Source organism: Cupriavidus taiwanensis LMG 19424 (assembly GCF_000069785.1).
GTDB classification, from domain to species: Bacteria; Pseudomonadota; Gammaproteobacteria; order Burkholderiales; family Burkholderiaceae; genus Cupriavidus; species Cupriavidus taiwanensis.
This window is the reverse complement of sequence record NC_010529.1, coordinates 504,730-557,200: the sequence shown is the minus strand read 5'-3', so window position 1 is coordinate 557,200 and position 52,471 is coordinate 504,730. Positions and strand designations below refer to the sequence as shown.

Genomic DNA, 52,471 nt, shown 5'->3' with positions numbered 1-52,471 from the left:
TCTTCAATTCGGAGGGCGGATCACCTGACCGTCCAACGCACGCAGAAAAGGACCTCTTCCGCCGCCGTCTGCCGGAGCTGATCCTCGATTTGGTCGAGAAGTTCGTCCTTGTGCCACTCGACGTCTTTGGCAGCACCGTCATATTCGCGCCAGGCTTCGTCGCGCTTCTTGTCGAGGTCTCGCAGTTTCTTCTGGACCTCGAGCTTCTCAGGAAGCGTCGGGGCACAGCGCGCCTGCTTCTTGAGCTCGTTGATCCGGTCGTCATAGTCCTTGAGCTCCGCCTTGAGCCCTCGGCGCTTGTCCTCTGCCCAGCCGTTGAGCTTCTCCATTTCCTCATCGAACCAGACCGCCTGCTGGGCCGCGAGCCCTTCGAGGATCTCATTCTTCCGGCGATTGGCAGCGTCGCGAACCGTTGCGTCGCCGTCGATCTCTACGGTTCGGACGATCTCCGCGGGGATTTCAAGAAACCTTCGGACTGTGTCTTCCGGGACAGCCAATCCGCCGTCAGTCATGGCCGTCAAGATGATATGGTCTTGGGCGTCCGCCCCATAGATTGATAGCTTCGTCGCGAGGAGGTAGCCGGACATCCCGACAAAAGGCTCGATGCTGGCCGCTTTCCTCGCTTGGTCCGAATAGACGAACTCGATCGTGGCCTCAGGAAGGGGGCGCCCGGCCGCGGAGGCAATCACCGCCTGGGCCAACGGATGCCCGATCCGGTACCGGTGTGCTTTCCCCGGGTCCTTTGCGAGTGCATATGCGCCGACGGGGATCGCTTGCTCTGGAAATGGGTTGGCCAGAAGCCGGAAACGGAGCTCTTCCGCGTCGAAGTCAGCCTTGTCCTCGAGCTCGCGGCGCGTTAGCGCCCAGAGCATCGATTCATGCCTATTGATGTAAGACCGGCTTTCGTCCAAGTTGACCCTCAGGCGGTCATGGACCTCCGCGTCGAAGTTCTCGAGGAGCTTCTGCCGTGTGTCCTCCATCGTCGAGATGATGTGCGCATCCATTTCTTCCTGGAGCTGTCGGAAATTGCCTTCGATCTCCGCGGGGGTACGGCAGTTCTGGTAGATAGCGACGATGCGCTTCTCGAATTCGACTCCCGATTCAATTGCGCCGAGAACCTCGTCGCTTGCACCGAAGACGCCGGAGAACAGCCGAAACTTCTCAGAGAGGAGCTCAAAGACCCGCCGGTCGGCTTCGTTCTTCCTGTTCAGAAAATTGACCACTACGACGTCGTAACGCTGCCCGTACCGGTGACATCGGCCGATTCGCTGCTCAATCCGCTGAGGGTTCCAAGGGAGGTCGTAGTTCACCACCATCGAGCAGAACTGTAGGTTGATGCCTTCGGCCGCTGCCTCCGTCGCGATCATGACTGTCGCGTGATCGCGGAAATAGTCCACAAGCGCTGCACGAATGTCAGCGGTGCGGGAGCCGGTGACCTTGTCAGTCCCTTTATTCGCCTCCACCCATTCGGCATAGATGGCTTTCGACTTCTTGTCGGAGTTCGACCCGTTGAACAGCACCAGCTTACCGGCGTACCCATTCTCCGTAAGCAGGCACACCAGGTAGTCCTGCGTTCGCCGCGACTCCGTGAAAACGATGGTCTTCTCGGCCGCCCCGAGCTCTCTAGCTTTCTCGAAGCCTGCGCGGAGCGCTTTCAGAAGCGCCATGCCCTTCGCATTCTCCGAGATTGAGACCGCGAGGGCCCGAAACTCCTCGAGCGACGCTATCTCCTCGTCAATTGATGCCACGTCTTCCGCGGTAAGCGGTTCTGGCTGGGCGTCCGCACCCCATTCGTCGGCATATTCCTCGAACTCCTCGAAGTCGTCCTCAATGCCGTCGCCGGACCGGGCGGCGGACGCGTTGCCAGGGAGCTGTTTGCGGAGTTTGTTGGCGAGGGACTCCAAGGCGCCAGCAATGGCGAAGGTCGACGACGCGAGCAGCTTGCGGAGGATCAGCGTCATCAGTTGTCGCTGCGAACTCGGAAGAGCGTATAGGGAGGGGCGCCGTAGGTAGTCTGAAACCATCTCGTAGAGGGTGTGTTCGACGTCGGACGGGACGAACTCCTCTGTGATCGGAATCCGGTTCGTGTACCGGATGTACTCGAGTACCTGCCGGCGGAGAGTACGGTGGCAGACGGGCTTAAGCCTCGCCTTCAGCTCGTTGAAATTCCCGTCGCCGTTAAGCCGGGCAAACTGAGTCCTGAAGCTCCTTGCGTCGCCGAAGGCGTAGTCGTCAATGATGCTCACAAGTCCATAAAGCTCGAGGAGAGAGTTCTGGAGCGGAGTCGCGGTGAGCAGGAGCTTCGGTGCGTTAGCCAATGCCCGCTTCAGGGTATTGCCGATCTTGTTGTCGGGTCGGTAGACATTCCGAAGTCGGTGGGCCTCGTCCATGATCACCAAGTCCCACCGGGTCGTCATTAGTTCCTCGGCGTGCTTCGCTGCGAACTGGTATGAACAGACCACCATCGAAGGCTGCTCGAACGGGCGTCGTACCCCGGACTTTTGGAGCTGAAGGTAGTTCTTTGCCTCGAGGATCACTGTAGGCAGGAAGAACTTTTCCGCCATCTCCTGCGTCCACTGCTTGCGAAGATTCGCGGGCGTTACGATTAAGATCCGTCGCTTGCCTTCTGCCCATTTCTGGGCAAGCACGAGCCCCGCTTCTATTGTTTTTCCAAGGCCGACTTCGTCCGCAAGAATCGCGCCCTTCGAGAGGGGGGACCTGAACGCGAAAAGCGCCGCCTCGAGCTGGTGCGGGTTAAGGTCGACCTGGGCGTCAAGAAGCGTTCCGGCGAGCTTCTCAGAGTCCGCCGCGGAGTAGCGGCGGCTCAGCTCGCTGGCGAAGTACTTGGCGTGATAGGCAGTAATCACGGGCGTTACTCTTTTGTTGGGGGCTGGCTCTGAGCCGTAATCCAGGCATCCAGCTCCGCGCGCTTAAATCGCCAGGCGGTCCCGACCTTGAATGCCGGGATCTTCTTTGCCGCAGCGAGGCGATAGACGGTGCGTTCGTTGACTTTGAGGTACTCAGCCACTTCCGAAACTGTCAGTACGTCATCCGTAGAAAGACTCCCCCCCATCGCCGGTACCCTAAGAATGTCGATAAAGTTCAAGAGGATACATCACGACACGCCATTGCCCTAAGCATTGCCTTCTGCGGTATCGAGCCCATACCGCCTGCTTATGCTTGTCCCAACGATCCTGACGTGACGGGGGAACGACTGTCCGAAAACGACCGGTTGCGTACTTGAGGGTCGCCCGGGATTCGTAAAAAGCCGCCACATCCTGGGCAAGCCTCTGATTTTGCTGAAATATTTCAGCACTCCGGTACCCAGCTTTGTCCTTGATGGCTCTTATCCGACCCTGAAAAACTCCACGCTCTGCCCGGCATTGACCGCCCGCTTGAGCCACGACGGCATCTCGCCCTGCCCGTCCCAGGTCAGCCCTTCGGCATTGCGGTAGCAGACCGGCGGCGCCGCAGGTGGCGGAGGGGGCGGCGGCGGTTCAAAGCACCCCGCCGCCTGCAGTGCCTCCAGGGTCAGCCCATAGTCGGCCATCTGCGCCTGGATCCAGCGGATCGCGGCCGCCCGCTCAGTGTTCGTTGCCATCGTTGCCGTCGCTGCTGTCGTTACCGTCATCCGGGTGGCCGGGCCGCGCCGGCGCCCCCTGCTCTTCGTTCTGGGCTTCCGGCGCGGTCGGCGCCGGGCCGCCGGTCTTGCGCCGCCGTCCCCCACCGCCGTCGCGCTCGCGCGGCGCCGGGCGCAATTCTGCCAGCAGCTGGCGCGCGAGCGCCGCTTCGGCTTCGGCGCGCTCGGCCCGGCGCTGCACCGCGGCCAGTTTCGCCTGCACGGTGTCCCGCTCGCCGGCTGACTGGCGCTGCGCCTGCTCGGCGGCCGCGAGCCGGTCGGTGAGCGCCGCGGCCTGGGCCTCGAGCCGGGCGCGGGCCTCGGCCTGCGCCACCGCGGCGTCGCGCGCCTCGTGGCGCGCCGCTGCCAGTTCCGTACGCAGGTCTTCGGCCGCGCGCTCGCTCTTCTGCCGTGCGGCGCTCCTGGTCCAGTTCGCGCGCAACGCGCGCCGCTCGCTGGCCTCGGCCCGTTCCTGCGCGATGGCCACCTGTTCGCGGGCGCGCTCGAGCTCGGTCGAGAATTGGGTGCGCAATGCCTCCAGCTGACGCCGGCCAACCTCCAGTTCGGCGCGGCCCGCGTCGAGCCGGGCCTGCGTCGCGGCGTGCGCCTGCCGCTCGGCGGCCAGTGCCGCCTGGGTTTCCTCGATGGATTGCCGCGCCGCGGCGCGCTCGGCCTCGGCGGCGCTGGCGGCCGCGCGCGCCTCGGCGCGCAGCGTGGCGAGCTCCCCGGTGGCGGCCTCGTTGGCCGCCTGCCAGATGGTCCGGACCGCCCCGGCCGCGATGTCCTTCAATGCATCCGGCAGGTCGGGGTGGTCGATGGTCACGCGCGTGCGCCCGCGCAGCTCCTGCCAGAACGCCTGCAGCACCTCGGCCGGCGTGCCCATGCTGCCCTTGCGTACCAGGCTGTAGGGCTTGTTGGCGGTGGGCGTGACGCCATAACGGAAGAACAGCAGCCCGCAGACCTCGCGGTACAGCGCGCGGGTCTCGGGAAAGCGGCTGCGCAGTTCCGCCACATCAGCGGCCAGGTCAGCCTGCAGCGCGGCGTCGTGGTCAGGCGTTGGTCTATGACTTCATCACGCCGGGCCCCCACCCGCGGAACACTCCCCGGAGCTGTTGGTGAATGACTAGGACTGCGGCGTGCCCGAACAGGCCACAAGGCCCACCGCATGCACGTTGGGCCCTTGGCGGGCCAGACCAAGGATTATGACCTTAACCTCGCCGACGAAGCCCTATGCCACTGGCATCTCATTCACGCCGTCCCCTCACTGGGTGGTTCATAGTCGTTGGTAATGGTGCCAAACCGATGACCTTGCTCGCTCATCAGGCGAGCCCATGCCGATTTCGTCATGGCATAGCCGACTGCGTCGGAACCAAAGCTCAACTGTTCAACGGCATCGCGTAACGCCTCCGGCTGTCCCTCGATAGCGATCCGGAGACAATTGTCAGCCCCGTTGTACAAGACGAGCGCGCCTCCGCTAACCGCGTACCGCACGCCCGGCAAAGAGGTACGCGCTGCCAATGATGGTTCTGCTACGCGCAGCGGCTCGGCAGTCTGCTCCTTGAAGCTATTGGCAACACAGTCTTCTTTGGACCGCCACGCTGCGACTCTTGCCTCGAAAGCCCGCGTCTCCTCGAGGTGCTTCTGATAATCTGCTTCGCATTGGGCTTCCAGACGTGCGCGGAGCTCGTCCTGCTTTCGATTCACCAGCCACTTCTTGCGAGGATCATTCCGGAATAGCACCGCCGCCAGTTCGCCAACCGTCGACGGTCGCTGGCGACTCAGATCGATCTCGACCGCGGCATGACCGAGTTCTTGCAGGCGGGCGAGCTTCGACTGCCCAACCTTATGGGTCACGGCAATCTCGACGAGCAGCAGCCGGTCACCATAGGTGATCACCACGTCGGGCCGCACGTCAAAGAGCAAGTGCTCCAAGGCGACCGATTGCGGATAGATAGTCCGTCCCGGCAGTGATCCCCTGGCCCGAATCGGAATCACCGGGCCCTGGCGCTCAACCACCACGTCAACGCCCGGTACCGCAAACTCCCCTCGTTGTGCAATCAGTACCTTGGCCAGGTGATGAAGCACAGTCTCGTGTGCCCACCGACATTCCGCACCGGAGTCGTGCGCGAACGAGTGAGCCCGCACGGCCCCATGGCGGGCGATCAGTGGCTCGTTGCAGGCGGGGCAGACGCAACCACATTGCTTGCCGTTTGGTACCGCATCGACGTGGCGCAGGACGCCCATGCCGTCCAGGGCGAAAGTCAGCATCGCTTCGGTACCGCCATGCAACGTCAATGCGGGCGGATAAACAAGCTCGTCGCCCGACCCGGGCGCGTGTATTTCGTCTGGGTTGATCAAGCGCTCCCCCTCCTCGATCATGGCGTTGAGCTTCGTGCTGTCTAACCGCATCAACAAGAGGCGCGCCTTATCCTACCCGGAAAAACTCCACGCTCTGCCCGGCATTGACCGCCCGCTTTAGCCACGACGGCATCTCGCCCTGCCCGTCCCAGGTCAGCCCTTCCGCGTTGCGGTAGCAGACCGGCGCCGCCGCAGGGGACGGAGGGGGCGGCGGCGGATCAAAGCACCCCGCCGCCCCCAGTTCCTCCATGGTCAAGCCGTAGTCGGCCATCTGCGCCTGGATCCAGCAGATCGCCTCCGCCCGCTCAGTTTTCGTGGTCATCGCTGCTATCGGTACTGTCGCTGCCGTCATCCGGGTGGCCGGGCCGCGCCGGCGCCCCCTGCTCTTCGCCCTGTGCTTCCGTCGTGGTCGGCGCCGCGCGCCGCCGGTCTTGCGCCGCCGTCCAACCCCGCAGTCGCGCTCGCGCGGCGCCAGGCGCAATTCTGCCAGCAGCTGGCGCGCGAGCGCCGCGTCGGCTTCGGCGCGCTCGGCCCGGCCCCGTGCTGCGGCCAGCGCCGCCTGCACCGGTGTCCAGGTCGCCGGCTGACTGGCGCTGCGCCTGCTCGGTGGCCGCGAGCCGGTCGGCCAGCGCCGCGGCCTGCGCCACCGCGGCGTCGCGCGCCTCGTGGCGCGCCGCCGCCAGTTCTGTGCGCAACTCCTCCGTCGCGCGCTCGCTCTTCTGCCGCGCGTTCCTGGGCAATGGTCACCTGCTCGCGCGCCCGCTCCAGCACCGTCGAGAATTGGGTGCGCAATGCCTCCAGCTGCCGCCGGCCCGCCTCCAGTTCCGTGCGGCCGGCCTCGAGCCAGGCCTGGGTCGCGGCGTGCGCCTGCCGCTCCGCCGCCAGCGCCGCCTGGGTTACCTCGATGGATTGCCGCGCCTCGGCGCGCAGCGTGGCGAGCTCCCCGGTGGCGGCCTCGTTCGCGGCCTGCCAGATCGAAATGGCTGTAAGGGGGTCAGTCCTTCGTGATCTTGGGCCCCAGATAGAGGATTTTCAGCCTCGTTGCATCGACTGCAACCGGCCATTCGAAATGCAATCGGAAATAGCGGTGGCTGATTTTCCCATGCCAGTGTGCAAATATCTCCTTGCTTGCATCGTCCGGATCGGGAAAGGTCATCTCTTGCTTGAATGTGCGTTTATTTGTAGGTGATTCCCCCGAGAATAGAGCTCTATCCCCAGTGAAGAACTGATCGACAATAGCGCGAGCGTTGGGGCCTTCTGAGCCATCAGGCATACGCCCGGCCATATAGTCATCAAGGTGTTTGAAGAGTGCCATTGCTCGGTCCCGTATCGGTGCCTCAAAGGGTTCCTTGGCAAGTACACTATTCTCATAGAGACTATTGGGAATGTGCAGTCTGGGAAATCTCTCGCGCGCAGCCACTACAAGCTGTTGCCAGTTGGTCGGCTCCACTCCAGCGTTCATGGCGGAAGTCGCGAGGCTATCAAGCGCCCAGAGGTTTTCGACTTCGTAAGTCCCTCGACGGTCTTCCGCAATGCCATGATCCACTGGAAGCGGTGATCTCCCAAACTCGATCACACCACCCGGAAAACTAAACGCAGTAGCTTCATTACCTGCTTTGATGCGCCTCGTCGCTTCCCCCAAGCCGGTGTTAGTAACGTCGACACCCAGACACTCAAAATAATCTTCCGGTTCAGGCTGGCGATCGTCATCCAAGAACGGCCCTGTCCGATCAAGCCATATCAACACGGCCCTGCGCAGATCGGCTAGGTTTGTCGCCGCCAAGACTTCACGAAGTGTCTGGCTGACCGTCACATTTCGATGGGGGAGAGCTCGTGTAGTGTGTAGGGCGGACTTCAGTACAGCGAATCTGCTTCTTGAGGATAAGAGACCCTGTAGCAGTGCGAGGAATTCAGGTACGTCATTGTATTGGCCTTGCAAAGAAGCATCATTGATATACCAGCGCATCCTCACTCCCAACCTGAGAGCCGAGCCAAGTCTTTTTCAGACTGGTCAAAAAATCCTTCTGGCCAACTGGCGATGCGACCTTCATTATCGACAGCTAGCGTTAGTACCCCGTGTCCGGTCTCTGTCGTTCCACTAAAAAAGTGGACGCATAATTCATCCGGTGGAAGCAGGCCTTCTTTCACGGCGAGGCGCACACCGTTCAGCAGGTGGTCGCTGTGGGTCTCTACTACAACTTGTAAGCCGGCAGCTGCGAAGTGGGCGAGCAGTCGGCCCATTTGCGACTGGGCAAATGGATGCAGGTGAGCCTCCGGACTGTCAATCACTATCATTTGCCCATCGTTAGCTGCTAGCAGAGCAATGAGAATAGGGAAAGCGTAGGTAAATCCGTAGCCGACGTTGGCGGGTCTCCGCCAGGCTCCAAAATCGGAAATGCGAAACTGCAGGCTTTCCAGTGATACCTGGGGGACGTGATGGACATTAGCTTGTGCGTGAGGAAAGAGCGTAGCTAACCAAGCGTCAACCTGTTTGCGAAGGGAACTCGCAGGCTCGCCAGGATGTCGACGCGCAACTTGCACTTCATCGTCAACATACCGATCGTACCAGTACGGAGCAAACCTACCGTCAGCGCCCACATCTGTCACTTCCTCATCAGATTCGGGCATGGGGTAAGCGTCGGTAAGGCCATCGCGCACGGCGCTCAGGTAGGAAAGCCCTGTAATCGAACGGCAAACCTCAGTCGAGGGCTCCTTAATGGCTTCGGTAGGCGGCGTATTCGTTGAACCGGCAACATCGCAAATGCGTGATTCAGTCACCTCGAGATGTCTTTCACTCGCGCGAGCCGAGGTCGTCCACGTGACCTCGTGTTCCACGCCTGCAACCTTGAAAGCCAAACTTGATCCAGAAGCATTCGCCGGCAGTACATCACCAACGGTGCCTAAATGCACAATTGGACCATTCAAAGGTAACTTTTGTGCTGATGCCGATGTCCGCAAAGCTTGCGCCAAGAGGAGCAGCGGCTGGACGGCACTTGATTTTCCGCCAGCATTGAAGCCAGTCAGCAGAGTTAAAGCGCCGAAACGCAAGCGCAGACTTGAGAAGCACTTGAAATTCTCGATATCGAGCGTCTTAATCATTTTTGCGCCACCTTCGAGAGAGTGGATTCCATTGCCTCGAAACGCTTTTGAACAGCTGCAGTGCTGTTGGTCGAATAGGTAATTGCGCGTGCAAATTCTTCGTCTCGGACAAGGTCAACGATGGCTTCACGTAGGGCGTCGTGCCGCGATTCGAGATTCGAAAAGCCATCATCAGACATCGTGACGGAGCATACTTCGAACAGGGAGATATTAATGACACTGCGCCCGGCGCCTGGGTTTTGCGACGCGAGGGATTTACGAAACGCATGGTCGCTGAATAAGGCTCGGTTCAAGGCCATGACTCTCTCGAAGGAGAATAAAAGTTCTTCCCTCTCTGCTTGACTAAGACGTGTAAGTGCTCTTAGCCCTTCGGCAAGAAACCGATCCATGTCTCCAGCAGTGTATTGTTTCCGGCCAAGAAGTTTGAAGGCACAGAACCGATTGATAGCCTCCCGATCGCGCATGGTTTTCGCATTGAGAGACTGGCCCGTCGCGGAGCGAAACGCGTCGCTTTCGGCCGCTTGCTTAAGCCATTGGGTCGCCGGTCCGTTATAAAGCGCATTTCGCATCTGCTGACGCGTAAGCGGTTCACCACTGTTCACCCGTTCGAAGATGTCGAGTCGCGCTCGCTCGGGGGCTTTTGCATCCAAGATATACATAGTGAGCTGCGTATCCTGAACACGTTCCTGCAAGTTGAGAGGCAAGTCTTTGAAGTACTTTCCCTCGAGCACGTGAGCACCTAGTCCTACGTTGTCGCTCGCTAAACCAGTCAACTTCAACTCGTCACCTAGAAAACGAGCGAAGGTGGTCAGACGTTGCAGGCCATCGACAACGATTATCCGACCGTCCAGAGCTTCCGCAACATAGAAAACGGGGAGAGGGATGCGCATCACGCAACTCTCGATTAGCTTGGACTGCTTCGGATTTGGCCACACGAAATCTCGCTGAAAGTCCGGATCAAGAACGTAGCGTTGATTTTGTATGCGCTTGACGACCTCGGAAACGGAGCGAGTCTCCGTCCGAACGAATACCGCATCTAAAGGGTATTCGCCCCATCCATCGCCGGAGCCCTCGTCCAATCCCTCAACGTCTCGTTCGCTCGCGTTTTCGCCTTGGTTCATCCTCACCCCATGTGGCACGTTCAACGAGATAGTCTATCGCCACTTATGGGGTAGTTGTACTTTCCGTGCATTTTCTGGCGGTATGCTCCAGAAAGCCCTTTCTTATCAAGAACTTACAATGCTCGGTCGGTGTGTGATTGATTGCGCCGAGAAACCTTGCTGCGGGCGGCTCTGCTGTCTGCTACCGCCACTTTTTGCATGGAAAGTACGATGACCCCATGCTGCCATCGATGCCAAGCCCTCAAATGAACAACGGCCCCCGAAGGAGCCCTTGTCAGTAACTTTTCTGTTTCGAGGTCAGTTACAACCCAAGGCGGCTATTAGGCGGCCAATGCGAACTTTTCGTCGTTAGCATTTACTTCGATTTAGTTTTAACGTCTTCTCTGACGAGTTGCCTCACGACCCTATCTCCCCCTGTCGAAACCAGGTCAGGCCCATCAGAAGCGCACTATCCGTGCAATGCGCTTCTGGTGGACCTGGGCGGAATCGAACCGCCGTCCAGAAGGCCTTCAAGAAGAAGGTTCACAACCATTATCGGGAACCTTGCAGCACCCAACGGTCCAGATTCTACGCGTCCTGCCGGCAGCGTCAAGGCCGATTGCATGGGGCGCTACAAGGACCCGACCCGGTAAAACTCCACCGATTGCCCCGCATTGACCGCGCGCTTGAGCCACGACGGCATCTCGCCCTGCCCATCCCAGGTCAGCCCTTCCGCGTTGCGGTAGCAGACCACCGGCGGCGGCGGTGCGGCCGGTGGCGGGGGCGGTGGCGCGAAGCACCCCGCCGCGTCGAGCTCTTCGAGGGTGAGCCCGTAGTCGTCCATCTGCGCCTGGATCCAGCGGATCGCGTCCGCCCGCTCAGTTTTTGCTGTCATCGCTGCCGTCACTGCTGTCGTTGCCATCGTCCTGGTTGTTAGGCCAGCGCCGCCGGCCCTGGCTCGTTGCCCGGCTCTTCCCCTTGGGCTTCCTGCACAGTGGCCGCCGAACTTCCGGCCTGCCGAGTTTGCGAGTCGGAATGGGCGGACCGGCCGCGCCCGCCAACCTGTCGTTCAGGACAAGAGATCGATTAGGAAACGCTCGCGCTTCTTGCCAATCCACGCGGGAGCCCGACCGCGCCCCGACCAGGTCTGGCCCGTCTTCGGGTTGCGGTACCTCGGAGGCGGCGCGGCCTTCGTCTTGGTCGGAGCAGCGCGGGCAGCGGGCGCAACACTGGGCTTGCCCGCAATGTCCTCAATGCTGAGGTCGTACTCCTGCATCCACTGCCGAATCTCCTCTACGACCTTTGGCACTTCCGTGGCTCGCAACTGCTCAAGTTGCGCATTGACAGATGCCAGTTGAGCGAGCAGTGAGGATTGGGACGGGCTTTGGGTTGCGGTAGGCGTTTTTTGCTCCTGTCGCGACTTCCGGGTTTGCGGCTTCTGAGTCGGCGCTCCAGGCAGAGTTATCTGCTTCGGCCCGCGCTTCCGGGATGGGGTCTCTTGAGTCGTGACTTCCGGACCGGCAACTTCGGCTAGGGTTTTCGGCTTCCGAGCGCGCTTCGGGGCCCGCCTCTCTGCCGGCGCTGCTTCCGGAGCGGCAGTTTCGGCGAGCGCTTTCGGCTTCCGAGCGCGCTGCGGGGCCCGTGTCTCTTCCGGCGCAGCTGCCGGAGCGGCAGTTTCGGTGAGCGCTTTCGGCTTCCGAGCGCGCTTCGGGGCCCGCGTCTCTTCCGGCGCAGCTTCCGGAGCGGCAGTTTCGGTGAGCGCTTTCGGCTTCTGACCGCGCTTAGGGGCCCGCGTCTCTTCCGGCGCAGCTTCCGGAGCTGGGGCGTCAAGCGGTGCTACCGGGGCGGCCGTTTCGGTCAGTTCGTCCTGGGCGGCAGCTTCCATCGGTTCGTCCGTGGCCAGGACTTCAACCGGAGCTTCGGCCACGGCTTCCGTGGTCGCTGCCGAGGACATGGCTTCCATGGGCGCTTCCGGCGCGTCGGATTCCGTCAACGCTGCCGAGGCGGCAGCTTCCCTCGATGCTTCCGGTGCCACGTCTTCCGTTGAAGCGTCCGGGGGGGCGTAAGACCGCCGGCGCCGATAGGACACGGTCGCCGTCGGGCCGCTATCCCGGCTTGTCGACCAGAAGTCCAAGCGTTGGGCCTGCGTGTCAACGCTGCCACGACCGACGCCTGCACCACTGGCTTCACCCATGGCGGGATCCGCGTCGCGCATCGCCTCAGCGATGGGAAGCTCCATCTGACCGAGTCCGTCCGTCGCATTGCTCGCGACACGGGGTTCAACTTCTTGCTCTGGGGCCAATTTGTTCTCCTTCATTGAAGCCACTGCCCGTGCAGACGCTTCCTAATCCCATGGACGGTGAGACCTTGTCTCTTGCGTGTCATTCGCTTCTCGCCTACGCCCCTCTGCGCCTGGATCCAGCGGATTCGCGTCCGCCCGCTCAGTCTTTGCTGTCATCGCTGCCGTCACTGCTGTCGTTGCCTTCGTCCTGATGGTTGGGGGGCGCCGCCCCCGGCGCGTCGCCCCGCTCTTCACCCTGCGCTTCGCCCAGTTCATCCTGCTGAGCGTCCCCCTGACCGTCGCCCTGCGCTTCCGGCGCGGTCGCCGCCGAACGGCCGCCCTTGCGCCGCCTTCCACCACCGCCACCGCCGTCGCGTTCGCGCGGCGCGACGCGCAGGGTGGCCAGCAACTGACGCGCGAGCGCGGCTTCCGCTTCGGCCCGCTCGGCCCGGCGCTGCGCTGCGGCGAGCTCCGCCTGCATGGCATCAAGATCGCCCGCCGCCTGGCGCTGCGCCTGCTCGGCCTCTGCGAGTCGGTCGGCCAGCGCCGCGGCCTGCGCTTCCAGCTTGGCGCGGCTCTCCGCCTGCGCCACGGCCACATCACGGGCCTCGCTGCGCGCCGCCGCCAGTTCCGCGCGCAGGTCTTCGGCCGTGCGCTCGCTCTTCTGGCGCGCGGTGCGCTCCTGGTCCAGTTCGCGCAAGCTGCGCCGCTCGCTGGCCTCGGCGCGTTCCTGCGCGAGCGTCACCGCCTCGCGGGCGCGCTCCAGCTCCGTCGAGAATTGGGTGCGCAAGGCGTCCAGCTGGCGTCGGCCCGCCTCCAGTTCCGTTCGCCCCGCCTCGAGCCGGGCCTGCGTGGCAGCGTGCGCCTGGCGTTCGGCCGCCAGCTCCGCCTGCACGGGGTAGTCGTCCTTTTCGTGCAAAATCTTACGGTTTCCTCCAGATTTTCCTTGTGAATCAATGGGTTGAAAATCCGCCGATTTCGCAAGAGCCATCCTTTTTGTGCAAAACCTTACGCATTCAAGCTGCCGGACCAGCCACGCCGAGCTGTGTCCGATAGTCGGCCAGCAACTGCTGCTGGGCGTCGAGCCGTCCGGTGACCTTGGCCAACTCGCCGGCCAGGCGCTCGCGCGCGGCACGCTCGGCGGTTAGCTCGTCCGCTTGCTGCTGGACCGCGGAGCGCAGGGCATCGCGTTCGGCTTCCGCACGGGCTTGATCGACGCGAGCTTGGTTCAGCCCGGCATGTGCCTGTTCCGCCTGCGTCTCCAGGCCGCGGCTGCGTTTGGCCGAGGCGGCAATCTCCGCGACCAGCCGTGCGCCGTCCTTGTTCAGTTGCGTGATCTCCCCCTGCTTGACGATCAGCGCCTGATTGGCTTGCCGGGTTTCTGCCTGCAGTTGTTGGACCTGCTGCTCGTGCCGGCGTGCCTCCTGATCGCGCTGCTCTTTGCTGGCGTTGCGGAAGTGTTCCAGTGCTTGGTGTGCGTGCTGCAGCTTCTCCTCCAGCGAGCGCCGGAAGCCTTCGTGTTCGGCCAGCCGTTCGGTGAGATCCTGGACCTGCTGCGCCAGCCGTTCGGCCTCCAGGGCCCGCTGCTGCAGCGCCGTCTGCGTGTCGCTGTGCGCGGCCCGCACTTCGGCAACGGTGGCATGCGCCTGCGCCAGTTCGGCGCGAAGTGCGACGAGATCAGCGGACAGCTTGTCGGCTTCCGCTCGGACCTGCTGCCGCTGTGCGGTGGCGGCCGCGACCTGCTGGTCGACCACTGCCTGCGCTTCTTCGTGCAGCCGTGCCGCCAGCCTGCCTACCAGATCCAGGATGGCATCGGAGGTCGAGCCGGCCCGCTGGAGCGCCCCGCCTTCCTCTTCTTCCAGTTCCTTGAGATAGCGGTGAATCGTCGTTTTCGAGCCGGTATTGCCCAGCGCGATACGTATTGCATCGATCGACGGATGCTGCCCCTGGGCCATCAACGAATCGCGGGCGCGTTTGACATCCAGACGGCTTAGACCGGCACGGGCCATGGTGCTCCTATAATTTGATACCGTATTACGTACTATGTATATACATACCAAATGGAGCCGTCAAGCAAGCGGATTCTCGTCGATTTTTGACAGGTGATAATGGCAGATTATCACGTGTGAGGCCCTGGCGAGAGGCTCTCCAACCGGCCCGCTAGTACGAAATGGCTCACAGCCTCTGGGCAACCTTCCGCGGTCTCGACCGGCCCGGGCGTTGTTGCACCTGGGCAACTCTTGACGAATGCCCCTTACCGGCAAGATCGTGCGCCCGCACACCTGCTCGCGATCTACGGCGCCATACGGACCCGATCACGGAGAAGTTCAGGCAGCTGGGCGGCGCAGAGCGCCCTGCAGCTCCTCACGAATAGCCCCGGACGTGGAGCGATTCGAGGTGGCGAAACGCACAAGAGGATTCCGAAATGGTCATGGAGGCCAGACAAGCGCGACAATACGCATCCGCACCATCGCTATTTGCTCCCCTTGGCCATGCACGACGTCGACCGATACCTGGAAGCCGCCACCCGCGACAACACGCGGCGAAGCTACCAGGCAGCCATTCGTCATTTCGAGGTCGAATGGGGTGGTTTTCTGCGGCTAGCGCCGACAGCATCGCGCGTTACCTGGCCGAGCACGCGCAGACGCTATCTATCAACACCCTGCGTCAGCGCCTGGCTGCAATCGCACAATGGCACGTCTCGCAAGGCTTCCCAGATCCGAACCGGGCGCCACACGTGCGGAAGGTGCTCAAGGGCATCCAGGCATTGCACCCCGCACAAGAGCGGCGCGCCAAGCCGCTGCAGCTCGCTCAGTTCGAGCAACTGGTGGTGTGGCTCGACGCCCAAATTGCTGCGGCCTCGATGACAGGCAATGACCACCACCTCCAGGTCCTGGCGCGCAACAAGGCCCTGGTGCTGATTGGCTTCTGGCGGGGCTTCCGGTCGGACGAATTGAGCCGGCTGCAGATCGAGCACATCACCGTCGAGCCCGGCCGGGGCATGACGATCTTCCTGCCGCACACCAAGACGGACCGCAACCACGCCGGCACGACGCACAAGGCGCCTGCCTTGTCGCGCCTCTGCCCGGTGGCTGCCTATGTGGCTTGGTTGGCCGCGTCAGGCTTGGCAGCGGGCCCTGTGTTTCGGCGGATCGATCGCTGGGGACGGATCGCCGAAGCGGGGCTGCAAGCCAGCAGCGTCGTGCCCTTGCTGCGCAAGCTGTTCCAGGATGCGGGGCTGCTGCAGGCGGACCGCTACAGCAGCCACTCGCTGCGGCGCGGCTTTGCCACCTGGGCAAACGCGAACCAGTGGGACCTCAAGATGCTGATGGAATACGTCGGCTGGAAGGATGTCCGCTCGGCCATGCGCTACATCGACGCGGCAGACCCATTCGCGCAGCACCGTATCGAAGCAGCGCTGGCACCGCCACCAGCCACCCTACCGTCGGCGCCGCCGCCCGAGCGACGTCCCACGGTTCCGCCCAAGCCCGTGCCTGAAACGCGGTTGACGGTTGACCTATACATCGAGCGCAACAGCAAATTCGTGCGCGGCAAGTCGAAGGCGCGCCGCTGGATCGAGCAGTTCTGCCTGTCCCAGTACCAGATGCGCGTCTTCGAGCAGCGCCGCCCCCGCTATGAAATCGTCATGCCGTTCACCGCAGGGCCGGAGCTGGAGAAAGCCATCGAGGTGCTGCTCGCGGACATGCACGAAAACGCGGACCTCTGCAATTGCTTCATTGAGGTGACGTTGCACGATCCGCTGACCGATACTCACTGGAGCTGATCAGTCTGGCTCCGGAGGGTCCGTTCTTCTTGCTACACCGCACGCCGCTGCGGTGCCACCTCAAGCAGGCTGTCTTGATACAGGTGGATCGGAAAGCTCATGATGCCCCGGAAATTCACATGCGCGAAATGTGCGGGCCCCATGCGGCGCAGCCAGTCATCTTCAATCCGTTGCCCCTTGCGGCGCCAAGCATCGGCCGTCGTTTGCATGCGCTGGGTGTTCCAGGCAATCACCAGATTCGTCAGCAGCGTCAGCGATCCGGAAATCGCGATCATTTCGTCCTGACGGCGCCCGCGATCATGGTGTACCTTGCTCGAGTAAATGGCACGCTGGAGCTGGTGCACCGACTCCCCCCGGTTGAGCAGCGTGCGCAGCTCCCGACGAAACTCGATGTTGCTGAAAAAATCGCACAAGAAGAGTGTGCGCAGCATCTTGCCCAGATGATCAGCTGCCCGATGAATAGGGTCGCCTTGGGCGGCGCTGCCGAACCGCTGCAGCGCGACGATTGCACTCACCCGGCCCGAGTGGATGGAGGCGATTAGGCGCAGCAAGCCATCCCAGCCGTCGCGGATTGCCTTGAGCGAGATCTCGGGCGAGACGGCGGCCGACAGTCCATCCGTTACCTGCAGACCGCGCGGCAAATACAGCTTGCGCTCCGACAGATTGCGCAGCCATGGGCATAGATCAAAGCCGAGCAATTTGGACACCGCCATCCCAACGCTCGTGTATCCATGGGTATCGACCGCGAGCCGGAGCAGCCCGCCGTCGCTGCGGGTCTCATTGTGGCGCATGACCCCTTCAATGGCCACGCCGGCCTGGCGTTCGTTGAGCACCATGGGCTGGTTATAGACGATTCCGTGCTGGTCCAGCACGTGCGTATAGATCCCGACGGCATGAGTGCGACGTCGAGGATCGGCGCGGGCATAGAACAAGTGTCGCGAGGTGTCCAGGCTCATCGAATCGCTGGACGCCTGTTGACCGGTCCCCCATAACTCGGTGATCGGGTGCGTGCGCTGGAATTCCACTACCCGTTCGTTCGCTCGGCGCAGCCGCCCGGGCATCTCAAGCGCGCGCATCGCGGTGGAGACGTGCGCCGGATCGAGCTTCGGAATCATGGCGGCGACACCCTTGGCGTCGAGCTCGGTGCCATGGGCGAGCAGCGCGGCGTAGAGCGTGATCAGTTCGTGCGCGTCCCCGTTGCGTGCCAGCAGCACTTCGCTGAAATTGGTACGGGCATCCATCTCGAGGATCATGTCGGCAAACTGCGCGCTGCCGATGTCCTTGAAGAGCAGATCACGGGTGCGCGTGGGGATGCCATCGCTTTCCGCCGCTTCGAGCGGCGACAGATGCAGCACGCCGTTCGTGTCGATCGTGACGTGGCCTGCCGCACGGGCCTCGTCCAGTGCCGCGAGGCCTGCCTTCAGGTGATCCATGAGGGGATTGAGGTAGGTGTCCGCCTGGTTCGGCAAGTCAAGCGTGGACAGATACCGGTCGCGCTCAGAATCCCACTGAGCGGGCGGGATCAGCAGTTGATCGCGTTCCCGAAACGACAGGCTATGGCTGATCCACACGGTGCCGCGGCGCAGCCCCTTACGCAGGCCCGTGATCGCGCAGGCTTCCATCGCGCGCAACGCGCGCTTACGGTCTTCGCCGTCGACCAGGTCACGCCAGCTCGCGCCCACCGACACATTGCAATCGGGCGGCAATTCCGTCGCGCCTTGGTCGTGCAGACTACCGATGAACTCAAGCTGCCGCAGGGCCGGATCGGTGCTGTTGCTGGCAAATTCCAACTCCCGCAAGGAAGTCACGAGGTTGCGGATACGGTGGTGGTCTTCCGTGAGCGTTTCGCGCACGCTGGCGGCGTGGCTTGCCGGCGGTTTGGCCGATAGGCCTTCAAGCAGCTTGCCGATGTCGGCCAGCCGTTCTTCGGCCGAGCGGCGGGTATCGTCAACCAGGGCCTTGATCTCGACCATTTGCTGCCGGTATTCGCTCGCCGAGCGCGCTTGCTTCGTCGTGGTCTTGTTGTAGGCCTGCCGAACTAGGTCGGAGACGCGCCGTCCGGTTTGGTAGAGCATCGCGTCCGTCAGCTCCAGCAAGGTCACACGCAGGAAAAACACCAGCTCAATCGTACGCGTGGAGGTCTTCAGTTCGCGGACTTTGGCGGGACGGCGAGCCTGGATACGCTGGCCACAGGCGCGCTGCTTCTCGATCGGAATGGCATCAAACGCCCAAGTATGCGCGCCGAGGCTCTTCAGGAAGCGGATCTTGGCCAGCGTCTCATTCATGGTTGAGGGGCTGTGCCGTGCTGGCGGGGTCTTGAGCCATTCCAGCACGGTCGTTCCCGCTGTTGCATGTTGGGCGAACACGGCAGCTTCGGCTCCTGCTATCTGCGCCAGGGGGACGACCGCCTCAATCGACAGCAGCAAATCTCGCTCGATGCCCGCCCAAATTGAGCGAGCCAGGCTCAGCAGCGCTCGTGTCGAAGGAATCAGAATCCGTCGCTCATACAGCCAGTAGTGGGCGTGCTGGATCAACTCCTCAAGGGAAAGCGATTCGGCGGCATCTTGCCGCATCCAAGCTCCGAGGCCTCTCCAGTGATCGTCATCGATTCGTGTCAAGCCGAGGTATTGGCAGGCCCAGACCTGGTGTTCATACAGCGTCGGATATCGCTGATAGATGGTGCGCAGCGAGGCGATCGTCGGAGTTGGTAACCCCAGCTTTTCGCCCACGTAGCGCAAGAGCTGACGGGGGAGTGTGTTCAGTTGGTCAAGGGTACGGCCACTTGCCCGCAGAAATGCCAGCTGGATGGCGGCTCCGGCACGGCCGGCACGCCGAAATTTCTGGTTGATTGCGGCAACGTCGCTGTCGGTCAGCGCGAAATAGTACTCGACATCGAATTCCGACAATCGAGAAGGCAAACTGTCTTTTCCCACATAGCGAAATTCCAAGCCCGGCATCTTCCGCCCCCATCCAGGTGACACGATCCGAAATCGCGGGCGGACATGGTACTCCCGAAGTCACTTGAGGGCAGCAGGCAGCTGTCTGCTTTGCCCGGAGCGCCTTATAAAGAAAGGCTTTGCGGGGAAACCGTAAGATTTTGCACAAAAAGGACGACTACCCCGAACTGCGGGATCGGAAATTCCCACCGAGGAAGCACGTCAGCCTTCCGGTGGTCGGCCCCACCCGCCGGATCACTAATCGGTATCGCGCAAATCGTGGATGTGGCGAATCCACGTGCCTCTTCTCTCATGGCATGGGTGGACGAAAATATCAACGTGTTCACGTTGCGCTTTGGCCGTCCCGGCGGCAACGGCCTTCTGCTGGGTTGTATAGTGGCTAATCGCGTCGCGTTGGCCTTCAACGTATAGCGCCCAGCCGGCAATTTCGTGGAATACGTGAATATCACGTGTGGACATGATCTCGCCCTCCTGCGCTTTTTCTTCAGTTGTAGACCGATGGACGAACAGTGCCTGTGCTGCGGCGACTAACAATGAGTGCATCCGCACATAGGAATAGGCTCCTGAGTTCGGACAGCGCGCGCGCATGAGTGATTGTGGATTCATACACCCAGCGCCATGGCGGAGACCGATCTGGCGGGACGTGTCCTCGGTCGCATACTGCCTAATGGACACATAGATTCGAGGCAACGCATCACATAAACTTCACTTGATTGGTTTCCATCATTCGACTATATTCGAATGATGGAAACCAATCACGCCCTTGAATCGCTTGCCGCGCTCGCGCATCCGATACGCCTGTCTGTCTTCCGGATGCTCGTGCAAGCCGGGCCCGCCGGGCTGCCGGCTGGCCGGATTGCCGAACTGATGGAAATGCCGGCGTCATCGTTGTCGTTCCACCTGAAGGAACTGCACCGCGCTGGCTTGCTGTCCAGCCAGCAGGCCGGCCGCTCGATCATCTACATGGCTCATTTCGAAACCATGAACGCCTTGCTGGGTTACCTCACGGAGAACTGCTGCAGCGGCAATCCGTGCTCCCCTGTGTCCACCTGTTCCGTCGAGTCCCGATCATGAAACGCTTCCACGTACATGTCAGCGTCGCAGACCTGTCTGCGAGCATTCGCTACTATTCAGCGCTCTTCGCGGCCGAACCGTCGGTGGTGAAGGACGACTACGCGAAATGGATGCTTGAAGACCCCCGTGTGAATTTTGCCATCTCGGCGCGCGGCGCAGAAACCGGGGTTGACCACCTGGGCTTCCAGACTGACGACGCCGCAGAACTCGCGGAGCTGAAGCAGCGGGCCCAAGCCGCGGACATGGCGATGCAAGACGAAGGCGAAACCACGTGCTGCTATGCGCGTAGCGACAAGTACTGGCTGACGGACCCGCAGGGCATCGCGTGGGAGCACTTCCACACCCTCGGCGATGTGCCCGTGTACGCAGAATCCCGAAAGCCCGATGCGGACGGTCAGGAATCGGCCTGTTGCGCGCCGCGTGCTCCGAAGGGGAAGCCGATCGGCATCGCCGTCAATGCCACGCCGTCTTGCTGCTGAGGGCGCGTCATGAGCGAAAAAACCTACCACGTCCTCTTCATCTGCACTGGCAATTCGGCCCGCTCGATTCTGTCAGAAGGTCTGATGAATCATTTGGGCCAGGGGCGCTTTTGCGCCTACTCGGCTGGTAGTCACCCCACGGGTGTCGTCAATCCCCTCGCACTGGCAGCGCTGGCGCGCCACGGCATGGAGACCAACGGGTTTCGCAGCAAGAGCTGGGATGAGTTCTCCCGAGACGGCGCACCAACACTCGATTTCGTCTTCACGGTCTGCGACAAGGCCGCGGGAGAAGTCTGCCCGATCTGGCCTGGCCAGCCCATGACAGCACATTGGGGCGTCCCCGACCCGGCCGCCTGCGAGGGCACCGACGCCCAGAAGCAGCAGGCCATCAACGACGCAGTCATTTCGCTCAAGCGTCGTATTGAACTGTTCCTGTCCCTGCCCCTGCCGAAGCTTGACGCCATCGCGCTTCAGAAGGCCATCCGGGACATCGGCACGCGCTGAAGCGCTCCCAATAGAACTAGTTTTTGCCCCCATGACGACCAACGTACTGATCCTCTGTACCCACAACTCCGCCCGTAGCGTTCTGAGCGAAGGCATGCTCAATCACCTGGCCAGGCAGTTCGGTCGGGATGTGCGTGCCTACAGCGCCGGAAGCTCCCCGAGCGGACGTATCAACCCGTTCGCGATCGAGGTGCTGGCAAACGCCGGCGTCGAGGTCGGCGATTTCCGCAGCAAGAGCTGGGATGAATTCGTCAACCCCGATGCGCCGCAGATGCGCGTTGTCATCACGGTGTGCGACAGCGCGGCCGAGGAAGAATGTCCGTACTGGCCGGGTAGCCCGGTGAAGGTGCACTGGGGCTACCCTGACCCGTCCAATGCGGAAGGCGGCGATGAGAAGAAGCGCCAGGCATTCGAGCTGACCCGGCAGGCGATCGCCTACCGGATGCTGCAACTGCTGCTGCTCCCGATCGAGGACATGAGCAACGCCGAGTTGCAGGGGACGCTGCAGCGTCTGGCGGGGAACTGAACATGAGTAGCCAAAACGTAGCAGCCACCAGCCAGCCCGCTGCCAAACCTGCCATCAGCTTTTTCGAGCGCTATCTGACCGTCTGGGTCGCGCTGTGCATTGTCGCTGGTATCGCACTGGGGCAAATGCTGCCGGATGTCTTCCAGGCGATCGGACGGATGGAATACGCACAGGTCAATCTGCCAGTGGGCATCCTGATCTGGGTGATGATCATCCCCATGCTGATCAAGATTGACTTTGGCGCACTGGGCCAGGTGAAATCGCACTGGCGAGGCATCGGCGTGACGCTGTTCATCAACTGGGCGGTCAAGCCGTTCTCCATGGCGCTGCTCGGTTGGATCTTTGTGCGCCACCTTTTCGCGCCGCTGTTGCCTGCCGACCAGCTGGACAGCTATGTGGCCGGCCTCATACTTCTGGCCGCCGCGCCATGCACGGCCATGGTCTTTGTCTGGAGCCAGCTTTGCAAGGGCGATCCGTACTTCACGCTGTCCCAGGTCGCCCTGAACGACGCCATCATGGTCGTTGCCTTCGCGCCGGTGGTGGCGCTGCTGCTGGGCCTGTCGTCGATCACTGTCCCTTGGCACACCCTGCTCACGTCGGTGGCCCTGTACATCGTCGTGCCGGTCATCATCTCGCAACTGCTGCGCAAGATGTTGCTGGGCCACGGCGTTGCCTACTTCCAGCGTGTCGTGCAGCGACTGGGGCCCTACTCCATCACCGCGCTGCTTCTTACGCTGATTCTCTTGTTTGCATTCCAGGACAAGGCCATTATCGACCAGCCGCTGGTGATCGCGCTGCTCGCGGTGCCGATCCTGATCCAGGTCTTCTTCAACTCGGGGCTGGCCTACCTGCTGAACCGCAAGTTTGGCGTGGCCCATTGCGTGGCGGGTCCGTCCAGCCTGATCGGCGCCAGCAATTTCTTCGAACTCGCGGTCGCCACCGCGATCAGCCTCTTTGGCTTCCAGTCGGGAGCGGCGCTGGCCACGGTCGTAGGGGTGCTCATCGAGGTGCCGGTCATGCTGCTGGTCGTCAGCATCGTCAACCGGTCCCAGCACTGGTATGAGGCGAAGGCACATTAAGGAGTTGGCATGTCGGTAACGATCTATCACAACCCTGCGTGCGGTACGTCACGCAATGCGCTGGCCATGATTCGCAATGCGGGCGTCGAGCCGAATGTCATCGAATATCTGAATACGCCGCCGGACCGGCAGACGCTGCAGCAGATGATCCGGCTTGCCGGCCTCACGGTGCGCCAGGCCATCCGCGAGAAAGGCACGCCCTACGCCGAACTGGGCCTGTCCGATCCGGCGCTGACGGATGACCAGTTGCTCGATGCGATGCTTGCCCAGCCGATCCTGATCAACCGGCCCTTTGTTATCACCGAGCTGGGCGTGCGGCTGTGCCGGCCCTCGGAAGTCGTACTCGACATCCTGCCCTCGCCACAACAAGCCGCATTCACCAAGGAAGATGGCGAGGTCGTGATCGACGAGCAAGGACGGAGGGTGCCATGACAAGTGATCTGCCCAACATCCTCCCGGCTGTGCTCGACACCCCGGACCTGCACAAACTGGAGCCGGCACACGTCAATGCCCACCCACCGCGCATCCTGTTGCTCTACGGCTCACTGCGCGAGACCTCGTACAGTCGCCTGCTCGTTAAGGAAGCCGAACGGATCCTGCAGCACTTCGGTGCGCAGACTCGCGTGTTTGACCCGCATGGCCTGCCGATCTGCGACAGCGTCCCTGCCGACCATCCCAAGGTGGCCGAACTGCGCAAGCTCTCGGAGTGGTCCGAAGGCCAGGTGTGGTGCAGTCCCGAGCGGCATGGCACGCTGACCGCGATCTTCAAGAACCAGATCGACTGGCTGCCACTGGAGATGGGCGGGATTCGCCCGACCCAGGGACGCACGCTTGCTGTGATGCAGGTTTGCGGTGGCTCGCAATCTTTCAATGCCGTCAATGCTCTGCGCGTGCTGGGGCGCTGGATGCGCATGGTGACGATCCCCAACCAGTCGTCGGTCGCCAAGGCGTACCAGGAGTTCGACGCGAACGGCCGCATGAGGTCATCCTCCTACTATGACCGCGTGGTCGACGTCATGGAGGAGCTATACAAGTTCACGCTGCTCGTGCGCGATCGCAGCGACTACCTGACAGACCGCTACAGCGAGCGCAAGGAGGCGGCGCCGGCGACTGCCACGACGCTCGTTGCGGCCGCGATGAGTCAGGAGCAGGAGGCTCAGGTCAGCGATACCGACAGCGGCGAAGTCGAGTAACAAGCCAAGGAATGGCTATGGAGCCGAGCACCGGCGTGATTGCGAGGCTGGGAATCGCCCAGACACTCGCGTGGGGATCCACCTACTACCTGCCGGCCATGCTGGCGACGCCAATGGCGACGGATCTCGGCGTCTCCACCTCGACGGTGTTTGCAGCATTTGGCGCCGCGCTTATCGTGTCGGCAGTAATTGGATCGTATGCAGGCAGAATGATCGATCGGTCGGGCGGCCGCTCTGTGCTGGTTGCCACCAGCATTGTGTTTGCGCTCGGCCTGACTGGGCTCGGCTTCGCACAGGGCGCAATGGGCCTTTTTGTTGCCTGGCTGGTCCTGGGTGTGGGGATGGGCGCAGGGCTATATGAAGCCGCATTCGCCACGCTTGTGGTCCTATACGGCAACCGCTCTCGGGGCGCCATCACCGGTATTACGCTGATTGCAGGCCTTGCCAGTACGGTCGGTTGGCCCTTGTCGACCTTCATGGAAGCCCACATCGGATGGCGCGGGGCATGTCTTGCGTGGGCGGGATTACACCTGACACTCGGCTTGTTGCTGAATGCCAGCACGCCGCAGAGACTTGTCTCCGAAGATGCGAAGCAAGATAAGGTTGTGCCGGCGAAGCGCGATCCTTCAAGCGTGGCAGAGCGCGACAAGCAGCGGTTCGCTTCGTATGCGTTGGCTTTCGTGTTCGCGGCGACCTGGTTCATCAGCACCGCGATGGCTGCACACTTGCCACGCCTCCTGCAGGCCGGGGGCGCGACTGTGGCAACGGCCGTGATGGTCGGTGCCTTGATCGGTCCTGCGCAGGTCGGGGCAAGAATCCTTGAGTTCGGGCTTCTGAGAAAGATCCATCCCTTGCTCTCCGCGCGCATAGCGGCAGCATTACACCCTATCGGTGCGTTGGCCTTTGGACTCGTAGGCGCACCCGCGGCCGCATTGTTCGGCGTATTGCATGGCGCTGGCAACGGTATCCTGACCATCGCTAAAGGAACACTGCCTTTGGTCATCTTCGGACCCAGCGGCTACGGGCACCGCCAAGGTGTATTGATGGTCCCCGCGCGCGTCGCCCAGGCATTGGCGCCATGGCTGTTCGGCATTTGCCTTGATGCGTTCGACGCCAAGGCACTTTGGCTGTCGTCGGCACTCGGTGTAGGAGCCATCGTCGTTCTCATGGCAATTCAGCAAGTGGAGCAGTCCGTCGCCAAAGTGGTTTGAACTTGGCAGGACTGCTCGGCGCGACGACTGAACGGGAAAGCCTCGCAGGGCTTCGCACCGGCCAGAGCGGACGCCCACTCTCCCAAATGCAAGCGCGCCGCTGTTTGCGTCGGCGGGCGAGCCTGCGCGGGTGATGGAAGCGATTACTGAAGATTTGCAAAAACCAAATAAGCACCGAGTGTCGCATAGGACGCAAGTCGCGATCACGGCATCCGCCATGGCGCTAAAGTTCTCGATGCGCTTGTCCCGCCCGCGGGCGCCCAAGGTCACTGTGATTACTGTTGATTGAGGCATCAGCGTGCTCGTCCGATGCGGCCACCAAATGGAACGAGGCTTCCGCCTGAGGACAGGGTGTCGGCTCGCATTGGATCGCGATATGGGTGATGTCGAATCGCTCGGCAAGGAGCTCGCGTACGGTAGGTAGAATCTTGCGTTCCACATCAGTTTCGGGTGGAATCACCAGGTGGACGGTTAGACTGATTTTCCCGCTCGATAGCGCCCAGATATGCAGATCGTGAAGGCTGTGCACCCCTTGAACTGAAAGCAGCACTTGTTTTACTTCATCGAGTTCGATATCTTCCGGAACCCCTTCCAATAGAATGTTGAGACTCGATTTCAAGAGCACCCAGGTCCTTGGCAGCACCCAGAGTCCGATGAGCACTGCGACCGCCGAATCGACCCATCCCCATCCGGTCAGCCAAATAATCAGAGCGCCGGCAATGACGCCGAGGGAACCAAGCAAGTCGCTCCAAACCTCAAGGTAGGCGCCCTTGATATTCAGACTCTGCTCCTTTCCGGCAGAAAGCATGCGCATACTGATTAGATTGATCACGAGACCTACCGTGGCAATCGCAAGCATCCCCAAAGATTGCACTTCCGGAGGATCGCTCAGGCGGCGATACGCTTCATACAAAATGTACAGTGCTACGCCAAGCAGCATGACGGCGTTAAATGCTGCAGCCAGAATTTCGAAGCGATAGTATCCAAAGGTCCTTCGCGCATCCGCCGGACGCTTGGCGATCTGAATCGCAGCCAGCCCGATTGCGAGCGCCGCTGCATCAGTGAACATGTGGGCAGCGTCTGAAATGAGTGCCAGGCTCTGGGTCAGTACGCCCCCGATGAGTTCCGTCAATAGAAACGCCGACGTCAGACCGAGCGCCACCTTTAAGGCGCGCTCGTTGCGCGTCGCGTGACTATGATTGTGCCCCGTGCCCATCCTGCACTCCTCTGCGCGTTCACCGGTTGTTTTCAAAATCACGGACCCGGCATACTGCATAATCACCTGCCGTCTTTGCGCGAGCCACTCGCAGGGCGAGGGTATTCCGAGGTCGGATCTTGGCCGGGTTGCCACTAGCGATAATGATCCATCGAAAAGCAGATTCCCTTTCAACAGGACGCAAGAACCGCACCTACCTTGTGGGCGCTGCGGTAGGCCATTCGTGGACAGAATCGGCGGCCCCGACTAGACCAGCACCGGTAAGTTTTCCCATTCTTGCTTACGGGCGATCCAGTTGCCAAGGGGCGGAGCGCAGGGCAGGCTGCCTCCTGCAGAGCGGCGTGCGCCGTCATTTTCTGACACACACGTAATGAAGTCGTCACAAGCGACGGGGCGGTTTTCGGGTAAACTTGCGTCGTCTCCAAGCCCGCTCCCCCGATGCGCCGGTTGTTCCTGATCTTCCTCATGCTTGTCTTGCCGTTCCAGTTTGCCTGGGCCGGTGCGGCAGCGTATTGCCAGCATGAGGCAACGGTGCCGGGCATCTGGCACTTCGGGCACCACGAGCATCAGCACCAGGGCCAGTCGGACCTTGAACAGGTCGAAAAGCAGAACAAAACGGGTATACATAGTGACTGTGGCGTCTGCCACATGGCATCCGTGCCGTTCGCCTGGGCCGCCAATCCTGGCCTGGAATCCCTGCAGCGTGTCGAAATGGCGCCAGTCGTCGTGCAGGCGCATTTCACCTCGCACAACGCCAGGGCGCCGGACCGCCCCCAATGGCCCCGTCTCGCCTGACCGGCGAGACGATCTCTTCCTGACGATCCTCGTCTCGCCGAATTCCCCTGGTACTTTCCGTGGTGCAATTCGATGCGAAGACTTTTCCTGCAGCTCGGGCTGGCGGCATGCGCGCTCAGCCCTACTCTTACCCTCGGCCAGGCCCTGCCTGCCACCACCGGTGCCGTTGCAGCGCAGCGCGATGACGCTGGGCCGCTGACGCTCGAGACCGCCCTCGCCCTGGCGGCAGCTGGCAACTTCTCACTGTCCGCGGCGGCCAAGGAGGTCGACGCAAACGAAGGCGCGATCATGCAGTCGCGGGTGATTCCCAACCCGGAAATCGCCGCGGTCATGGAAGACACGCGCAAGGCGACGCGCACCACGACCGGACAGGTCAACATTCCGCTAGAACTCGGCGGCAAGCGCTCGGCCCGAATTGCGGCCGCCGAACGCGGGCGGGACGTCGCCCAGGCGCAGTTGAGCAGTCTCCGCGCCGACCTGCGCGCATCGGTCATCGCGGCCTTCTTCGGTGTCCTGATTGCGCAGGAGCGGGTCAAGCTCGCGACCGGCTCGGCGGACATCGCCGCCAAGGGTGCCCAGGCCGCTGCCCGGCGTGTGGCCGCGGGCAAGATCTCGCCAGTCGATGAGACCAAGGCGCGTGTCGAACAGGCCAACGCCGAACTGGAAGTCGCCGAGGCCACCGCGGAACTGCAGACGGCACGGCAGGCGCTTGCCACCTTGTGGGGGAACGCCAGCCCGCAATTCACGGAGGCGGTCGGTGACCTCGATGCCCTGCCGACGCGACCGGCGCCGGACTTGCTGCGCGCGGAACTCGAAAGGTCGCCGGCCCTGCTGGCAAACCGGCTGGAACTGGACCGACGACAGGCACTGGTCGGGGTCGAGCGCAGCCGCCAATACCCGGACCTGACGCTCAGTGTCGGCGCCAAGCGTGACAACGAAGCCAACCGGAACATGGCCGTACTTGGCGTCGCCATCCCGTTGCCGCTGTTTGACCGGAACCAGGGCAATCTCTACGAGGCCATCCGCCGCGCCGACAAGGCGCAGGACGAGTACCTTGCCAGCCAGATCCGCCTGAACAACGCCCTGCAACAGGCTTCAAACCAGCTGTCGGTGTCACGGGCTTCCGCCCAGGCGCTGAAGACGACCGTGTTGCCCGGGGCCCAGCAGGCGTACGACGCGGCCACCAAGGGATTCGAAGCCGGCAAGTTCAACTTCCTGGACGTACTGGACGCCCAACGCACCCTGTTCCAGGCCCGCATCCGTTATCTCGGCGTACTGGCCCGCACCTACGAGGCCGCCACGAACATTGACCGCATCCTCGGTCGCTAAAGGGACTACCGCAGCATGTCAATTACTACCAAGCAAAAGTCCATCATCGCGGCAATCGTCGTCATTGGTGCGCTGGCAACCGGAGGCGTACTGTTGACGAGCGGCCAGTCCGGCAGTGGCGCGGACGAACATGGGCACAGCCATGGCGACCATGCGGAGGCCAAGGGCCACGCGGACGCGGAACACCACGACGGCGGCAAGGAGGCAGGACACGACCACGCCGAGGGCCATGCCGACGAAGAGCATCATGAAGCCGGCCCGAAGGGGCCTCACGGCGGCCAGTTGCAGACCGAGAAGGACCTGACCATTGAAACCCTCCTCGCCGAAGATGGCGACGACGCTCGCCTCCGGCTGTGGGGCACGCGCAAGGACAAGGCTATCGCTGCAAAAGACCTTGCGGCGACGGGCACACTCAAGCGTCCCACGGGCGAGACCGAAGCGTTGGCGTTCGTCGCCAAGGACGGCTATCTGGAAAGTACCACCGCCATCGGCGAGCCCCATGTCTTCCAGGCCGATATCGTGGTACGCGCCGCTGGTGCTCAGCTGACCGTCGCACTCAACAAGGACGAGGATGTCGTTCGCCTGAGCGAGAGCCAGCTCAAGTCATCGAACGTCGCGATCCAGGCAGCCGGCCCGGCGCAGATTGCCTCGACCCTGCAGTTCCCGGGCGAGATCCGCTTCAACGAGGACCGCACCGCCCACGTGGTGCCGCGCCTGGCGGGCGTGGCCGAGGCCGTGCCGGCATCCCTGGGCCAGACCGTGAAGAAGGGCGAAGTGCTGGCCGTGATCGCGAGCACGCAGCTCTCCGAGCAGCGCAGCGAACTGCTCGCGGCCCAGCAGCGTCTTGCACTGGCCAAGACCACCTACCAGCGTGAGAAGAAGCTCTGGGAAGAGCGGATTTCCGCCGAGCAGGACTACCTGCAGGCCAGGACCGCGCTGCAGGAAGCGGAGATCGCGGTGCGTAACGCCGGCCAGAAGCTGAGTGCCATCGGCGCTTCGGCTGCGTCCAAGGGCCTGAACCGGTTCGAGCTGCGCGCGCCGTTCGACGGCGTGATCGTGGAAAAGCATCTGGCGTTGGGCGAGGCCGTGAAGGAAGACGCCAATGTTTTCACCATCTCGGACCTGAGCACGGTGTGGGCCGAGTTTGTCATCTCCCCCAAGGACCTTGGCAATGTCCGCGTTGGCGAACAGGTGACGATCTCTTCGACGGCCTTCGAGGAGAAGGCGCAAGGCAAGGTTTCCTATGTCGGCGCCTTGCTGGGCGAGCAGACCCGCACGGCGCGCGCGCGCGTGACCCTGAACAATCCCAAGATGGGCTGGCGTCCCGGCCTGTTCGTAACCGTTTCGCTGACGGCTGGCGTCGCCGAAGCACCGGTGACCGTGACTACGGAAGCGATCCAGACGGTGCGCGATGAGCCCGTCGTGTTCGTGGCGGTGCCGGGCGGATTCTTGCCGCAACCGGTCAAGCTCGGGCACTCGGACGGCAAACGGACCGAGATCCGAGAGGGCATGCGCGCCGGCATGAAGTACGCCGCGACCAACTCGTTCCTGCTCAAGGCCGAACTCGGCAAGGCGGGCGCGGAACACGCGCACTGATACCGGAGACCAGCATGTTCGAACGTATCATTCGCTTTGCCATTGAGCAGCGCTGGCTGGTGCTGCTGGTCGTGCTCGGCATGGCCGCGCTGGGCGTGTACAACTACACCCGCCTGCCGATCGATGCCGTACCCGATATCACCAACGTCCAGGTACAGGTCAACACGGCCGCGCCCGGTTATTCGCCGCTCGAGGCGGAGCAGCGCATCACCTTCCCGATCGAGACCGCGATGGCGGGCTTGCCCGGGCTGGAACAGACCCGCTCGCTGTCGCGCTATGGCCTGTCCCAGGTCACCGTCATCTTCAAGGATGGCACCGATATCTACTTTGCGCGGCAGCTGGTCAACCAGCGCATCCAGGAAGCGCGCGAATCCCTGCCGGTCGGCCTGACACCGACGATGGGCCCGATTTCCACCGGCCTCGGCGAGATCTACATGTGGACGGTCGAAGCCACCGAGGGCGCAAAAAAACCGGATGGCAAGCCCTATACGCCTACCGACCTGCGCGAGATCCAGGACTGGGTCATCAAGCCGCAGCTGCGCACCGTGCCGGGCGTCACCGAGATCAACACCATCGGTGGATACGCCAAGGAGTACGTGGTAGCACCCAGCCTGGAGCGGTTGTCGAGCTACGGCCTGTCCCTGGCCGAGCTGGTGGCGGCGCTCGACAAGAACAACATGAATGTCGGCGCCGGCTACATCGAGCGCCGCGGCGAGCAGTACCTGGTGCGCGCGCCGGGCCAGGTCCGCTCGATCGAGGATATCGGTGATGTGGTCATCGGTGCCAATAAAGGCATCCCGATTCGCATCCGGGATGTGGCCGATGTCGCCATCGGCAAGGAACTACGCACCGGTGCGGCGACCGAGAACGGCCAGGAAGTGGTGTTGGGCACGGTCTTCATGCTGATCGGCGAGAACAGCCGCGCGGTCTCCCAGGCCGTCGACAAGAAGATCGCCGCGATCAACAAGACCCTGCCGGCCGGCGTCAAGGCAGTACCGGTGTACGACCGGACCACGCTGGTGGACAAGGCCATTGCCACGGTGAAGAAGAACCTGCTGGAAGGCGCCATCCTGGTGATTGCGGTGCTGTTCCTCTTCCTCGGCAATATGCGGGCGGCCGTCATCACGGCCCTGGTCATCCCGCTGTCCATGCTGTTCACCTTTACCGGCATGGTGAGCTACAAGGTCAGTGCCAACCTGATGAGCCTGGGCGCGCTCGATTTCGGCATCATCGTCGACGGCGCCGTCGTCATCGTCGAGAACTGCGTGCGGCGCCTGGCGCATGCCCAGTCCCTGCATGGCAGGCCGCTGACCCGGACCGAACGTTTCCACGAAGTGTTCAATGCATCGAAGGAAGCCCGCCGGGCCCTGATCTTCGGTCAGCTGATCATCATGATCGTGTACCTGCCCATCTTTGCGCTCAGCGGCGTGGAAGGCAAGATGTTCCACCCGATGGCCTTCACGGTGGTGCTGGCATTGTTGGGAGCGATGATCCTGTCGGTCACCTTCATTCCCGCGGCCGTGGCGCTCTTCATGGGCGACCGGATCTCCGAGAAGGAGAACCGGCTGATGGCGTGGGCCAGGAAGAAATATGAGCCGGCCCTGGACGCCGCGCTGCGCAATACGTCGATCGTCGCCGTCTTCGCCGCGGTCCTGGTCCTGTTCTCCGTAGCCGTGGCCAGCCGGCTTGGCACGGAGTTCATCCCGAACCTCAACGAGGGCGATATCGCCGTGCATGCCCTGCGCATCCCCGGCACCAGCCTGAGCCAGGCGGTTGCAATGCAGGGCGAGCTGGAAAAGCACATCCGGAAGGTACCCGAGGTGGAGCGCGTCTTCGCCAAGATCGGCACGGCCGAGATTGCCACCGATCCCATGCCGCCCAACGTCGCGGATACCTTTGTCATGCTCAAGCCGGCCGACCAGTGGCCGAGCCCGCGCCGCAGCCAGGCCGAGGTGCTCGCCGCCATCCAGGAGATCGTGAGCAAGGTGCCGGGCAACAACTATGAGTTCACCCAGCCGATCCAGATGCGATTCAACGAGCTGCTTTCCGGCGTGCGCAGCGACGTGGCCGTCAAGCTGTTCGGCGACGACATGGACCAGTTGAACAAGGCCGCAGCCGGCATCGCCAAGGCCCTGCAGGGCGTGGCCGGCGCCGAATCGGTCAAGGTGGAGCAGACTACCGGCCTGCCGATGCTGACCATCAACATCGACCGCCAGAAGGTATCGCGCTATGGCATCAGCCTGTCGGAAGTGCAGGAGACGATCTCCACCGCCATCGGCGGCCGGGAAGCCGGACTGCTGTTCGAAGGGGACCGCCGCTTCGATATCCTGGTCCGGCTGCCAGACGAGGTGCGGCAGGACATCGAGGCACTCAAGCGCCTGCCGGTGCCGTTGCCCAAGGAGGTCGCCTCGCAGGCCACTTCTTACGTGCCACTCGGCGAGCTGGCAAGCTTTGACATGGCACCGGGTCCGAACCAGATCAGTCGCGAGAACGGCAAGCGGCGTGTGGTGATCAGCGCCAACGTACGCGGACGTGATATCGGCTCTTTCGTCGCCGAGGCGGAAGACAAGATCGCATCGCAGGTGCAGATCCCTGCCGGCTACTGGACCACGTGGGGTGGCACCTTCGAGCAACTTCAGTCCGCCACGTCGCGGCTGAAGGTCGTGGTGCCGGTCGCGCTGCTGCTGGTCTTCCTGCTGCTGTTTACGATGTTCGGCAATCTCAAGGACGGCCTGCTCGTCTTCACGGGCATTCCGTTCGCGCTGACCGGCGGCATCCTGTCGCTATGGCTGCGCGGGATTCCGCTATCTATCTCGGCGGCAGTGGGCTTCATCGCCCTGTCCGGCGTGGCGGTGCTCAATGGCCTGGTGATGCTCTCCTTCATCCGCACGCTGCGCGAGGAAGGCCGGGAGCTGGACGAGGCGGTGCGGGTCGGTGCCATCACGCGCCTGCGCCCGGTGCTGATGACGGCGCTGGTAGCTTCGCTGGGCTTCGTGCCCATGGCAATCGCGACGGGAACGGGGGCGGAGGTGCAGCGGCCGCTGGCCACCGTGGTGATCGGCGGCATCCTGTCTTCCACGGCACTGACCCTGCTGGTCCTGCCGGCCCTCTATCGCTATGTCCATCGCCGCGATGAAGAGGAGGCGGCCGTGGTCGAAGTGCCTGGCAGACAGCCGGCCTGATCTGGCCGTGACTAAGCCGGGTTCCGGCATCCGGGCCCGGCTTCAGAATATTCTGTCACGCGCGCCCAACCTTCCACCACCACGGGTTCACCGGGGTGCGCTGAGGCGGGCACGGAGCAATGGTGACGCCGATCGCCTTTTGATTTAAAGCGTTATACGGATCAAAAGGCGAGTTGCTTCGCGAAATGGCCCTCGGAAGCGTCTTGGATTGAGGGTCGACCTGTGCGTTTTGCCGCTTCGCAAGGGGAATAGCGTCCCATGAACCACAATCACGTTTCCAATGAGGTAGCGGTCACCATCGGTGTCTTGACGGTCGGGCTGCTATTGCTATTCGGCGCCTTTGCCGCCTTTCTTCGTTGGCGTCATGGGCCGATGACAAAGTCAAAGAAAAAGTCAAAAGCACGGCCCAAAGGTCAGAGCGGTCCAAGGCGTCGTGGTTGACGCAGACACACATGCATTGACCGGAAGTCGGTGCCCGGGACCGCTTCCGACTGGGGATGCCACACGGCTAAACGTGGTTTGATTTGGTCCGACGGGCAGCAATGAACGACCGTGGGGGTTCAGTGACCACGAGGATGGTGATGGTATACGAGGGTCGGCCGGGATTCGTGAAATTTTCGCCAAAGTTGGCTTAACTATCTGATCCGTAAAGAAAAAATGTCTCTGCGTCGAGCCAGCCACGGTTGTGTGGGCAACACTTGGCGTGACTGCCGCTATCGCATACGGATGTAGGCACTGAAGAGCCCCGGGTGCAGGTCGCGGAAGGTCTTTCGTCGTTCGAGGAGTTCATGCTGCCGGCCTTCGCGTTCCAGGCTCAGCATGTCGAGCATGAGCGAGGGCATGTCGACCAGTATCTCGATGGTCGGCGCGAGCGCGTCGATCGGATATTCCGAGGTCAGCCGAAGCGGCGCCTCACGTCCGCCGGTGGTCGCGTTGCTCAAGCGCCGCCAGCACGTCATTGCGTAGCATGACGTCGCGGCTGTGTTCGAAGAGGTCGAGCCGATTCGTCACGGTGTTCAGGTCGGTGGTTTTCCAAGAGTCTGCGTCAGTTGCCCGCTTGCAGGAGCGGGTCACGACGGGTAAGCCTTCGACATGCGTCGATGGCGCTGTCTCGCACGACGATGGCGCGCCGCGCTCGCGGAAGTCGCGGGCATTCTTGCCAACCTCCCACTACGCCGCCGATCCGAAAACGAAATCGATCGACGTATCGAGCGGCGGCACCTTCCGCTGGAGATCCACCAAATAGGACCCGAGCCGGTTGATGTGGTCCTTCCGGTAAGGCGACAGCGCCTGGAGCACCTCGGCGTCGACGGGATGGCCCTTCACTTGCAGCTCCTTCAGTTTGCGCGACATCCACTGCACGTTGTAGAGGATGACCATGTTCGCGACGAGTTGGTTGTACTTGATGACTTTGCGCTGCTCGTGCCGGACGTTTTCCGCGATGACGTCGCCGCCGGACATCAGCCATTTCGCGAAATCGTTGAACTGCTCGCTCTTGTTCGTCGCGGCATGGATCGTCCGGCGCATTTCCGGGTCGTTGATATAGCGCAGCAGGAACAGGGTGCGGATCACCCGGCCGAGCTCGCGGAACGCGAAATACAGCTTGTTCTTGACACTCTCGGAGCCGAGGCGGCGCAGGATCGTCGATGGCGTCATACGGCCGGCCTTGATCGAGATGGCAACGCGCAGCATGTCCGGAAAATGCCTTTCGATCAGGGCCCAGTCGACGTTGCCGCGGAACAGTGGCTCGATGTTCCTGTAGCGACGGCGCCGGTCCGCCTTGTAGAAGCGCAGCTCCTTGATGTCGCGAATGCGGGGCATCAGCTTGATGCCGAGCAGGTGTGCGAGTGCGAAGACCGGCGCGCTCTGCGCCTGCGTATCGCCGTGAACCGTGTCCGGCTGCACATCGGAGGTATTCTTGATCAGCCCGTCGAGGATGTAGACGGCTTCATGCACGCCGCACGGGATGAAGTGGCTGAACAGCGCGATGTACTTGTCCGACACGTGGTAGTAGCCGATACCGCCATAGCCGCCGTACCGGATGTGATATTCGGATAGCAGATTCTGCTCATAGAGATTCCATTTCGTGCCGTCGGCCGAAACCCGGCTGCCGGAGCCCCAGAACTTCGGCAGCGCAAACTGGTTGTATGCGTTGATGACCCTGACGATGGCCTTGTCCAGGCGCTCCTCGGTCACGTGGCGCAGATTCAGCCAGGCAAGCTGCTTGCGGCTGAGGTTCTTTACCGAGCGCGCGGTCTGTGCCGGTCCGAGGTTACACCCATAGCAGAACAGCGTTGTGATGAAGCGTTTGCGCGGCTCGTCGATCTTTGCCTCGAAGCCGGATAATGGGCCAAACAGTCGGTGTAAATCGAGCCACTGTTCGGTTTCGGTCAGGATGTCAAGGATGCTCACCGGCCGCATCGACGCCGTGATGGCCTGGTCGATCAACATCTTGTTTGGCGGGTCGGGCTTCTTCTCGAGCTTGTGGAGAATCAGACCCTGGTCGCCAATCTCGACGTAGTCGTTCTCCGGAAAGGTAGCGTCGACCTCGTCTGCCAATGCGCTGAGTTTGTCCTTCAGTTGCTGGACGAAGGCCCGGCCATCGACCGGGAAGTCGACGAATTCGGCATAGCGCGGCAGTTCCTCGCGGAACTCCTCCCACGATATCTGGTGTTCACGGGGATCGTCATACTGGTCGCTGTGCTCGACATAAACGTCGCCGGAGTTCAGTTCACGTCTGAGCTGGCTGAACACGCACAACTCGAAATATTTCCGGTGCAGCAGTCGAGCGGACCGCCCGTCCGGGAAGACAAATTTCTCCCACTTTTCCGGGATCCAGTCGAGCGGCAGCTCGGCGAGGTCCGCGTCGCCCAGCAGCAGGTATTCGCGACGTGACGCCCGGTATGGCTGGATCCAAGCGAGCGCGTCGAGCAGGGTATCGTCCTGCGAGCTAGAGCGCAGCGACAGGATGTCGAGGAATTGGAACAGCAGCGACCGCAGATTCCTGTATGGGGCCAGCAAAAACGGGATGGCGTGATTGCCGGTATATGCGATGTGCTCGTTGCATCGGTTCAGGGCACTGCTGGGATCGTCATTGAGGGATGCCCTCATGCGCGCGATGCGCTCGGCGGCTGGAGCCTCATCGTCTTGCAGGATGTGGAGCACATCGCGAAACTGACTGACAAGCGATTCGAGTTCGTCAGCGTGTGCGAGCCGATACTGTTTCATGCGCAGATCCGCCGTGCCTTCCAGGTTGCGGACCGTCTTGATGAAGATTTCCGCGACGTCATCAAGTGCCTTCTGCAGCTGCGCGAGGATGAACAGCACGGCAAGCGTGTAGCGCTTCGCCGGCTTGAGCACGCGCATCTCATGGATGTCGAGGGCTCGTGCTTCCAGGACGAGCTGCATGCGCTTGGGGACTGAAAGAATGTCCGGCGGGGGCGGCAAGCCGTCGGCCAACTCGGTTATGGCCTGGATGTGCTTGAGGAAGCTTGCCACCTCGCGCGGCCTTGGCCGTTTTGGTTCCCGCTTCAGTTCGTCCCAGGGCGTGCGTCCCGCCCGGTTGATGAAGAGAGCGTCGAGGCGGGCTCTGAGCGGCTCGTCCAGCGCCTCCGAGTAGGCCTGGTAGATGGCCTCGTGAAGCCGGCTGCGGGCGGAAGCAGCAATGCGCGAGAGTGTGGCCAGCGGCGGCAGTTCGTAGCGCTGCCTGATGAGTTCCTCAAGCAGCACGTTGACGATGTCCGGCAACTCTGCCTTCGTGCGCGCGGCGATGTCCGCCACGACAGCAAGCCATTCATGGGTCAGCGCGTCAACAACGCGGATGCCGACAAATTCGCGCAGTACCTTCTGGTGCCGAGACTTGCTGCCCGACCTGTCATAGCGCTTGATCGTTGCGCGGGGCGGCGATCGGACCTTGAGCACCGAGCAAATATGGTCGACGATTTCGGGCGGCACGTCTGACATTGGCGGCATGTATCCCAGACGCTGGAGCAGTTTGAGCTGCGTCAGAATCAGCACGCGTGTTGGCGCCTGCCGGAACTGGCCGTACACGAAGCGGATTTCGGCGGCGCTGGGCGTGAAGACTGCCCGCAACTCGTCTGCCGCAATCTCCGCTGGCAGTAACGGGTACGCGGTTTCGGAAATCTGGTTCATAGGTGCCGCGCGAATCGAGCCAGCCGGTACCGTTGCAGCATTTTCCGCGTGTCAGCGTTGCGGCAATCTGAGCGAGCCCGATAACACCGCAGCGGCAAGGTCCGCATCGCTCATGCCCAGGATCCGGTCGATCGTGCCGTGCGACAGCTCGTCTGTCAGCGCGAGAATATCGTCGAGCAGCGCCGCCAGCCGCTCGATCCGCGCGCTCAGATGAGCAAGTTCTTCGCGCTCCTGCGGTGTGAGCGGCCCGGATCGCCACCGTGTAACCTGCTCGCGCTGGATCGGCAGAAAATCCCGTTGCTCGCCGTAGACCTGGCGCGTCCGGGCCAGGGTGGCGTCGTCAAGCACATGGGGTCGCGACCGGCACCGGGTCAGAGCGTCGAAGGTAGCCTGTACCTCTTCAATCTGCGCGCCGGCGAGATCAAGAATGACCGGCAGCGCAGCGATCGGCTGCCAGGCCGGTGTTTGCGGTTCGTTCGTGTTCATGAGGCTCGGTTTCCTGTCGGGCGGTTGCTCATGGCACTGCATCGGTCCAGCGCCGCCAGGCGAGGACCGAAGGCCCGATTGTAGCGCGGGCGCTGAGGCACTCCGCGGTACTCCGAAAGCCGTTGTTCGCTGTTTGGCTCAACTGGCGCGACGTCTGGCTGTACGCGCTGGCGCGGATTCGTCGCGGCCCTTGAGCTGGCCCTGCAACAGGGCTACCTGCTGGGTCAGGGAATCGCGCTCGCGCCGCAGTTCGCGCGTTTCTTCCATGACACCGGCGAGCTGTTTTTCATGCCGTTCGGCCAGCCGCCGCTGTTCAGCAGCGTCGGCGGAGAGACGCTGCCCGTCGGCCACAAGTTGCTCGTTTCGTTGCCGGGTCTTCGAAACGGCCGCTTCCGCGCGACGCTGGGCTTCGCGCGCTTCGTCGGTCTGCAGCATGACGAGCTTCTGCACGCCTTCGAGCCGGGCGGTGGCCTGGTCGACCTCCGCCCGCAGGGCGGCCTCGTGTTCGGCGCGGGCAGCCCGCACAGCTTCCAGTTCGCGGGCATGGGTGGACTGCGCTTCGTGCAGGGCCTGGTCCGATTGCGCGCGCACGGCATCGCGCTCAGCCACGGCTGCTTCGGCCTGGCGGATGGCTGCGTCCAGCTGGGTCTGGCCCCTGGCGTGATCGGCAAGCGCGGTGGCGAGCCGCGCCTGCAGGTCGTCAACCTGAGTGCGAAGCGTTTGTACTTCCGCCTGCAATCCCGCATTGGCGACCTGCAGCGATTCGGCGCGCGTGGTTGCGGCGGCCGCTTCGGCCTCAAACTCCCCGCTGCGCTGCGCAAAGACCTGTTCTCCCTGCGCGACGGCCAACGCCCAGACAGACAGCATGGCGTTGGCGACGGCTGGCGGCAATGCGGCAGAGAGCGCGTCGTTGCGCGCCTGCTCGTCCTTCCACAGCTTCAGCTCGTCATTGATGGTGGTGCGGCTGCCCTGGCGAATCTCGGCGTAGATCAGGTCGACGGTGAGCTCATGCGGGTGTCGGCCCGCGGCAACCAGGCGCGCGGCTGCTTCACGGGTGCGTAGACGGGTATCGCTGATACGGCTCATGGGCGGAAGCGGCTGAGAGGTGGAATTTCTGGATTCTGAATAATGCATATGATCGTATTACGTTATATACGTAATCACAAGCGCCAGAAATTTACGATAACGCGCATAATCGTAAGCTTCGTAGGTGTACGATGCGGAACCCCGCCGCAAAATCGTGTCAGTCCATGAACTTGCCCGCTCCAGCACACGAATCAGTCCTGCCGATCGTATTGCCCTCTGCACTGGACGGCCGTGACGGCACTAACCGGGCGCGCGCCGCCAACCGGCAGGTCACGGCCGATACCGACCTTGAGGCCGTACGCTTGTGGCTTGCCGAGTACGCCAGTTCGCCGCACACCCTGCGCAGCTACCGAAAGGAAGTGGTGCGGCTGCTCGTCTGGGCAACACGCACGCTGGGCAAGCCGATGTCGAGCCTCACGCGCGAGGATTTCCTGCTTTATGAGCAGTTTCTGGCCGCGCCGACGGCCGACTGGACCGACCCGGCCCTGCCGCGCCGCGGCGGCGCGCGGCGGCTTTTCGATGGGCCGCTGTCCGAGCGCAGCCGCCGTCAGGCGCTCGGCATCCTTTCCGGACTGCTCGACTACCTTGTCGCGGCCGGCTACCTCGCGGGCAATCCGCTTGCCCTGCGCCGCAGCCGCTCAACGCGTGGCTCGCGCGCTCGACGCGTCGAGCGTTATCTCGATCATGCGCTGTGGCAGGTGGTGCTCGCGTCGATGGAGGGCTGGCCGCAGGGCACGCCGCGCGAGTGCCAGCATTACGAGCGCAGCCGCTGGGTGATGCGCTTTCTCTACCATACAGCGCTGCGCGCGAGCGAAGCCGCCCGCGCGAGGGCAGCCGACTTCGTCCAGCGGCGGGGGCGCTGGTGGCTGTACGTTGTCGGCAAGGGTGGCGCCGAGGGCGAGGTACCAGTGAGCGACGCGTTGATGGCCGAGTTTGCTCGCTATCGCGCGTTCCACGGCCTGCCGCCGATGCCCGCGCCCGGTGAGCTGAGCCCGGCCATTCTGAGCGTCGCCGGCGACGCGCAGCGGCACCTCACGCCGACGGCGGTCTATCTGATCGCGAAGGAGGTGTTCCGGCGGGCGGCCGCCGTGTTGGAGGCGAGCGATCCGGCCGGCGCGGTGACGCTGACGCGTGCCTCGACGCACTGGCTGCGCCATTCTGCGGCTTCGCACCAGGCCGACGCCGGCACCGATATCCGTTTTATCCAGAAGAACCTGCGGCATGCCTCGATTGAGACGACTGGCATCTACCTGCACGCCGAGGACGATCGGCGGCATGCGCACACCGTGGGCGAGCAACAGTGTCAACCATCCACCACGCCCGCTTTGCCACAGTAGGCGCTGATCGCCCCTGTCATTTGTGAGGCGCTCGGCCCTTTCCATCGGCCTCGAATGGATCGGCCTAGCCAAGGCCTAGCCGGGGTTTCCGCTGGCGTCGCGTAGGCGCCGGCATCGAGAGAGTCAGTGACTGATTTGGTCCGCCGCCGGGTGAGGCGCATTTTGACGGTTCCGCCGACGAAAACCACGTGTCGCAGAAACACCGCAGTCGCCTCTATGGGCCTCCGAAAATCCATTGCGGTCCCATGAAACATTTTGGTATGCTGCGCCCGGTCATCACTAAGGGTTCTCCCCATGGACTGTTGTTCTAGTCGGCGCCACGCCGATCACTGAACGGCTAGTCAGTCAAGGCGACATCTCGCCACTGCCTAGCCGTTACCGGCGGGTAGTGGCAACCATGCAGATTCTCCTGTGTGGCCACCTCCCGATTTTTCTTGTTAGCGATCTACCGAGTAGGCAGATGCGGGTGACGTTTGCGCTCACTCTTTGGCCCTCTCGGGTAGTCGCCCCGAGCCTACACGCGCCATAGAAGCGCGTGAGGGAGGTCTCATGTCGTTCATTACCTGTTTTCAGTTTGCCTTCTCCGCCCTCACCCTTTTGAAGGGCACTCGTTGGTCGGCCCGCACGCTCGCGGCGCTGACCGTGGTGCTCCTAGCCATTGGTCTCGCACCGGCGCATGCCCAGAACGCCGGTGAAAGCCAGCCGGCTTCCGGCGCTGCCCCCGGCAATGCGACGGCAGATCCGATGGAGGACCGTTTTGCCTTCCACGGGCAAGCCACCTACATCTGGCAGCGCAAGCCTTCGTTTGGCGCGGCCTATTCCGGCGAGCACAGCCTCGGCACGGAACGGGCCAAGAGTTATTCGTTCACCAGCACGCTCGACCTGGGCCTGCGCCTATGGCAAGGGGCAGAGTTTCACTTCAATCCTGAAGTCTCGCAGGGTGTGCCCTTCTCTGGCCTGCATGGTCTCGGAGGCCTGACCAACGGGGAACTGGCCAAATCGTCGGGCACCAATCCTACGTTCTACCGGGCCCGCGCCTTCGTGCGCCAGACCTGGGGCCTGGGTGGTGGCGAGGAGAAGCTTGATGCCGACTTCAACCAGTTTGCGCGAACCGTCGACAAACAGCGCGTCGTGCTGACCGCTGGCAACTTCGGCGTGCTCGACGTCTTCGACCTGAACCCCTACGGCTCCGACCCGCGCACCCAGTTCATGAACTGGTCATCGCTGACACATGGCTCGTTCGACTATCCCGCCGATGCGCGCGGCTACAACTGGGGCGTGTCGCTAGAGTACGTGGGCGATGGCTGGTCGGCGCGCTTTGGTCATTTCCTGCAACCGCTCGAATCCAACGGACTGAAGCTCGACACACGGATGTTTGAGCACTACGGCGACATCCTGGAGCTTGAAAAGCGCTATACCCTCGCTGGCCGTCCCGGAGCGGCGCGCCTGCTGCTCTGGCGCAATAAAGCGAAGATGGGCAAGTTCAGCGATGCCATCGCATTCGGGCAGGCCAACAACGTGACGCCCGATGTTGCCGACGTGCGCGCGGAACATGCCAAGGTGGGCGTGGGCATTACGTTGCTGCAGGAGGTCAATGATTCGCTGGGCGTGTTCTTCCGCGCCAATATGTCGGACGACAAGACGGAAACCTACGCCTTTACCGAGATCGGCAAGCAAATTGCCGGCGGCGGCACGCTCAAAGGCACGTCCTGGGGACGGCCCAATGACGAACTCGGGGTGGCGATGGCCGTCAACATGCTGCGATCACCGCACCGGGACTACCTGGCCGCCGGCGGTCTGGGAGCGTTCCTCGGCGATGGCGCATTGCGCTATGGACCGGAACAAGTGCTCGAGATCTATTACAGCCTGGCGTTGTTGAAGTACTTCAGCGTCAGTCCGAATTTTCAATACATCCGCAACCCGGGCTACAACCGGGACCGGGGGCCGGCAACATTCTATGGCGTCCGGTTCCACGCCGAGTTCTGAGGCGCAGAGCGATAGTATCCCAGTGAACAGGAGGAGCCATTATGGATGACGCCTCTAGTCGCTGTGCTGCGCCTGCCAACTACCCGTAGCCGCTGGCGACCCGGCCAGGGTAGTGAATCCAATGGCTCGCGAACCTGTTCTGACCAAGCTGCCAGCACACGCTTCGTGGGCTTCCGTTTAACCATGCTGTCGGCCAAGGAAGCCCCATGGCAAACGAATTCATGCCGCAACTCCCAGGTACGGCTCGGCGTCTGCTGCCGAACCGCTGGGATTTCATTGCCCTACCACTGATTATCGGCCTGCTGGTAGTGGCCGCGTCAGGCATCCGTGAAACACTGGCACCGCTTGCCGGACCCAGCGCCGAGGCAATTTCGCTAGATCCTGCCATGCTGCCCGAGTACGCCCTGCGGACCACGCTGCGTATGCTGGCCGCGCTGGCGGCGTCGCTGCTGTTCACCTTCACGTATGGCACGCTGGCAGCCAAGAGCCGCCGGGCGGAGAAGGTACTGGTCCCCATGCTCGACATCCTGCAGTCGGTGCCGGTGCTAGGCTATATCTCCTTCACCGTGGTCTTTTTCCTTGCGCTCTTTCCGGGCCGCATGCTTGGCGCCGAGTTGGCGGCCATCTTTGCGATTTTCACCAGCCAGGCTTGGAACATGACATTCAGCTTCTACCAGTCATTGCGCACGCTACCGCCTGACTTGATCGAAGTGTCGAACAGCATGCGCCTAACGCCCTGGCAGAAATTCTGGAAGCTGGAGGTGCCGTTTGCCATGCCGGGGCTGATCTGGAACATGATGATGAGCATGTCGGGCGGCTGGTTCTTTGTTGTCGCCTCGGAAGCCATTACGGTCGGCGACAAGTCAATCACCCTGCCTGGGGTCGGCGCCTTCCTGGCCACGGCCATTGCCGACAGCAATATGGCAGCGGTGGGTTGGGTCATCCTGGCCATGATCGCAGTGATCGTCCTGTACGACCAGTTTCTGTTTCGTCCGATGGTGGCCTGGGCAGATCGCTTCCGACTGGAAAGCACGAGCGCGCAAACCGCGCCGCAGTCCTGGGTGTTGAACCTGGTGCATCGTACCCACTTGATCCAGAGTTTGCTGCGTACCTTCGGCCGCCTGCTGCGCAAGCTGGCGCGGGCCCGCTTCGCGGTGCAACTGCCCGCGGCCTCAGGCCCCCAGCGGGCTGGCCTGGCCCGCGTCGTTGACGTGGTCTGGAGCCTTCTTGTGGCAGTGCTTGCCGGTTATCTGCTGTGGCGGACGGTCAGCTATGTGCACACTGAAGCCGGATTGGACGAAGTTGTGAAAGTCATTGGGCTGGGGCTGCTGACACTGTTGCGCGTGCTGGTGTTGATCGTCCTCACCTCCCTGATCTGGGTGCCGGTTGGGGTCATGATTGGGCTGCGGCCCCGGCTTGCCGAAAAAATCCAGCCACTGGCGCAGTTCCTGGCCGCCTTCCCGGCCAACCTGCTGTTCCCGGTATTTGTGTTCGGCATTGTCCATTTCCATCTAAACCCAGACATCTGGCTGAGTCCGCTGATCGTTTTGGGAGTGCAGTGGTACATCCTCTTCAATGTCATCGCCGGGGCCACCGCATTTCCGAACGACTTCCGCGAAGCGGCCACGAACTTCCGCATTCGTGGCTGGCAGTGGTGGAGGCAGATCATGCTGCCCGGGATTTTTCCCTACTACGTGACTGGCGCCATCACCGCGTCGGGCGGCGCGTGGAACGCGAGCATTGTGTCCGAGGCCGTGTCATGGGGCTCAACCAGCCTGTCGGCGCATGGCCTTGGCGCCTATATCGCCCAGTCCACCGCCGCTGGAGACTATCCCAAAATCGTCCTTGGTATCGCTGTCATGTCGATCATGGTGGTCTGTTTCAACCGTTTTCTGTGGCGTCCGCTGTACGCCATCGCCGAAAGCAAGCTGCGCATGAACTGAGAGGGCAAACATAATGCAAAACGAAATCCTGACCCCTACCCAGAACATCCTGACCGTTCGCGACCTGAGCCACGGCTACGGCCGCGATCAGGGCAAGCGACTGGTGCTGGACGGCGTGAACCTAAAACTGCGCGAAGGCGAAATCGTCGGCCTGCTTGGTCGGTCCGGCTCGGGCAAGTCCACATTGCTGCGCATGATTGCCGGCCTGATTTCGCCCACGTCCGGCCAGCTTGACTACTGCGGCTCACCGATCAAAGGCCCAGCAGAAGGTGTCGCTATGGTCTTCCAGACCTTTGCGCTATTTCCGTGGCTCACCGTCCTCGACAATGTTGAAGCCGGCCTGGAAGCGCTTGGCGTGCCGCCGGCGGAGCGGCGTGAGCGCGCGCTTGCAGCCATCGACCTGATTGGCCTGGATGGCTTCGAGAACGCGTTCCCCCGCGAATTATCGGGCGGTATGCGCCAGCGTGTCGGCTTTGCCCGGGCCCTCGTTGTCAATCCGACCTTGTTGCTGATGGATGAGCCATTCTCGGCGCTCGACGTGCTGACAGCAGAGACCTTGCGTACCGATCTGCTCGATCTGTGGACCGAGCGCATGTTGCCGATCAAGTCGATGCTGATCGTGACCCACAACATCGAGGAGGCGGTGTTCATGTGCGACCGCATTCTGCTGCTTTCGTCCAACCCGGGATCTGTCGTTGCTGAGTTTCAAGTACCCTTCAAGCATCGGCGTGACCGCCTCGAGCCGGCATTCCGCGAACTGGTCGACGAGATCTACGCCAAGATGACGGCCCGCCCGACAAAGGGTGCCGCGCCAAGAAACGGCCTGGACATCGGCAGCCCTTTGCAGCCGGTTTCAACCAATCTGATGGCGGGCCTGATCGAGACGGTAGCCGCTGAGCCCTATCGGGGCCAAGCTGACCTGCCAGAAATCGCAGCCACGATGCACCTGGAAGTGGACGATCTCTTCCCCGTCGCCGAGATCCTCGGGCACCTCGGCTTCGCCGAGCTGCGCGAGGGCGATATTGTCCTGACCGTAGCGGGCTTGCTCTTCAATGAGCATGGTACACAGGAGCGTAAAGCCCTGTTCGCCGAACACCTGGTGCGGCGCGTACCAATGGCCGGCTATATCCGAACTGTGTTGGCTGAGCGAAAGGATCAGCAAGCCCCGCGCGTCCGGTTCGAGCAAAAGTTAGAGGATTTTCTGAGCGATGAGCTGGCTAAGCAGACGCTGGAGGCGATCATTGAATGGGGACGTTATGCTGAGATCTTCTCGTGCGATGACCATACGGAGCGGTTTTCGCTTGAAAGCTAATGCAATTTGGCTGTCCTCAAGCTGAGGCTGCCCACTCTGAGCCCGACTCTGACCAGTTCGAAACATGACCATTGAAGCCATCCAAAACATCAATCTGGATTCCCTGCTCGATACCAGTATCAGCGTGGCCGCGGCATTCGTGCTGGGTGCGATAATCGGTTACGAACGACAGTACCGCCAACGTACCGCCGGCCTACGCACCAATGTGCTGGTGGCTGTCGGCGCTGCCATTTTTGTAGATATGGCCAACCGGCTGGCCGGGCACGATGGTGCCGTGCGTGTCGTCGCCTACGTGGTCTCGGGAATCGGCTTCCTTGGCGCGGGCGTGATCATGCGAGAAGAAGGGAATGTGCGCGGCCTCAATACCGCTGCCACCTTGTGGGGCTCGGCAGCCATAGGTGCGTGTGCCGGCGCGGACCTGCTTCCGGAGGCTACAGTCGGGTGTCTATTCGTGCTGGCTGCAAATACGCTGCTGCGCCCCGTGGTCGACCGTATCAACCGTCAGCCCATCGATACGCCCGCCGTGGAGGTCACTAATACCGTCTATGTCATCGCTCCGCGGGAGCGCCAGAAAGAGGCAATGCGCTTGTTGGATGAGGCCCTGGAGGACAGCAATCATCCCACCCGCGACTTGGTGGTTCACGCCTTTGGTACCGACGACGTGGAGATCGAAGCCGTGCTGATGGCGACCTCAGTCGACGGGGAGAAGCTCGATCACGTTGTTGCGAGACTGGCAGCGTCCAGTGCTGTCAGCCAGGCTTTCTGGAGCCCCAGCACCACTGAGTGATTTGCTGCGGTAAGCCCTGTGTCGGCGAAAGCCATCACAGAGTCCTTTTTTCTGAAGTTAGAGCGGTCGACTGGATCAGTCATGTCCGCAATGGCCTCCGATTTACGGGCATCGGCCTCAGTTCGCTGGGTGTCCGGCGATGAGCGACCAGCGGTCATTCAAGCCACGGTTGGCGACATCCCTATATCGGTCGAGACGGACCGATTTGAGACGATCAGCATGCGGTTCCCGTGGCGCTTGATTTAGCGATGCAGCGTTCGAGGAGCGCGCATGGAACCGAATTCCTCTTTTAGATCAATGTGTTAAGCCATATTTGGCGAAAATTTCGCGAATTCCGGCCGACCCTCCTGACCGTCGCCTTGTTCTTCCGGCACGGTCGCCGCCGAACTGGCTGCCTTGCGCCGCCGGCCCCCTTCGCGTTCGCGCGGCGCGACGCGCAAGGTGGCCAGCAACTGGCGCGCGAGCGCGGCTTCCGCTTCGGCCCGCTCCGCCCGGCGCTGCGCCTGCTCGGTGGCCGCGAGCCGCTCGGCCAGCGCCGCGGCCTGTGCTTCCAGCTTCGTGCGGCCCTCCGCCTGCGCCACCGCCGCATCGCGCGCCTCGCTGCGTGCCACCGCCAGTTCGCCGCGCAGGTCTTCGGCCGTGCGCTCGCTCTTCTGGCGCGCGGTGCGCTCCTGGTCCAGTTCGCGCAAGCTGCGCCGCTCGCTGGCTTCGGCGCGTTCCTGCGCGAGCGTCACCGCCTCGCGCGCCCGCTCCAGCTCCGTCGAGAATTGGGTGCGCAGTTCCGCCAGCTGGCGCCCCGCCGCCTCCAGTTCCCCCCGCCCCGCTTCCCAACGCGCCCGCGTCGCGGCGTGCGCCTGGCGCTCGGCCGCCAGTTCGGCCTGCACGGCGTCGTGCGCCTGGCGCGCCTCGCCCAGCTGCGCCGAGAGCGCCAGCGCGTCTTCGCGCGCGACCGCGGTCTCGGCGCGCGCGGCATCGCGTTCCGATTCCGCGGCATTCGCTGCGTCACGCGCTTCGGCACGCAGCGTGGCGAGTTCCGCCGTGGCGGCCTCGTTGGCCGACTGCCAGATGGTCTGCACCGCCTCGGCGGCGATCTGCTTGAGGGGGTCCGGCAGGTCCGGATGGTCGATGGTCACGCGCGTGCGCCCGCGCAGTTCCTGCCAGAACGCCTGCAGCACCTCGGCGGGCGTGCCCATGCTGCCCTTGCGGACCAAGCTGTAGAGCTTGTTGGCGGTGGGCGTGACACCGTAACGGAAGAACAGCAGGCCGCAGACCTCGCGGTACAGCGCGCGGGTTTCGGGAAAACGGCTGCGTAGTTCGGTCAGGTCAGCCTGCAAGGCGGTGTCGGTCAGATCGAGGTCGGCGGCGGCCATCGGCAAAAAGCGTCGTTGAATTTATATATATTACTACGTAATACGTTATAGATGTAATTTCAATCGACAAAGTTTAGACATAAATCCGCTTATGTCTAGCGAATGCGCGGAGGATCTGGCATCTACGTAACCTTGCGGATCTGAACAGACTAAGCTAGACTAAGTTTCTCTTGCAGGAGAACACTATGCAGACCGTGAACATTCATGAGGCCAAAACCCACCTTTCGCGGCTCATCGAAGAGGTGGCGGCAGGCGACGAGGTCGTGATTGCGAAGGCGGGCAAGCCGGTGGTCCGGATCGTGCCGTTCGCCAAGCCAAAGCCCCCACGGCGCCTCGGCGGGCTGCTGGGCAAGATCCGCACGGCGGATGACTTCGACGCGCCGCTCCCCGATGACTTGCTGGCCGCCTTCGAAGGACGGTAATGCGCATCCTGCTCGATACCCATGTGTTCCTCTGGGCGGTGACGAATGACCCGAAGTTGAGCCAGAGCGCGCAGCGAATGATCCTGGAGGCCGAGGAGGTCTTCATCAGTGCGGCCAGCCTCTGGGAAATCTCCATCAAGGCGGGCCTCGACAAGATCGAAGTCGATGTCGACGAACTCATCGCTGAAATACCCGCCGCAGGCTTTCGCGAACTTCCGGTGACGAACACGCATGCAGCCGCAGTGCGTCATCTGCCAAACCACCATCGCGATCCGTTTGATCGGCTGCTGGTCGCTCAGGCGATCACCGAACCATTGCGACTGCTCTCGGCAGACGAACACGTCTGGAAGTATTCCGACCTCGTCATCCGGGTTTAGGGTCCACAGAAACTTCGGCAGTGGCAGCATAGCAGCCGAGGGCGGCCCGATTTGACCGCTCCCCCAGCTCCGCCGATTCTTGAAAATTCGGCGCCTACTCATGGAATTGCTTCCGCTCCCACCTTCGGACGGCCCGGCCGCCCCGCTCCCCACCGCGCTTCCCATCCCGCTGGAACGCCTGCGCCTGCCTCCGGCACTGTCTGGCGCTGCCGGCAGCAACCGCGCCCCGGACCGCGCCACCGGCATTGCCGCGGGCGACGATCTCGCCGCCGTCACCGCCTGGCTCGCGCGCTATGCCGACAGCGCGGCGACGCTGACCGCCTACCGGCGCGAGGTCGAGCGCTTGATCCTGTGGTCGGTACTGCAATTGGGCAAGCCACTGTCGTCGCTGACGCACGAGGACCTGCTCGCGTATGAGCGCTTCCTCGCCGACCCGCAACCGGCCGCGCGCTGGGTGCTGGCCGGCAGCAAAAAACTCGCGCGCAGTCATCCGGACTGGCGGCCGTTTGCCGGACCGCTGGCGCCCCGCAGCATTCGTCAGGCACTGGTGATCCTGAACGCGCTGTTCGCCTGGCTGACCGAGGCCAGCTACCTCGCCGGCAATCCGCTGGCGCTCGCGCGCCGGCGGCGCGCGCCGACCCGCCCGCGCATCAAGCGCTACCTCAGTCACGAACTGTGGGACGTGGTCAAGGCCACCATCGAGGCGATGCCGGGGACCGCCGACACCGCCACCGAGCGCGAACGCCTGCATGCGGCGCGCTGTCGCTGGCTGCTGACCGTGCTCTACCTGGGGGGTTTGCGCGCGGCGGAGGTCACCGGCACGACAATGGGGGCGTTCTTCTGCCGGCGCGACACCCAGGGCATCGAGCGCTGGTGGCTGGAAGTGACCGGCAAGGGCAACAAGACCCGGCTGGTGCCGGCCACCGACGAGCTGATTGCTGAACTGGCGCGCTACCGCCGCGCCCACGGACTGGCGCCGACGCCGCAGCCTGGGGAGACCCGCCCCTTGCTGCTGCCGGTCATCGGTCAGGAGAACCGTGAACGAGGCCTGTCACGCAGCGCGCTGCACCTGATCCTGAAGGAAGTGTTCGGCCTGGCGGCAGCGAGCCTGCGCGCGCGCGGACCCGAATGGGCGGCGCAGGCCGATGTCCTGGCCAGCGCCTCGGCGCACTGGCTGCGCCACACCGCCGGCTCCCACATGACCGACCGGCAGGTGGATCTGCGTTACGTGCGGGACAACTTCGGGCATGCGTCGATCTCGACGACCAGCGGCTACCTGCACAGCGAGGACGATGCGCGGCACGAGGCCACGCAAGTGCGGCATCGCATCGGCTGGACCAGCAAGACCTAAGGCGCCCCCCCGCCCGGCGAATGGCTCTTTGCGTCGATCGTGCGGGCAACTGAGATTGACACCCGACCCGATCGCGGCCTGCCCTTTTCACACCAGAATCTTGACCGCATGCGCCGCCGCTTGCTCAAGCGAAAGCGCTTGCTTCCGCCAAGCATGCGTTTCCAAAAGCGTTCGACGTCAACAACGAAGTGTCGTTTAAACGATAATCAAGAAATAGCGGAATTTTTAAACATCCGCAGGCCAAATTAAACGACGGAGTTCACGTTGAGCACGGAATGGATAGGGTACAAGTGGCTCGCAGAGCACTATCAGATAACCCCGGTACAGGAATTTCAGATTACCAGCGAGATTGGCGCCGCTCGGCGTTCCGTGGTCACCGAGGGTAAGACGCTGGAGATCTATCCCGCCGGTTCTCGCCAGGAGCCAACGCTGCAGGCCCACCTGACTTATGCGATCCGACAGGAAGGAGTCCATCTCGAGTTCCTGGCACGGCTCTTTGATGTACTTCCCCAGGGAGAGTTGGCTGCCTGGCTGAACAGCGAGCGCACCGGCCAGTATGCCAGACGAGTTGGATTTCTGTATGAATGGCTAACCGGCCGCCAGATCGCCGGCGTCGGGGCCGTGACCGGGGGCAACTACGTCGACGCGATTGACTCTGAGGCTTACTTTGCCGCGACGATACCCACTCGAAATCAACGTTGGCGCGTGCGCGACAACCTTCCCGGCAATCGAGATTTCTGCCCCCTGATTCGACGGACACCCGAAGTCAAGGCGGCACAGGACTACGACTGCGCCGCCCGGCTCGACGAGCTGAATGCCGAGTTCGGGGACAATGTCCTGATGCGCAGCGCCGTCTGGCTGACGATCAAGGAATCCAAGTCGTCGTTTGCGATCGAGCACGAGCAGGACCAACTGGACCGAATTCGCCGATTTGCGGCAGTCATGGAACGGCGGATCGGTGAATACCCCGCGCTACTGTCCCCGGATACGCTAGCCGAGCTGCAGCGAGAAATCGTTAGCGAGCGCAGCACTATTTCCCGTTTCGGGCTGCGGGCCTCGCCGGTGTTCGTTGGCGAAACGCATCGGTTTGAACAGATCGTCCACTATGTCGCTCCGCATTGGGATAGGCTGCGGGACCTGCTGCACGGACTTGAGGTCTTTCTGGAGCGCACCGCCGGGCAATCCTCGGTAATTCGGGCCGGCGCGGCCGCGTTCGCATTCGTTTTCATCCACCCGCTGGCCGACGGAAATGGCCGTATCCACCGGTTCATCATTAACGACGTCCTGCGACGAGATGGTGCCGTGCCGCGACCCTTCATCCTGCCGATCTCGGCTGTCATCACGGAGAAACCGCAGAACATCGCACGCTACGACCATATCCTTGAATGCTTCTCGAAACCATTAATGCGCAGGTACGGCAACCTTTGCGAATTTGCGCCCTCCCGCACGTTGTATCCGGATGGCATTCAATCGAACTTTGAGTTTGCCGGATATGACGCTGCACTACCGGCATGGCGTTACCCCGACCTAACTGTGCAGGTCGAATATATGGCCGACATCATCGACAAAACCATCCGGCAGGAGATGAGGACAGAGGCGGGGATTCTGCAGGAGTGGACAACCGCTCGGCGGATGGTGAAGGACATCATCGACGGTCCTGATGCCGATATCGATCGGATCATCCGCTCGATCAGGGACAATCAGGGTGCAGTCTCCAACAAGCTCCGAAAGGAGTTCCCCATTCTCGAGAATGACCAGATCGTGGCAGATCTGGTTGATAGTCTGAAGACTGCTTTCAAGACTTTCGATAGCGGATCCTCAAGATGACTGCGTTACGTGCGGGATAACTTTGGGCATTCGTCGATCTCCACGACGAACGGCTCCCTGCACAGCGAAGAGGATGCGCCGGGATATCAACCAGCCCGAAGGCGTGCACCGCCACGCGGGTTCAATGAAGGTTGCAGCAGGAACCTGCCTGCAGCGTGGCTGCAATGTCTCATCCGCAATGACACCATCGCGCGACTCAGTTGCCCCCTGCGGTGGATGCTCAAGGCCTGCATGATGCATGGGTTTCAGTATGAAATTTGCATATTGCACTTTTATACTGAAACCCCTTGGATCGTCGGATCGAGTTGGATAAAAATGCGCTGCGCCAGTAACTTGACGCGAAGACGATGTTCGAAGCGTGGTAATCCGCGCGCCGCAAGGCCACAGAAGTTCGCGGCGGCATGCTCTGCGAGATTATGAAGATGACCTCTGGGCAATCCAGGTGCGACGCCCAAATGTCCTGTTGGGGTCGCCTCCATTCTCTGCGCCCATCGTTTCCGTGACCGGAAGAATGGCGCGGATGACGACGATCAGTCCAGCCGCATTCGTCGACTTCGAGCGCTGGATGGCATCCACCCCAGAGCGCGATCCGCTCAAGGTATCTCGCGACAGGCTCCAGGCATCGATCGTGGAAGAGCTCGCCCACCGCCGGC

Annotated in this window: 43 protein-coding genes, 1 other RNA gene and 2 pseudogenes (1 of these 46 cut by a window edge); 23 read left to right on the top strand and 23 right to left on the bottom strand. The window is 62.4% G+C overall.

Going from position 1 to position 52,471, the window contains the following annotated elements; genetic code table 11:
- Nucleotides 1–20: 20 nt before the first annotated feature.
- From RALTA_RS28810 to RALTA_RS28745, 15 genes and pseudogenes are all read right to left on the bottom strand, one after another.
- Nucleotides 21–2,867 carry an SNF2-related protein gene (locus tag RALTA_RS28810; protein ID WP_012354865.1) on the bottom strand — a complete coding sequence of 949 codons (2,847 nt, stop codon included), beginning with the start codon at nucleotides 2,865–2,867 and terminating at the stop codon, nucleotides 21–23.
- Nucleotides 2,868–2,872: 5 nt separating this feature from the next.
- The gene (gene mads1 / locus RALTA_RS28805) at nucleotides 2,873–3,073 is read right to left on the bottom strand and encodes a methylation-associated defense system helix-turn-helix domain-containing protein MAD1 (RefSeq protein WP_012354864.1); all 201 of its coding nucleotides are present in this window, start codon (nucleotides 3,071–3,073) and stop codon (nucleotides 2,873–2,875) included.
- 273 nt (nucleotides 3,074–3,346) lie between these two features.
- Nucleotides 3,347–3,601 carry an H-NS family nucleoid-associated regulatory protein gene (locus RALTA_RS28800; RefSeq protein WP_012354863.1) on the bottom strand — a complete coding sequence of 85 codons (255 nt, stop codon included), beginning with the start codon at nucleotides 3,599–3,601 and terminating at the stop codon, nucleotides 3,347–3,349.
- Complete coding sequence (locus tag RALTA_RS28795; protein WP_012354862.1) at nucleotides 3,585–4,631, bottom strand: DNA-binding protein; 1,047 nt, start codon at nucleotides 4,629–4,631, stop codon at nucleotides 3,585–3,587. Before RALTA_RS28795 ends, RALTA_RS28800 begins: the two co-directional genes overlap by 17 nt.
- A 236-nt stretch (nucleotides 4,632–4,867) precedes the next feature.
- Nucleotides 4,868–5,977, bottom strand: coding sequence for a competence protein CoiA family protein (locus tag RALTA_RS28790; protein WP_240074691.1), 1,110 nt, complete (start codon nucleotides 5,975–5,977; stop codon nucleotides 4,868–4,870).
- 67 nt (nucleotides 5,978–6,044) lie between these two features.
- A complete protein-coding gene (locus RALTA_RS28785) occupies nucleotides 6,045–6,299 on the bottom strand; it encodes an H-NS histone family protein (RefSeq protein ID WP_012354860.1) in 255 nt (84 codons plus the stop codon).
- A pseudogene (locus tag RALTA_RS28780) lies at nucleotides 6,283–6,955 on the bottom strand (DNA-binding protein); the annotation flags it as partial. The pseudogene RALTA_RS28780 and the gene RALTA_RS28785, both read right to left, overlap by 17 nt.
- 16 nt (nucleotides 6,956–6,971) lie before the next feature.
- Nucleotides 6,972–7,691, bottom strand: a complete 720-nt coding sequence (locus RALTA_RS30105) for an SET domain-containing protein (protein ID WP_145987457.1) — start codon at nucleotides 7,689–7,691, stop codon at nucleotides 6,972–6,974.
- Between the two features lie 254 nt (nucleotides 7,692–7,945).
- On the bottom strand, nucleotides 7,946–9,076 hold the full coding sequence (locus RALTA_RS30950) for an AAA family ATPase (protein ID WP_012354857.1): 1,131 nt from the start codon (nucleotides 9,074–9,076) through the stop codon (nucleotides 7,946–7,948).
- Nucleotides 9,073–10,197 carry a DUF262 domain-containing protein gene (locus tag RALTA_RS28770; protein ID WP_012354856.1) on the bottom strand — a complete coding sequence of 375 codons (1,125 nt, stop codon included), beginning with the start codon at nucleotides 10,195–10,197 and terminating at the stop codon, nucleotides 9,073–9,075. The genes RALTA_RS30950 and RALTA_RS28770 overlap by 4 nt, the downstream gene beginning before the upstream one ends.
- Before the next feature lie 246 nt (nucleotides 10,198–10,443).
- Nucleotides 10,444–10,803, bottom strand: a transfer-messenger RNA (tmRNA) gene (gene ssrA, locus RALTA_RS30095).
- A gap of 4 nt (nucleotides 10,804–10,807) precedes the next feature.
- Nucleotides 10,808–11,071: an H-NS histone family protein gene (locus tag RALTA_RS28765; protein ID WP_018003838.1), complete on the bottom strand. Its 264-nt coding sequence runs from the start codon at nucleotides 11,069–11,071 to the stop codon at nucleotides 10,808–10,810.
- 174 nt (nucleotides 11,072–11,245) lie between these two features.
- Nucleotides 11,246–12,493, bottom strand: coding sequence for an H-NS histone family protein (locus RALTA_RS30090; RefSeq protein ID WP_012354854.1), 1,248 nt, complete (start codon nucleotides 12,491–12,493; stop codon nucleotides 11,246–11,248).
- A 124-nt stretch (nucleotides 12,494–12,617) separates the two neighbouring features.
- A pseudogene (locus RALTA_RS28750) lies at nucleotides 12,618–13,352 on the bottom strand (hypothetical protein); the annotation flags it as partial.
- Between the two features lie 121 nt (nucleotides 13,353–13,473).
- Nucleotides 13,474–14,466 (bottom strand): DNA-binding protein, encoded by a 993-nt coding sequence (locus RALTA_RS28745; RefSeq protein WP_012354504.1) that lies wholly within the window; start codon nucleotides 14,464–14,466, stop codon nucleotides 13,474–13,476.
- Nucleotides 14,467–15,038: 572 nt separating this feature from the next.
- Here RALTA_RS28745 and RALTA_RS28740 point away from each other — a divergent pair.
- Nucleotides 15,039–16,241, top strand: coding sequence for a site-specific integrase (locus RALTA_RS28740; protein ID WP_240619770.1), 1,203 nt, complete (start codon nucleotides 15,039–15,041; stop codon nucleotides 16,239–16,241).
- Between the two features lie 32 nt (nucleotides 16,242–16,273).
- Here RALTA_RS28740 and RALTA_RS28735 read toward each other — a convergent pair whose 3' ends face one another.
- Together RALTA_RS28735 and RALTA_RS28730 are read right to left on the bottom strand one after the other, a co-directional pair.
- Nucleotides 16,274–19,198, bottom strand: coding sequence for a Tn3 family transposase (locus RALTA_RS28735; RefSeq protein WP_012354506.1), 2,925 nt, complete (start codon nucleotides 19,196–19,198; stop codon nucleotides 16,274–16,276).
- A 237-nt stretch (nucleotides 19,199–19,435) separates the two neighbouring features.
- A complete protein-coding gene (locus tag RALTA_RS28730) occupies nucleotides 19,436–19,804 on the bottom strand; it encodes a DUF2188 domain-containing protein (RefSeq protein WP_116311654.1) in 369 nt (122 codons plus the stop codon).
- Nucleotides 19,805–19,942: 138 nt separating this feature from the next.
- Between RALTA_RS28730 and RALTA_RS28725 the strand changes: the two genes are divergently transcribed.
- Genes RALTA_RS28725 through RALTA_RS28690 form a run of 8 tightly spaced genes read left to right on the top strand, consistent with a single transcriptional unit; the run spans nucleotide 19,943 to nucleotide 25,264 of the window.
- Nucleotides 19,943–20,272, top strand: a complete 330-nt coding sequence (locus RALTA_RS28725) for an ArsR/SmtB family transcription factor (RefSeq protein WP_012354851.1) — start codon at nucleotides 19,943–19,945, stop codon at nucleotides 20,270–20,272.
- Complete coding sequence (locus tag RALTA_RS28720; RefSeq protein WP_012354850.1) at nucleotides 20,269–20,751, top strand: ArsI/CadI family heavy metal resistance metalloenzyme; 483 nt, start codon at nucleotides 20,269–20,271, stop codon at nucleotides 20,749–20,751. The genes RALTA_RS28725 and RALTA_RS28720 overlap by 4 nt, the downstream gene beginning before the upstream one ends.
- Before the next feature lie 9 nt (nucleotides 20,752–20,760).
- Nucleotides 20,761–21,255 carry an arsenate reductase ArsC gene (locus RALTA_RS28715; RefSeq protein ID WP_012354849.1) on the top strand — a complete coding sequence of 165 codons (495 nt, stop codon included), beginning with the start codon at nucleotides 20,761–20,763 and terminating at the stop codon, nucleotides 21,253–21,255.
- A gap of 31 nt (nucleotides 21,256–21,286) precedes the next feature.
- Nucleotides 21,287–21,781, top strand: coding sequence for an arsenate reductase ArsC (locus RALTA_RS28710; protein WP_012354848.1), 495 nt, complete (start codon nucleotides 21,287–21,289; stop codon nucleotides 21,779–21,781).
- Between the two features lie 2 nt (nucleotides 21,782–21,783).
- A complete protein-coding gene (gene arsB / locus RALTA_RS28705) occupies nucleotides 21,784–22,860 on the top strand; it encodes an ACR3 family arsenite efflux transporter (RefSeq protein WP_012354847.1) in 1,077 nt (358 codons plus the stop codon).
- Nucleotides 22,861–22,869: 9 nt separating this feature from the next.
- A complete protein-coding gene (gene arsC, locus RALTA_RS28700) occupies nucleotides 22,870–23,292 on the top strand; it encodes an arsenate reductase (glutaredoxin) (protein ID WP_012354846.1) in 423 nt (140 codons plus the stop codon).
- Complete coding sequence (gene arsH / locus RALTA_RS28695; RefSeq protein ID WP_012354845.1) at nucleotides 23,289–24,053, top strand: arsenical resistance protein ArsH; 765 nt, start codon at nucleotides 23,289–23,291, stop codon at nucleotides 24,051–24,053. The genes arsC and arsH overlap by 4 nt, the downstream gene beginning before the upstream one ends.
- A gap of 17 nt (nucleotides 24,054–24,070) precedes the next feature.
- Complete coding sequence (locus RALTA_RS28690) at nucleotides 24,071–25,264, top strand: MFS transporter (RefSeq protein WP_012354844.1); 1,194 nt, start codon at nucleotides 24,071–24,073, stop codon at nucleotides 25,262–25,264.
- Between the two features lie 223 nt (nucleotides 25,265–25,487).
- On the opposite strand, the gene RALTA_RS28685 is transcribed toward RALTA_RS28690, so the two are convergent.
- The gene (locus RALTA_RS28685; protein WP_012354843.1) at nucleotides 25,488–26,480 is read right to left on the bottom strand and encodes a cation diffusion facilitator family transporter; all 993 of its coding nucleotides are present in this window, start codon (nucleotides 26,478–26,480) and stop codon (nucleotides 25,488–25,490) included.
- 438 nt (nucleotides 26,481–26,918) lie between these two features.
- Between RALTA_RS28685 and czcI the strand changes: the two genes are divergently transcribed.
- The 4 genes from czcI to RALTA_RS28665 all read left to right on the top strand — a co-directional run bounded on the left by czcI (nucleotide 26,919) and on the right by RALTA_RS28665 (nucleotide 33,382).
- Nucleotides 26,919–27,275: a cation efflux protein, CzcI family gene (czcI, locus tag RALTA_RS31160; RefSeq protein WP_012354842.1), complete on the top strand. Its 357-nt coding sequence runs from the start codon at nucleotides 26,919–26,921 to the stop codon at nucleotides 27,273–27,275.
- A gap of 72 nt (nucleotides 27,276–27,347) precedes the next feature.
- Nucleotides 27,348–28,604: a TolC family protein gene (locus RALTA_RS28675; protein ID WP_012354841.1), complete on the top strand. Its 1,257-nt coding sequence runs from the start codon at nucleotides 27,348–27,350 to the stop codon at nucleotides 28,602–28,604.
- 15 nt (nucleotides 28,605–28,619) lie between these two features.
- A complete protein-coding gene (locus tag RALTA_RS28670; RefSeq protein WP_012354840.1) occupies nucleotides 28,620–30,200 on the top strand; it encodes an efflux RND transporter periplasmic adaptor subunit in 1,581 nt (526 codons plus the stop codon).
- Nucleotides 30,201–30,214: 14 nt separating this feature from the next.
- Nucleotides 30,215–33,382, top strand: coding sequence for an efflux RND transporter permease subunit (locus RALTA_RS28665; RefSeq protein WP_012354839.1), 3,168 nt, complete (start codon nucleotides 30,215–30,217; stop codon nucleotides 33,380–33,382).
- 713 nt (nucleotides 33,383–34,095) lie between these two features.
- Here RALTA_RS28665 and RALTA_RS28660 read toward each other — a convergent pair.
- The 4 genes from RALTA_RS28660 to RALTA_RS28645 all read right to left on the bottom strand — a co-directional run bounded on the left by RALTA_RS28660 (nucleotide 34,096) and on the right by RALTA_RS28645 (nucleotide 39,106).
- The gene (locus RALTA_RS28660; protein WP_012354837.1) at nucleotides 34,096–34,323 is read right to left on the bottom strand and encodes a hypothetical protein; all 228 of its coding nucleotides are present in this window, start codon (nucleotides 34,321–34,323) and stop codon (nucleotides 34,096–34,098) included.
- Between the two features lie 229 nt (nucleotides 34,324–34,552).
- Complete coding sequence (locus RALTA_RS28655; protein ID WP_012354836.1) at nucleotides 34,553–37,534, bottom strand: Tn3 family transposase; 2,982 nt, start codon at nucleotides 37,532–37,534, stop codon at nucleotides 34,553–34,555.
- A 51-nt stretch (nucleotides 37,535–37,585) separates the two neighbouring features.
- Nucleotides 37,586–38,020 (bottom strand): hypothetical protein, encoded by a 435-nt coding sequence (locus RALTA_RS28650; protein WP_012354835.1) that lies wholly within the window; start codon nucleotides 38,018–38,020, stop codon nucleotides 37,586–37,588.
- Nucleotides 38,021–38,158: 138 nt separating this feature from the next.
- Entirely contained in the window at nucleotides 38,159–39,106 is a 948-nt protein-coding gene (locus RALTA_RS28645; protein ID WP_012354834.1) for a DNA-binding protein, read from the bottom strand.
- 164 nt (nucleotides 39,107–39,270) lie between these two features.
- Between RALTA_RS28645 and RALTA_RS28640 the strand changes: the two genes are divergently transcribed.
- The 5 genes from RALTA_RS28640 (at nucleotide 39,271) to RALTA_RS28620 (ending at nucleotide 46,471) form a co-directional block, all read left to right on the top strand.
- Nucleotides 39,271–40,443: a tyrosine-type recombinase/integrase gene (locus tag RALTA_RS28640; protein WP_012354833.1), complete on the top strand. Its 1,173-nt coding sequence runs from the start codon at nucleotides 39,271–39,273 to the stop codon at nucleotides 40,441–40,443.
- A gap of 549 nt (nucleotides 40,444–40,992) precedes the next feature.
- On the top strand, nucleotides 40,993–42,429 hold the full coding sequence (locus RALTA_RS28635; RefSeq protein ID WP_081479558.1) for a carbohydrate porin: 1,437 nt from the start codon (nucleotides 40,993–40,995) through the stop codon (nucleotides 42,427–42,429).
- Nucleotides 42,430–42,635: 206 nt separating this feature from the next.
- On the top strand, nucleotides 42,636–44,372 hold the full coding sequence (locus RALTA_RS28630; protein ID WP_012354830.1) for an ABC transporter permease: 1,737 nt from the start codon (nucleotides 42,636–42,638) through the stop codon (nucleotides 44,370–44,372).
- 13 nt (nucleotides 44,373–44,385) lie between these two features.
- Nucleotides 44,386–45,684: an ABC transporter ATP-binding protein gene (locus tag RALTA_RS28625; RefSeq protein WP_012354829.1), complete on the top strand. Its 1,299-nt coding sequence runs from the start codon at nucleotides 44,386–44,388 to the stop codon at nucleotides 45,682–45,684.
- 64 nt (nucleotides 45,685–45,748) lie between these two features.
- Nucleotides 45,749–46,471 (top strand): MgtC/SapB family protein, encoded by a 723-nt coding sequence (locus tag RALTA_RS28620; protein WP_012354828.1) that lies wholly within the window; start codon nucleotides 45,749–45,751, stop codon nucleotides 46,469–46,471.
- Between the two features lie 302 nt (nucleotides 46,472–46,773).
- Here the strand turns inward: RALTA_RS28620 and RALTA_RS28615 are convergent, their stop codons facing one another.
- Nucleotides 46,774–47,841: a DNA-binding protein gene (locus tag RALTA_RS28615; protein WP_012354827.1), complete on the bottom strand. Its 1,068-nt coding sequence runs from the start codon at nucleotides 47,839–47,841 to the stop codon at nucleotides 46,774–46,776.
- Between the two features lie 185 nt (nucleotides 47,842–48,026).
- Here RALTA_RS28615 and RALTA_RS28610 point away from each other — a divergent pair, with 185 nt between their 5' ends.
- From RALTA_RS28610 to RALTA_RS30075, 5 genes are all read left to right on the top strand, one after another.
- Nucleotides 48,027–48,263: a type II toxin-antitoxin system Phd/YefM family antitoxin gene (locus tag RALTA_RS28610; RefSeq protein ID WP_012354826.1), complete on the top strand. Its 237-nt coding sequence runs from the start codon at nucleotides 48,027–48,029 to the stop codon at nucleotides 48,261–48,263.
- On the top strand, nucleotides 48,263–48,640 hold the full coding sequence (locus tag RALTA_RS28605; RefSeq protein ID WP_012354825.1) for a type II toxin-antitoxin system VapC family toxin: 378 nt from the start codon (nucleotides 48,263–48,265) through the stop codon (nucleotides 48,638–48,640). Before RALTA_RS28610 ends, RALTA_RS28605 begins: the two co-directional genes overlap by 1 nt.
- A gap of 100 nt (nucleotides 48,641–48,740) precedes the next feature.
- Nucleotides 48,741–49,991: a tyrosine-type recombinase/integrase gene (locus RALTA_RS28600; protein WP_012354824.1), complete on the top strand. Its 1,251-nt coding sequence runs from the start codon at nucleotides 48,741–48,743 to the stop codon at nucleotides 49,989–49,991.
- Nucleotides 49,992–50,255: 264 nt separating this feature from the next.
- Entirely contained in the window at nucleotides 50,256–51,818 is a 1,563-nt protein-coding gene (locus RALTA_RS28595) for a Fic family protein (RefSeq protein WP_012354823.1), read from the top strand.
- A gap of 358 nt (nucleotides 51,819–52,176) precedes the next feature.
- A protein-coding gene (locus tag RALTA_RS30075; RefSeq protein ID WP_232348034.1) for a GSU2403 family nucleotidyltransferase fold protein crosses the window boundary here: on the top strand, nucleotides 52,177–52,471 show its 5' portion. The gene runs 11 nt beyond the window's last position; the window shows 295 of its 306 coding nt (coding positions 1–295); the start codon lies at nucleotides 52,177–52,179; its stop codon lies off the right edge, out of view.

Bases quoted from the DNA above. Each gene is read 5' to 3' on its own strand.
- mads1 (WP_012354864.1), bottom strand. From the start codon at position 3,073: ATGGGGGGGAGTCTTTCTACGGATGACGTACTGACAGTTTCGGAAGTG.
- RALTA_RS28800 (WP_012354863.1), bottom strand. From the start codon at position 3,601: ATGGCAACGAACACTGAGCGGGCGGCCGCGATCCGCTGGATCCAGGCG.
- RALTA_RS28785 (WP_012354860.1), bottom strand. From the start codon at position 6,299: ATGACCACGAAAACTGAGCGGGCGGAGGCGATCTGCTGGATCCAGGCG.
- RALTA_RS30950 (WP_012354857.1), bottom strand. From the start codon at position 9,076: ATGATTAAGACGCTCGATATCGAGAATTTCAAGTGCTTCTCAAGTCTG.
- RALTA_RS28770 (WP_012354856.1), bottom strand. From the start codon at position 10,197: ATGAACCAAGGCGAAAACGCGAGCGAACGAGACGTTGAGGGATTGGAC.
- RALTA_RS28765 (WP_018003838.1), bottom strand. From the start codon at position 11,071: ATGACAGCAAAAACTGAGCGGGCGGACGCGATCCGCTGGATCCAGGCG.
- RALTA_RS30090 (WP_012354854.1), bottom strand. From the start codon at position 12,493: ATGAAGGAGAACAAATTGGCCCCAGAGCAAGAAGTTGAACCCCGTGTC.
- RALTA_RS28745 (WP_012354504.1), bottom strand. From the start codon at position 14,466: ATGGCCCGTGCCGGTCTAAGCCGTCTGGATGTCAAACGCGCCCGCGAT.
- RALTA_RS28740 (WP_240619770.1), top strand. From the start codon at position 15,039: ATGGGGTGGTTTTCTGCGGCTAGCGCCGACAGCATCGCGCGTTACCTG.
- RALTA_RS28735 (WP_012354506.1), bottom strand. From the start codon at position 19,198: ATGCCGGGCTTGGAATTTCGCTATGTGGGAAAAGACAGTTTGCCTTCT.
- RALTA_RS28730 (WP_116311654.1), bottom strand. From the start codon at position 19,804: ATGAATCCACAATCACTCATGCGCGCGCGCTGTCCGAACTCAGGAGCC.
- RALTA_RS28725 (WP_012354851.1), top strand. From the start codon at position 19,943: ATGGAAACCAATCACGCCCTTGAATCGCTTGCCGCGCTCGCGCATCCG.
- RALTA_RS28720 (WP_012354850.1), top strand. From the start codon at position 20,269: ATGAAACGCTTCCACGTACATGTCAGCGTCGCAGACCTGTCTGCGAGC.
- RALTA_RS28715 (WP_012354849.1), top strand. From the start codon at position 20,761: ATGAGCGAAAAAACCTACCACGTCCTCTTCATCTGCACTGGCAATTCG.
- RALTA_RS28710 (WP_012354848.1), top strand. From the start codon at position 21,287: ATGACGACCAACGTACTGATCCTCTGTACCCACAACTCCGCCCGTAGC.
- arsB (WP_012354847.1), top strand. From the start codon at position 21,784: ATGAGTAGCCAAAACGTAGCAGCCACCAGCCAGCCCGCTGCCAAACCT.
- arsC (WP_012354846.1), top strand. From the start codon at position 22,870: ATGTCGGTAACGATCTATCACAACCCTGCGTGCGGTACGTCACGCAAT.
- arsH (WP_012354845.1), top strand. From the start codon at position 23,289: ATGACAAGTGATCTGCCCAACATCCTCCCGGCTGTGCTCGACACCCCG.
- RALTA_RS28690 (WP_012354844.1), top strand. From the start codon at position 24,071: ATGGAGCCGAGCACCGGCGTGATTGCGAGGCTGGGAATCGCCCAGACA.
- RALTA_RS28685 (WP_012354843.1), bottom strand. From the start codon at position 26,480: ATGGGCACGGGGCACAATCATAGTCACGCGACGCGCAACGAGCGCGCC.
- czcI (WP_012354842.1), top strand. From the start codon at position 26,919: ATGCGCCGGTTGTTCCTGATCTTCCTCATGCTTGTCTTGCCGTTCCAG.
- RALTA_RS28675 (WP_012354841.1), top strand. From the start codon at position 27,348: ATGCGAAGACTTTTCCTGCAGCTCGGGCTGGCGGCATGCGCGCTCAGC.
- RALTA_RS28670 (WP_012354840.1), top strand. From the start codon at position 28,620: ATGTCAATTACTACCAAGCAAAAGTCCATCATCGCGGCAATCGTCGTC.
- RALTA_RS28665 (WP_012354839.1), top strand. From the start codon at position 30,215: ATGTTCGAACGTATCATTCGCTTTGCCATTGAGCAGCGCTGGCTGGTG.
- RALTA_RS28655 (WP_012354836.1), bottom strand. From the start codon at position 37,534: ATGAACCAGATTTCCGAAACCGCGTACCCGTTACTGCCAGCGGAGATT.
- RALTA_RS28650 (WP_012354835.1), bottom strand. From the start codon at position 38,020: ATGAACACGAACGAACCGCAAACACCGGCCTGGCAGCCGATCGCTGCG.
- RALTA_RS28645 (WP_012354834.1), bottom strand. From the start codon at position 39,106: ATGAGCCGTATCAGCGATACCCGTCTACGCACCCGTGAAGCAGCCGCG.
- RALTA_RS28640 (WP_012354833.1), top strand. From the start codon at position 39,271: ATGAACTTGCCCGCTCCAGCACACGAATCAGTCCTGCCGATCGTATTG.
- RALTA_RS28635 (WP_081479558.1), top strand. From the start codon at position 40,993: ATGTCGTTCATTACCTGTTTTCAGTTTGCCTTCTCCGCCCTCACCCTT.
- RALTA_RS28630 (WP_012354830.1), top strand. From the start codon at position 42,636: ATGGCAAACGAATTCATGCCGCAACTCCCAGGTACGGCTCGGCGTCTG.
- RALTA_RS28625 (WP_012354829.1), top strand. From the start codon at position 44,386: ATGCAAAACGAAATCCTGACCCCTACCCAGAACATCCTGACCGTTCGC.
- RALTA_RS28620 (WP_012354828.1), top strand. From the start codon at position 45,749: ATGACCATTGAAGCCATCCAAAACATCAATCTGGATTCCCTGCTCGAT.
- RALTA_RS28615 (WP_012354827.1), bottom strand. From the start codon at position 47,841: ATGGCCGCCGCCGACCTCGATCTGACCGACACCGCCTTGCAGGCTGAC.
- RALTA_RS28610 (WP_012354826.1), top strand. From the start codon at position 48,027: ATGCAGACCGTGAACATTCATGAGGCCAAAACCCACCTTTCGCGGCTC.
- RALTA_RS28605 (WP_012354825.1), top strand. From the start codon at position 48,263: ATGCGCATCCTGCTCGATACCCATGTGTTCCTCTGGGCGGTGACGAAT.
- RALTA_RS28600 (WP_012354824.1), top strand. From the start codon at position 48,741: ATGGAATTGCTTCCGCTCCCACCTTCGGACGGCCCGGCCGCCCCGCTC.